This is a genomic window from Lagierella sp. ICN-221743, from assembly GCF_037890055.1.
Classification (GTDB): domain Bacteria; phylum Bacillota; class Clostridia; order Tissierellales; family Peptoniphilaceae; genus Mediannikoviicoccus.
In genome coordinates this window covers 1-43,470 of record NZ_JBBKBD010000018.1, presented here as the reverse complement: position 1 = coordinate 43,470, position 43,470 = coordinate 1, and the positions used below count along the sequence as shown (strand labels likewise).

Genomic DNA, 43,470 nt, shown 5'->3' with positions numbered 1-43,470 from the left:
AGAGCTTTGAGGTCTCCCTCAAGCTCTTTTTCCTTTTTTTACTTACCTAGCTCACTTAGAACTTTATCACTCACCATACTTCTACCGCCGATTGCAGTTACCTTTTCAATCTTTGATTTTGCAATATAGTCTTTTAGTGATTTTGGTGTGCTGTTTGCTGGTGTCAATAGGATTGGCATATTTAATATACCGCCTACTGGTCCTATTACAAGTGCATCCATCCATTGTTCTCCATTTGCTAAGAATATTTCATTTGCATCATTAAACTTCTTGTTCACGATGTCAATAGCTGTTTCGTATCTTGTAGGTCCACTTAGTCTTTCAACCACTGTTGGTAATGAAGACTCAAGGGATCTAGATACTGTTGAGTAACCACCTGCTATTGTTACCTTATTTATAGATAAGTCATTAATAGCTCTATTAATTGTTGGTGGTACACTATTTCGTTTCACAAGTAGTATTGGATATCCTTCCCTTGCTGCATAAGGCGCTACTGTAAGTGCATCCGCAAATACTTCGCCTGATGCTACTACTGCATGTCCAAGTTTTCCTGTTATTCCTACTACTCTTCTTGCAACTTGTGCAGATGTTTCATATCTGTCTCTACCGTAGATTCTTTCTACAGTATCTTTATCAAACTTAGCTAACTCTTTCTTAACCGCTTCTGATACTGATGAGTTTCCACCGACGATAATTACATCTCTCGCTCCAAGTCTTTGAATTTCATAAGCCACTCTTGGATCAAGCTTATTAGTTTCAGTTAGTAATATAGGTGCATTTAATAATTTTGATAACACTGATGCAGTCATTGCGTCAGGGAAATCTTTCCTATCTACAACTATTACAGTATTCGCTTGTCCAAAGTACTTTCTAGAAATTTCAATAGCAGTTTCAGTTCTATCCTTACCACTAATTCTTCCGCCATCAGGCTTATTAGGATCTTTTTCGTCTGAAGGTCCTGGAACAACTATTATATCTTTTTCTTTCTCTTTGTACTGTGCTATATGAGTTGTTTCTGTATCATATATTGTTTTAACTAAAGGATCCCATCCAGTAAATTCATGATTCTTATCTGGTTTAACACTTGGCGCTGGTACATTAACCTTTGTGTTCCTTAGAACCCAATAAGTTGTTGTACCTTCTAAAGTTCCTCTTGCTGGTTTTTGTTTATCATCATCAGCCTTAAAGATAACTTTTACATACTCATCTACATCTTCTGTCGGTTCTGTATCAAGAACTTTCTTTAGATATTTTGCTGTAATTGTTGTTTCATTTGCAAATTTATCCTCTACAGTTGTTAAAGCATTATCTCCTGATGTTTCTTTGTCATCATAGGTCCAAGCCACATGCTTATAATCATCATTAGCTGTTACCTTTGGAGCTGTTAAAGTTACTTCAACTTCTGGATTTACCCAGTATATTGTTGTTTCTTCTGAAGATATAACACCATGGTCTCCCTTTTTAAAGGTTACTTTTACAAAGTTATCTGGTACATTTGGCTTGCCTTCACCTGGTTTTTGTGAAACTACATTATCTCCATTATAAGTGTAAGATGCTACATGTTTTTCATCGTCATCGTATTTATCTTTCACTGCAGGAGTCCACTCTTTGAAAGCATAACCTGCCTTAACATCAAGCTTTGGTGTAATTTCTGCAGGATCAACTGTTTCATCCTTTAGTACCCAAACTTCTGCATTAGAACCTGTCTTAATAGTTCCTTGTTTTGCCGGGTCAAAGGTTACTTTTACATAGTCCTTATCCTTTGGATCCTTTGTTACAATGATTTCTTTGTATTGAGCCTTGTGTTCAGTGTCTTTGCTATAAGAATCTTTAACAGCTGGGTCATATTTAATAAACTTCCAGCCTTCATTAGCTGTAACATTTGGTTCTGTTAAGGATACAGGTGTATCTTTTAGTACCCAGTAAGATTTTTCAGTATTGCCGTCTGCTAGCTTTCCATTAGTTTCAGATTTGAAAGTAACTTTTACATAGTTTGTTGTATCTTTTGGATCTGTTTCTTCAACTTTCTTAAGATACTTCGCTGTAATTGTTGTTTTTTCAGCTGTAAAAGTATCTGTTACAGACTCAAGTGTACTAGCTTCTTTATCAATTGCATCATCAGCTTTTAACTTGTAAGTCCAAGCTACATGTTTATAGTCATCATTAGCTGTAACTGTCGGCGCTGTAACTGTAACTTGTTTTTCTGGATTAACCCAGAAGGTGATAGTTGCATCTGCATCAAAATCACCATTAGTTCCCTTGTCAAATACAACTTGTACAAAGTTTTCTGGAACGTCTGGTTTCTTTTCGCCTGGTTTTTGTGGAACTACGTTATCGCCAGTATAAACAAACACTGCATTATGGGTTGTCTCTTGTGAATATTTTGTTTGAATAGGGTCTTTCCATTCTTTGAATACATAATTTTCATTAGCTTCAACAGCCGGTCCCTTTAATTCTACAGTTTCATCTTGTAGAACCCAATAAACTGCAGTTTCACCGTTTTTAATCTTGCCATGGTCTTTAGCAACAAAATCAACTTTTACATACTTATTTGCATCTTCTGTAGGTTGGTTTTCAAGAACTTTCTTTAGATATTTTGCTGTAATATCCGTTTTTTCTTTAAATTGAGCCTTTAATTCCTTATCCCAACCATTGTGTTTATATTCTGCATTGGCTACAACTGTAGGAGCCTTATCTTTTAAATCAACTTCTTTATCTGGATTTACCCAGTATATTGTTGTTTCTTCTGAAGATATAACACCATGGTTTCCTTTTTTAAAGGTTACTTTTACATAATTCTTTGGAACTACTGGTTTGTCTTCTCCAGGTCCTTGTGGAACTATATCTTTGTCAAAAGTATATTGAGCAACAAAAGTTTTGTCCTTAGTGTATTTTGCTTTTGCAACAAATGTTGGATTCCAAGCATCGTCGCCAGCTTTTTGTTTGTAATCACCTATGCCAGTTACTGTTGGTGCAGTGATTTTTACTTCCTTATTAGGGTTAACATAGAATTCTTTGGTATCACTTGTTGTTCCCTTTCCATCTAAATCAAATTTTACTGTTACATATCCATTTGGTTTTTCTGGTGGATTAGTTGGATCTTGAACTGGGATTACATCCTTACCTTCTGTGTATTGAGCAGTGTAAGTTGCATCTGCTTTGATTTCAGTTGCTGCAACAAAATCCGGATTCCATTTTGGATTAGCTACTTCAAATCCTGTCTTAGCCTTAATTGTTGGTTCTGTAATGTCAGCATTTGTCTTACCTACCTTTGGATTTACATAGTATTTCGTTGTGCCTGTTAATGTTCCTCTAGCATCATTACCTGTGTGAGTATTATCATCAGCCAAGAATTTTACTTCTACATAACCATCCGGTTTTTCATTTTTCTTTCCACTTCCGTCTTTTTCTGGAATAACATCAGGAAGTTTTTCGTAGTAAATCTTAATTGTTCCCTTATTGTCTAGGGAATACTTTGAATTTACAGGATTTATTTCAATTCTGTTGAATTTATATCCAATAAGCTTAGGTGCTGTATCTTTTGTAAATACATCAGATGCAATTACGTCGCCTAATTTGCCTTCTTTTTCTGTTGGATATTCTACTCCATCGATTTTAAAATCATCGGCAATAGGCTTGCCATCTAGGTCAAGGTATTTAACAAGAGCGCTGGCTTGTTCATAGTGGGCATAGAAAGTTTCCGGTACATAACCGTTATCAGGATCTGCGTCCCAATCCCAGCCTTTGAATTGAATTTCGTAATCATCGGCAGGTTTTGTTCCATTTGTCTTAGCATTTTGCCATTCTTTAAAATCAAAGCCATCTTTTGTTGGATTGCTATATGCTTTTTCAAATTCATCCTTGACTTCTTTAAAAGTTACTTTTTCAACAGTAGCGTCGTTTCCGTCAAAGTATACATAGACAGTCTTTTGAGTTACTGTGTCTGATTTAAATTCACCGCCGTTAGCATCAAAGATAACTGGGAAGTAAACATTTTTATTTGTCGGTTCTTTTGCTGTTACTTTTTTAAAGTAAGAGTACTTAACTACATCTAGATTATCAGGATCTGCTGGGTCCTTATAGTATTTACCCTTTATTGAATCTCTACTACTATAGATATATCCCTTAAAATCAGGTCCTGTGGTCTCAAAGTCAAGGGCATTTCCCTCTCCGCCAAGGCCACCAGTTTTTTCTGAAGGATAATCTTGTCCAGCAATCTGATATTTCTTATCGATTTCATTGCCATCTTGGTCAACATAGACAATCTTGATTGTTCCATTTCCATATTGGGCAGTGATTGTAGATGCTTCTTCAAATTTGTGCCTCTTATCAGTTGCATAGTCAGTGCCGTCACCAGGAGCACTATCTGCCTTCATTGTCCACTTGGAAAACTTATCCTTACCTTTACTTACTGGATTTGTTATTGGAACATTAACTTTGGCTGCTGGATTTACATAGTAGTAAGTCTTACGTTTGTCTTCAGCCTTATCTGTTGGATCAATAGTTACCTTTACATAGTTATCAGGTATATATGGTAACTTGCCGCCTTGATCACTACCTCTATAGATATTTTTTAAAACCTTGATAGGTATATCTATCTCTCTTGTAGTCCCGTCACTGTATTTGATTTTTGCTTTTACTGTTTCAGTTCTTGAGACTTCGTCTTTGTTATTCTCTTTAACTTTGTCATAGAGAAAGTTCTTAAGATCAATGCTATCTTCAGTATATTCTTTGATTTCACCAGTTTTTTTGTCCTTATCGCCTATTATGGTGAATGTTACGTCATCTGGTAATTTTGCAAAATCTCCATTGACATCTTTTACCTTAACTTTAGCCTTTAATTTGTCAAATGTAGGAACAAAGTCATTGGTAAAACTTGGAGGTTTATTAGGATTTCTAGGGAAAGTTCCTAATGACTCAGCTACTTCAAGTGGATCAGCTTGAATGTCTTCGTCGGCCCAAATTGCGTAGAAGGTCTTTGCAGCTGTAAGGTTTGCAAAGTCGCTATCAGTTGCTGGAGTCGTTCCATTTTTATCTGTAGCCCAACCCTTAAAAGCCTTACCTGGTTTTGTAGGAGTTTCAGCCTTGTCAGTTAAAGTGCCATCATAGTCAACTTCTTTTACAATCTTTTGCTCTGCAGTTGGGTCTAAAGAAGCAAATTTACCACCATTGGCATCAAAGGTCACAGGTATGATTTCAGTCATAGTAAGCTTACCGCCGTTTATGACATCATATTTGAAGTCGTACTTGAATTTGTGTCCACCTGATATGACAGTCTTATTTGTTGTATCAAAAGTTAAGCCATTTGCATTAGTTTCATCAAGCTTAACTTTTGGAGTTTTAAAAAGAAGTTCTGGTAATAATTTATTTTTATCACGTCTACTTGCAGTCCTTACAATGACTTCATCACCATCTTTAGTAGGGAGGTTAAGGCTTATTGTCTTACTTTTACCTGTATCCATGCTTCCTGTCATGGTTCCTTGTATTTGTGGTCTAGCACTTTCTTCTACTGCTGTGTGCCACTCTGATACAAACTTAGAGGAAGCAACTTGTTGTAATCCTATCTCTAAAGTTAAGTGGAATTTAATTCTGCCATCTGCATCTGGTCTTTCAAATGTAGGTGAAGCATCCTTTGTTGCAGTTAACCTTGCAGTAAGCAGTTTAACCTTGTCTGAAACTTCCTCGTCTAGTTTTACTTCATAAGTTAGAGGATCTAAATTATTGTCAAATAAAGGTAATTCTGCTGGATTTCCCTCTCCGTCCGTCCAAGTATATGTGTCTTGTTTGCTTACATTTAGCACACGCTCTGTACCAGTCTCAACACCAGTTTCATCGTTTATTTGTATAAATCTTAAGTGTACCTCTTCAGTACCGAAGACCTCCTTCCATTGAAAGTCTTTTCCATCAAGGCCTTTTACTGAAAGCTCAGCCTTGACTTCGCCGTGGTACTTTAGCTTATCCTCACCCTCTGGCTCTTGACCATCTTCGAAGTAGCCGAACAGACTTGTACCTTGCTCTGCGGATCTTTTCTTTCTATTTTTTGCTGTCAGTCTGTTTAACTCTAACATAAGCTTTGAGTCGTAACTGTCGCCATTTATCATGCCTACCGTTACTAAATTATCTGAAGGAGTCTTAACTTCCTCCTGTGCATTTGCTGTTTGTGGTACTATAATCTGCAAAAGCATCACTATTGCCAGTACCAACGAAGTAACTCTTTTAGTCATTTCCTCTCACCTTCCCCCTTAATCTCCTATTCGTTTCTGCACTTACAAATTTTCGAAGTGCAAGCTTAGTATCATTTCTCTTTATACTGCCTATACCATATGGCTTATACCTTTTACTTATATAAAGAGCTTGCATATATCTCTCTATAGACGCTGCGTCTTGCATTGCATGTCCCAAGGTCTCTTGTTCTACACTTGGAGTTGCTAGTTGCAATGACGCTATTTTCAAAAGCAACACGAGGACAAGAACCCACTGTATATTAACTTGTGTCATGTATCCCTCCTCACTTTATATGCTTTAGATCTACGTGCATTTGAACACATTTCACTTCATATAATTATACCACAAATATCGTGCTTTTACAGGTTTTATATAAATTTAACACAGTGCCAGTAGTATTTTTCAAAAAATATTTTTAATATCGATGTCTATCAAGAAATTAAAAAAAATATTTCGCACATAAAAAGATGCCAAGCATATAGCTTAGCATCTCTTATTTGTTTTGTATTAAGTTATTTAACTCTATACTCTCTTGTATCAGATCTTAGTTCATCCAACACTGCGTATACTTTAATTCTGTCTCTCTTCTTAAGTTTACCACCTAGTGCGCTAGGTATATCGAAGAAGTACATATCGTAGTCATCATCTTTAACTGCCTCGATGATAACTGGATCTTGTCCCCTTCTGGTTACTTCAAGATAGGCTTTTGCATCTTTAGTCATAGAGTCAACGCTAACTTCTGGATCTCCAGCTCTTGGAAGTATTATAGTGATTGATGGTTTTACTTTAGCTCCGTCTTTTATAGTTGTATCAGTGCTAAATTTCCACTCGTTGTCAAGTTCTGTTAAATTCCAGCCTTTAAATACATAGTCATTACGTACACCATTTCCAAGTTCTAGTCTACGAACAAGTGGTGACTTGATATCAACTTTTGTATTTTTCTTTACATAGAATTTAGATTCGCCTATCATAAAAGCTTTGTCTTCAGGAACCTTAAATTCAACCAATACCATTCCATCAGGTCTTTCTTTTTCTATATCATCATCAGAAGTTCCTGGTTTTATTGGTATTACATCAGCTTCTGGTTCATATTGGGCTGTGAAGGTGATGTCTTGTTTGTTCAATTCAAGTGCCTTGTCCCAACCTTCGTTAGCATCTTTTGCCTTATAGTATTTAGCTGGGTCAATACCTGGAACTACTAAGCCATTTGCTTTTGCTTGAGCAAAGTCGTAGTCTTTTGCAACTTTATAAGTTACTTTTTCAATACCTTCAGTTTTTCCTTCTTTAAGTGTGCCATGTTCACCTTTTAAGAAAGTAACTTTGATAAATTGTTCTTCAACTTTATCATTTTCACCAATTTTTTGAACTGGGTCTTGCCATTGAGCTATTAAAGTTTTGTTTTCTTCTATAGCTGAATTTAAATCAAAGTAAGGATCTTGTTGAGATTCTTTGTCTTTTTCTTTCCAACCCATAAAGACTTTATCTTTTTGTGTTGGTGAGTCAAAAGCTTTAAGTTTTTCACCGTGAACAACTTTTTGACTTTCTACATCAGTTCCACCTTTACTATTGAAAGTAACTGTGTGTTTAACTGTTGTCCACTGTGCTGTTGCTGTTCTTGCTTTATCAAGTTTAACTTGGTCGCCTGGTTGGTAGATTTTATCTTCGCCATCAAGCTTCCAGCCAGTAAATGTTGCGTTTTGTTTTGCAAGATTTCCTTTATTTGCAAGTCCTACTGTTTCTCCAACATTTACTGTTACAACAGATGGTACGTCGCCTGTTGCTCCTTCGCCAGCTTTGTAAGTCAATGTTACTTTGCCTGCTTCAAAGATAGCAACATGTGTTCTATCGTTTGTTATAGGTGTTGTTTCATCAATAGGTTCTTGCCATTTGTTAGTAAATGTGAAGTTTTCATTTGCTGTAGCATTTGGTATTACTATAGTTTTATTGTCTGATGTAGCTTCTTTGCCTATTTTAATGCCAGCTTTTGGATTTACAAAGTAAATTATTTCATCTTTACTATCGACTTTACCATTGCCATCTGTTTTAAAGGTTACTGTTACATAACCATCTGGTTTTTGAACGCTACCATCAGTTTTTGTAATTATGTCATTTGATTTTGCAAACTCAAATTTAAATACCGTTTCTTGATCTTCAAATTTTTCCTTTAAAGTTTTATTATCTTTGTTATTCCACTTTTCACTATTTACAAAGTATCCAATGTCTGGAATCTTTTTGATGCCACCAGCAGTTTGTGTTAAATCGACTTCTACTTCTGGTGATACATAGTAGACAAACTCTCCAGTTAGTGTGTTTTCAAATTTTCCACCTTCGCCTGCTTTGAAAGTTACTTTTACATAATTTTTCATAGCGCCTTCTGGCTTGCTACCATCTGGATTAGCTTTAACAATAGGTTCGTGTACTTTTACCGGAACTTCTATTGGATTGTCATTTGTTCCAGCGCTTGAACCATCAGTGTATTCAACCGTTACTGTAACCTTACTGTCTCCCGGAGTACTTACATTAGGATTTTCAACTATAGTTACCTTACTTATAGTTTTTCCTTCAGGTGGAGTAAGCTTTGCTTTTATTTCTTCAACAGTTGGTGTTTTTCCTTTTGGAGTATCAACTGTTCCAGTTGTTGGAACTTGGTCTTTTATCTTTTCAGCTGTCATGGAATATTTTGCTACAATTGTAGTTTCTTCTTCGAATTTTCCTACTATCTTATCTTCCCAAACTCTCGCTGTTTTTTCATTGGATTCCCACTTAGAGAATTTCAATGTGTATCCAGCCGCTCCAGCAGTTGTGCCTGCTTCTACTGTTTTACCTGTTGGGTTTGTTACTGGAATAGTAACTTCCTTAGTAGGGTTAACCCAGAATGTTTTTTCAAACTTAGTATCATCTGTAGCTTTGTCTGTTGTCTTAACGATAACTTTTACATAAGTCTTTGGTACATCTGGCTTGTCTTTGCCTTTTTGTTCAACTGCGTCTTCAGAGAATATCGGTGTTATAACTGTATCTTCTGTAAATTTATGACGTTTTGAGAAATCAAAGATGCCATCTTTCTTACTGTCTTCGTTTTGATTAGCTTGGTCAGCAGTCCACTTAAGGAAGCTATATTTATCTTTTTCGTCTTTAGTCCAAGTTAACTCTGGAATATCTACCCAAGCATTTGGATTGACATAGTAAACCTTAGCGTCTTTGTTTTCTATCTTCTCCGTTGGGTTTACAGTTACTTTGATATATCTCTTGTATTTAGTATTTGCAAGAATATCCTTTAGGCCACCATCTTTAGCTTCTTTTTCTTCAGCTTTTGATAAGAATAGTGGTTTTGATGTTCCTGTAAGTGCTTCGTAACGGTTCTTGTAAACTGTAATAGGTATATCTAATTCTTGAGTTTCTTTACCGTCTTTAAACTTAACCTTGGCTTTAATGTTAACTACACGAACCGTTTCTTTGGCATCTTCAATATTCATTTCTTTTACAAGATTGAATACATCGTCGTCATTCTTTAATTCTTTTTCCGTTCCGCCTTCTTCAGTATAGAAGAATTTGATATCTGTTCCATCTGGGAGTTTTTCCTTTTTGCCTTTGACTTCCCAAACTAATTGTTTCTTTAAATCTTCTAGTTTTGGAGCAAAGTCGTTTGTCCACTTGCCATTAGGATCTTTATAAGCTTCTGTTCTTACCATTCCAGATGATGTTAAACCTGACCAATCAAAGTAGGCTGTGAATACATAGTAGTCTTTGTCAGCAGTTTGTAGGACTGTTCCCTTGTTTAATAGTGGTTTGTTGTCCCATTTTACAAAACTCTTACCTTTATCAGGTGTAATATAGTTTTTATCCTTGTCCTTTTGATTTTCTAAGCCATCCCACTCTTGTGGTACCGGTATTGAATCCCACTTTAGTCCCTTAATTACATCATAATAAAGCTCTGTGATGTCTTGTCCTTTGTCATCTTTACCAAAAGATCCACCCTTATCTGCCTTAAAGGTAACTCTTACATATCCTTCTGGAACTTCATCTTTAGGATTCTTAACTTCGATTACTCTTGCATCTTGGTAGAAGAAGAAAATTTCTCCAAGTCCTGTTTCGTTGATTCCTAAGAATTCATTTGTACTTTCGTCTACATCAAAGAAGAGTTGTTGTTGTGGACTTTCATTTTCCGCCAAAGTCCAACCTGGTATATACCTATAGTTTCTCGCATCATAATGTCTTTTTCCATTTATAACTGTTTCTGCGTCAATGATTGAATACTTAGAAACAATTTGTCCTAAATAATCATTATTAGTTTTTACAAGATTTCTATAATCTTCTCTTTTTTCATCCTCTGTCTTATTACTATTCTTTATAGCTTTATAGTTTTTCTTAAAGTTATCTTTTGCAGTTTTGATGAATTTTTCTACTTCAGCCCTACATCTTTCATCAAGGTAGTTAACCTTGTACTCCCTCTTTCTATATGGCATATAGAAGAAATGGAAGTCATTTAGTGGGTTGTTTTTTTCTACCTTTTTGCCATTTTCTTCTTTTTCAAGAGGTCCTTCTATTCTATGAACTTGGAAATAGTTATTTGTTTTACCAGTTGCTTCATTATAATATCTTTCAAAAGTTTTATTCTTTTGTTTCAAAGCTTCCCATTGAGCCTTTGGTACTAGGGTATATTCTGGTCCTTGCTTGTTACCTAAAGCTGCTGCAAAGCTGTCTTTTCTTCTCTTAGGAAGTTCTTGAGGTTCTGGTTCTCCTATTTCATTTAAATCCCTATCTAGTATATGGTGGTATGCCATTACTGTTTGTAGGTCGTTTCTAACCCAAATCGCCCTTAGATATACATCTGATACAACATCATTACCAAAGGAGTAAAGTTCTGGAACCTTGTATTCATTGTAATAACTTTCGTCTTCAGTTCCATCTGCATTATGTCTTACCCACTCCCAACCTAGGAAGTCATAGCCCCAGCGTTGAGGTTCTTTAAGTTCTTTTAATTGTTGTCTTTGTATAACTGTGAAGACTTGTTTATTTCCATCGTTTTTATGTTTTTCAGGGTAGGTCTTTCTTTCTTCTTGTCCTATATCTCCTTCTTGGATGGTCTTACTTGTTTTTGTCAAGTCTTCAGCTTTTATTGAAGATAGAGAACCTCCATTAGGGTCAAGGGTTACCTTCCATTTATAGTCAGGCTCGCCCCACTTAGCATATAGGTTTACTGCATGGTTAGGCATCTTTTCGTCCTTGTTTTCCCAAATAAGTTTAGTTCCTGCAGGGTCTAGCGCCCAGCCCTTAAATTCCATTTGGTCTGGAAGATTTTCCGGTCTTTTTACTTTTAACTTATTGTTGTCATTTGGATCATTATATACAAGATCCGTAAGACCTAATGTCTTTAAGTTTTCTGGATTGTCCAAGAAGTTTGCAGGGTTTTCTTTGAAATATTCCCTTTCTTCTCTAGGTGTTTCATTAGGAACCAAGTCTGGGCTTAAGACCTTTAGTGGAAACTCGTAGAAAGTATCTATTGAGTTTGTTGTGTTAAATTCATTGTCACCCTTGGTCTTTTGTGGGTCGTAGTTAAACCTTAGTGGGAACTTGTCACGAGTGTATTCAAAGCGTAGGTAGCCGTTTTTTTTAAATTCATTTCCATCCAATGGATCGCCATAATTATCGGCATTATTGAAGAAAGCCTTCATAAAGTAGATCTGGCCTACCGTGTACTTAAATCCAAAGATATCCTTGTATTCCTTGTCGGGGAATGGGGTGATTTCGGCACGCTCATCATTTTTTTCGTCTATATCGTCTTCAGTAAGAAATGTCGTTCTTTTCGTTTTTCTCTTGGCCGTAAAGCCTTGCACTTTAGGATACTTGTGTTCATAAGTTTCACTATCTGTATCTGCCTTAGACCTATATAGGTCGTAACGGATAATAGTCTCTCCAAGCTTATAACCGTCCATCCAAAGGTCCATGTGATGAGGTACGGAGTTCTTGCCTTGTTTTATACCAAGGGAAATGGTTGTAAAGTCATTATAATCTACATCAATCGTTGTGCCATCGCCCTTATTTATTTTCTTAGCGTAGCCGCCATTCCTCTCGTAGGAGACTCCGTCGTTGCCGCCGCCGGTGTAGTCCATGTCCAGGAACTCATCAGCATTAAGTCTATATGGTGGTGTGTCAAGGTGAGTTGGCCACGCGGGAACATCATAGTTTGGTCCCCAGCCGTAGGATTGCAAGCCAGGTGTAAATCCCTTTGTTTGCATAGCATCGTTAGGCCACTTAAGCATAAGTTCATTAAATCTTGCCTTGAAGTGGTAAGGATCTCCTTTCCCGCCTACTAATTTTGCTCCGTTTTTGCCGTCCGGTTCATAAATCTCTGGGAAGAAAGTTTGTCCCCCTACACCCCAGTCTGATGTTTGAGTTTTAAAGTAGTTAGAATCTGTAAAGTATAGTGTGTAGACTTGTCTGTCAAAGTAGATATTGTAGACAGTCTTTCCTGTTGAGGATACAGACTTTACCAGTGTTGGGTTAGACGGGTCTTTATTTTGCTCGTCTGTTAATTTTTTATTGTAGACATAGAATTTGTTTAGGTAAAGATGAGCATCTCTATTAAATTTGTCGCCATTCCAAATTTTTTGTAGACGTGCTTGGTCTAGGTCTGGGAAAGGAAGGCCCTTTATAGGTTCATCGTCAAGATTTGGTCTTGTGCCTGTATCTTTATCTTTATATGCATTAGTACCAATGTAGTCGTACTTTTCTAAAAGAGAGGCATTGTCATCGTGGTCTGCCTTTTCTACCCAAAACTGTACTGCATAGTCTGCCTTTTCTTTGTCCTTCCACTCAGCTGTAAAAGTTACATCATCTGCCGGCATTATAAAATCTAAGTCTAGGGTCTTTACTGGTTCGCCATTATCATCTTTGATTACTTCGTCTTTATTGTATTTTTTTCCGCCTTTTGTCTGTAAATCAATTGATGGCTTCCAACCTTTGAAAGTACTTCCTAATTTATATGTTGGATCCTTGCTTTGGTCAGTAGTTATATTTCCCTTTTCATCTATTAGAGGTATTGTAGGGATACGTTGGCCATAGTAAATTGTTCTTGTTGCTATTGGTGAGCCGTCTTTTGTGTCATAATGAACATTGAAATGCTTTCTGTTGTAACGGTATTCTACAATGTATCCTGTCGTATTTTCTGGCATTTGTGTTTCTATAACACTTCTTTCTGGCTCATAACCTTTTATTTCATCATCTTCAAGAGGTTTTATTGTTACTATAGAACCTGTTAGTCCGGTTTCGGTTGTTTGTTTTATTTTAGTTTCACCATCCATATTTCCATACTTGTCTTTATTTTCAAGGCTTTGAAAGATATGGTGAACCTTAAAAGAGTTTCTCTTTCCATGGTATACATATGGCAAAAGACCCTTGTGTTCAGTCCAAGTTTTTGGTCCCTCTTTTTTTTCTACTTTTTTACCTTCCTGTGCTTTGTTTTTAATACTGCCATAGTTTACATTAAAGCTTGGTGTAGGTGTGCTATAGCCATCAAAGTCAGGAAGATTTATTGTTTGTTCTATTTTTTCCTTATCTTCGTCTTTGATACCTGCTCCAACGGATGCTTCGTAAGGTTGGTAGTTGTTTATCCTTCTGTCACCACGTTGGATTCTGTATTCTGCTCTCATTGTATAGATGTCTGGAATATCTGGTCCTTCTATAAAATTTTTACTTCCATCTGTAGGTTTTGCAACCTTGACATCAATATCCTTGTTGATGTAGCCTTCTTTAAAGCCACTATCACTTATAGGGTTTTCATCATAGTTGATTTTTTTCTCTGGGTTATTTTCTGTGCTTGGCTGTGCTAAGCTTTGTATTGGTAAGCTTGTTACAAGCATAGTGGCTACTAATAGTCCACTTAAACCCCTTTTGAAAATTTGCTTTAACATTTCTTCCTCCTAATCTCCTTCATTGTTTTATAAAAATTTCAGTTGTAAAAATTCTTTGTTTATTGTGTGGATTTCTAAAAAAATTATATTATCCCTAATTTTATTTACATACTTAGTATTATTGTAGCGTACATGCTTCAATTTATCAAATTATTTTAACGTTATATACTGTGTATAATACGGGATTTATAAAGACTTTAACTCTTAAAATTTAAAATCAACTTTTTTTGAATATATGCATAAATATATAGAAATTTTTTTATTTGGTATGGTATTTGTTTAACAATAGTGGTATAATAATCTTAACCATACAAGAACAGTATGGTATAAATAGGAGGGATTAGTATGAAAATTATTGTAATTGGAGCAAACCACGCAGGTACTGCTGCATCAAACACAATCCTTGATCATTTTAAGGATAACGAAGTTACAATCTATGACAGAAATAATAATATTTCTTTTTTAGGTTGTGGTATGGCACTATGGATTGGTGAACAAATTTCAACCTCTGACGGACTTTTCTATTGCAACAAAAATGTTTTTGAAGAAAAGGGTGCTAAGGTACATATGGAATCGGAAGTTCTTTCTGTTGATGAAAACAAAAAGACTGTTAAGGTTAGACTTAAGGACGGAAGTGAAATCGAAGATTCTTATGACAAGTTAATTATTGCAACTGGATCTAGACCAAGATCAAATAAGCTTCCTGGTGAAGATTTGGAAAATATTGAGGTTGCAAAACTTTTCCAAGATGCTAAAAAGGTTAAAGAAATTGGCGAAAGAAAAGATATTAAAAATGTTGTTGTAGTTGGCTCTGGATATATTGGAGTTGAACTTGCGGAAGCTTTTAAAAGAATTGGCAAGAACACTACACTTGTTACAAGGGACAGCAAGATTCTTGAAAATTATTTTGACCATGAGTTTTCAAAACCTCTTGAAGATGCAATGGCAGAAAACGGAATAAAACTTGTTTACAACGAAGATGTTGTAGAATTTAAAGGCGAAGATGGAAAGGTTAAGAGCGTTGTTACAAACAAGGGCGAATACGACGCAGACCTTGTAATAAATTCAATTGGATTTGTTCCAAATGTTTATTTATGCGAAGACCTTAAGAGACATGAAAGAAGTGGCGCATACTTAGTTGATAAACACTTTAGAACTTCAAACGAAGACATTTATGCAATTGGTGACTGTGCAACTATATACTACAAACCTTCTGATGCTCAAGAGTATGTGGCTCTTGCAACAAACGCTGTTCGTTCTGGAATTGTAGCTGCATTAAACGCTTGTGGCGTTGACATCGCAAGCCCTGGTGTACAAGGTTCTTCAGGAATGCAAATCTATGGACATAAGATTGTTATGACTGGTATGTCCGTTGACCTTGCAAAGAAATATGGTATTGATGTGGAATACACTGACTTTGAAGATTTACAAAAGCCAGCATTTATGGAAGATGTTCCTAATGCAAAGGTAAAAATAAGAATTGTTTATAGAAAAGATGACAGAAGAATTATCGGTGCACAACTTGGTTCAACATATGATGTGTCAATGGGTATTCATATGTTTAGCCTTGCAATTCAAAAGGATGTTACAATTGATGAATTGGCATTGACAGATATATTCTTTATGCCACATTTCAATCAACCATATAACTATATTACAATGGCAGCGGTAAAAGCTGTTCTTGGGTAAGTGTAAAGGTAAAAGGAGGCAGTGCCTCCTTTTTTTAATTCCACTGTTTTTTTGTTTTGTAGGGCTATGCCCTACTACCCAGTTGTTTCTAATACATTTCTTCATTCTACTTTCAGGGACAGGATGAAGTGTAGAAAGTTTTAAAAAACTTTATATGAAAAATTCTAATTTATTTTGTAAGTCTGTGACTTAATACTATTTCATTACTAATATATTTTCACTTTTTATTCACCCAAGGGGGAAAAAGGAACCGTTTCGTACGTTCCTTTCCCCCTTGGAAACCCCCTTTCCCTCCCAACGACTTGGGGCCAGCCCCAAGACCCCTTTTGGAAAGCTGTTGGAAAGCTAAGGCTTTCCTGTGGTTTTGTAATGTGTTTTGAACGCTATCAATTTATATCCACTTTTATTTTCCTATATATTTTTAGCTCCGCGAGATTCTTCGACTCAAAAATTTCTTCGAAATTTTTTCGCTCAGAATGACATCCTAAAGACAAAACCGCTATATTACAATGAAAACTTAACATAGTGTCATGTTGAGCGAGCGTGAGCGAGTTCTTGACCTAACAGAAGTCGAAGTCTTCGTTGTAGGTCAAATGTCGATTTCGTTTCACTTTCCCACTATTCCTTATCCCATACTCCCCATTTCTTTTTTTCTTCTTTCAACAATTCTCTATTTGTCTTTTTGTCTTCTTCTCTCAATAGTTTCAACAAATCATCCTTTCTCTCTGGAATCTTTGTGGTAAGTGGAAGTATTTTTGTCTTATGGGTTCCATTGTAAATGGTATGGATATTTAAGTGTTCTAGAAGTAATATCTCTTCTTCTATTTGCTCCTTTAGTGAAATTCTTTTAAATTCACCACTTTTAACATAATTAACTAACTCTGCTCCTGAAAAAATTACTAAATTGACTACGACTATCTCAAATGGATTTGTCTTGTTTAAAAACTTTGCAGTGTTTAGTATATGCTCTCTTGAATGTTCTTTTCCTCCCAGGCCAAGCATAATGTAACATGAGTAGTCTATACCCACTTCTTCAAGCATTCTAATTGCTTTTAATTGTTCCTCGGTGGTAACTCCTTTGTTGTGAAATTTTAAAACTTCATCATCTCCCGATTCTATTCCAAGGCAAAGTCTATTAAGTCCCAAACTCTTTAAATATTTTAAATCTTCTTTGCTCTTTCTAAGAACGTCTTCGGACCTAGCAAAGCAGGAGACGTATTTCATTTTTGGAAAGTTTTCTTTTATCTCTATCAGTACCTCTACAAGAAATTCAGTTTTAAGGCAAAGTGGATTTCCTTCTAGAAGGGTAAATTTATTTGGTGTAAATCTTTTGCCCTCATAAAATTTTGCTCTTTTTCGTATATATTTTTTTATATCTTTCAAGTCAAATACACGAAACTTCTTTCCCATATTCAAATCACAGTAAATGCACTTACCGTAGGAACATCCATCGGTTACTGGAATCATTTCATTATGCATTTCGGGCATTGGAGTGTACATGTATTTGTCGTAAAAACCTTTTATCATTTCTATTTCCTTTCTATTTATTATTTTAATGTATAATGGGCACAGTGTCTAGGAAGTAGAGCTAGCTAAAAGTTTTAAAGGATAAACGCTAGAAAAAAATGAACGCATTTGATAAATCAAATGCGAGATTCTTCGACTTCAAAATTTCTTCGAAATTTTTCCGCTCAGAATGACATTTACTGGGGAAGTTCAATGTTATAATTAAAATATCTGTCGTAACTTCTTTCCACTTCTCAATTCTATTGCGAGGTCGACTTCTGTCACTTTCCTATTGGAAAGTGAAACGAGATCGACATTTGACCTACAACGAAGACTTCGTCTTCTGTTAGGTCAAGAATTCTTCGACTTCAAAATTTCTTCGAATTTTTTTCGCTCAGAATGATATTTAATGGGTAAGTTCAATATTATAATTAAAATATATGTCGTAACTTCTTTCCACTTCTAACCAGGAAAGCGTGTCAAATATTAAAATATTTTAATTATTTTAAAAATATTTCCTATTCATCTTTTTAACAAATATTGAAATTTCAACATTTTGAATATTATAGGACTTTTGCTTTATTGACAATTCATTAACGCATGTGTATGCTTAAGTTAGATAATAAATTAACAGGAGGGGTTTATATGAAAAGATACACATTACCAAGAGATACATACTATGGAAGGGGATCCATAGATGCTCTTAAGGAATTGGAAGGTAAGAAGGCCATTATCGTTGTTGGTGGCGGCTCTATGAAAAAGTTTGGTTTCTTAGACAAGATTGAAAACAATCTTAAGGAAGCTGGTATGGAAGTAAAACTTTTTGAAAATGTTGAGTCAGATCCATCTGTTGCTACTGTAATGGCAGGTGCTAAGGTTATGCAAGAGTTTGAGCCTGACTGGATTGTTGCTCTTGGCGGCGGTTCTCCTATTGATGCAGCTAAGGCTATGTGGGTATTTTATGAATATCCTGATTCTAAGTTTGAAGATTTAATTGTTCCTTTTAGTTTTCCTAAATTGAGAAAAAAGGCAAAATTTGCAGCAATTTCTTCAACTTCTGGAACTGCAACTGAAGTTACTGCATTTGCAGTAATTACTGACTATGACAAAGGAATTAAATATCCTCTTGCAGACTTTGAAATAACTCCAGATATTGCTATTGTGGACCCTGACATTGCTGAAACTATGCCTCCAAGATTGACCGCTAACACTGGTATGGATGCATTAACTCACGCTTTTGAAGCTTATGTTTCAAATGTTCATTCCGTATTTACTGACCCACTTGCACTTCACGCAATCAAGATGGTATTTGAATATCTACCAAGCTCATACAAAGGTGATGCTGATGCTAAGGAACAAATGCACTATGCTCAATGTCTTGCAGGACAAGCTTTCTCAAATGCATTACTTGGTATTGTTCACTCTCTAGCTCATAAGACTGGGGCTGCTTTCTCTACTGGACATATTGTTCATGGTTATGCAAATGCAATGTACCTACCTTATGTAATTGAATACAATAGAAAAGACCCAGAAACTTTAAAGAGATATGGAGAAATTGGTAAACATTTAGGACTTACTGGAACTGATCTTGAAATCAGTAACAAGTTAATTGAAATGATTCGTGACTTCAATGCTAAATTCGATATTAAAAATAATTTAAGAGACTTTGGTATTATTGAAGAAGAATTCAAAGAAAAATTAGATAGTATTGCAAAGGAAGCTGTAGCTGACGCTTGTACATTATCTAACCCAAGAAAAACTGAATTTGAAGACATGAAGAAAATATTACAATACATCTATGAAGGAAAAGAAATAGACTTCTAGATTTCAAAAGCCACTCGCTTGAGTGGCTTTTTTATTTCTATTATTTCTAACTATTCTATTGCTTTTAACGCCTCTACCATATCTACCTTCTTAAGCTTTCTATGGATTACAAACATTACAACTACTGCAAATAGAAGTGTAATGGCTCCTGACATTAGGAAGTTTGATAGATGTAGTTTCGGGTCTAACATTGCGCTATCTGGGATAAGCCTTTCTATTATAATTAGATGCATCAAGTATCCTATTAAATAGCCAAGGAGTATTCCAAGTATTGTTAGAAGAAATGTTTCTCTATAAATATATGCTGTAACTTCTTTGTCGTAAAAACCTAATACCTTTATGGTTGAAAGCTCCCGTAGTCTCTCTGACACATTGATGTTGGTCAAGTTATATAACACAACGAATGCTAGTATGCAGGCGAAGGTTATAATGACGAACACTATCATGTCTAAGGACCCAATTAGGGCATCAAAAATATTTGAGTGCTTTTCTATATTTATAATGGAGACCACCGACTTGTTGTCGTTAATCTGTCTTATTAGGTCAGATGATTTGCCATCTTTGTCCCTTTGAAGAATTATTAAGTCTCCATTGGCTTCAAACTCTTCTCCAAATACCTTTTCGTAATAATCCTTTGGCATATACATGTTGTGGCCGGCATAAAGTTCACATATTCCTCCAACCTTTAGCTTATAGTGCTTATTATTTTCTGTTTTAACATCTATGTCGTCACCAATTTTTAGGTCATATAGCTTTGCAAGTTTTTCGTTTATTACAACAGAATCTTTTTTTAAGTTTACAATGTTTTTGCTCTTTCTATCTCTAAGAGTTATAAAATACTTTAAGTCCGTTGCATTTTCTGGAACTATAAGGGTTATTTGTTGATCAGGCCCCTTTTTTGCTTCACTTGACAAGTTGTCGATGTAGATTGACTTGGAGTTTTTTATCTTCTTGTCATCTTTTAAAAGCTCTTTATATTCTCTAAATGCATTTGGACTAAGGTCTTTGTTATAAACTGCAATGGTGTCGTATTTGTAAATTTCACCGTACTGCTTTTCAAGGACGGAAGACAGTGAATCTCTTATGCCAAAGCCCATAAATATAAGTCCCGTACATCCGGATATGCCTATTATGGTCATTAACATCCTTCTCTTGTAACGGAAAAGATTTCTCATTGTAACTTTTTGCATAAATGAAAGTCTCTTCCATATAAAGCCCACTCTTTCAAGAAGTATTCTCACTCCTGACTTAGGAGGTTTCGGTCTAAGTAGTGACGCCGCGTTCTCCCTAAGCGAATTTGTAGTGACGATTACTCCTGCAAATGTGGTACATAGCACTCCGATTGCTATTGAGAGCATGGAGTATTTTAAATTGTATGGAATGTTTCCGCTTTCAAAGATATAGTGTGATGCATATGCTGAAAATATTATGGGCGAGATTAATTTATGGCCTAGAACGACTCCAAGTATGGAGCCTACAAAGGATGCTAGACCACCATAAATGAAATATTTCTTTATGATATCTAGGTTACTATATCCTAGGGCCTTTAATGTACCGATTTGAATTCTCTCTTCTTCCACCATTCTGGTCATGGTTGTAAGGGAAACCAAAATTGCAATAAAGAAGAAGAACACTGGGAACACATTGCTAATAATTTCAAGACGACTGGCTTCGTCAAAGAAGTTGTAAAGCACCGCGTCGCTATCTCTACTTATAACGCTAAACTGTGGTTCAAGAAGAATTTTTAAAAATCTTCCGGCGTCATCAAGTTTAGTTTGCGCCTTGGAAATTTCTTCTTCCGCCTCTTTCTCTTTGTCGTCTAAAGTTCTTTCATTGTCTTTAATCTCTTTTTCTGAAGACTGTAATTTTGCCAGTGCATCGTCTAGTTGGGCCTTTCCTTCAGCTTTTCCCTTTTCATAAAGGGCGATGTTGTCGTTTAAAATCTTTTCTGAAGATTCAAATTTAGAATATCCATCGTCAAATTTTTTCTTTTCTTTTTCCCATTTTGCTAAATTGTCTTCATATTCCTTTAGGCCCTTTGCAAACTCGGCCTCTTTTTCGTCTAGTGTGCTCTTACCTTTGGATAGTGCATCCTTTGCATTTTGAAGCTTTCCTCTTTCTTCTCTTAGCCTTTCAAGGCCTGCTATGGCTTGGGCTTTTTTTGATTTTAATTCTTCAATCTTTTCATCTCCACCACTAATCATTGAAATGGCAGATTCAAGTTGTGTAATTCCATTATTTACTTCAGTAAGCCTTGCTTCAAGTCCTGGAAGCTCTTTCTCTAGGTCAGCCTTTTTCTTCACAAGTGCATCTTTTTGCCCTTTAAGGGCTTCAATTTGTGCTTTAACCCCTTCATCAGGGTTTGCCGGGTCTAAACCAGCCTCCAACGCATTTATTTGTGCATCAATGGCTGCTATGGCCTGATTAACTTGTATTATACTAGATTTTAAATTTGCAATTCCCGTTTCAAGGTCAGCCTTCCACTGCTTAGACTGACTAAGTTTTGCTTGTAGCTCTGGAAGTTTGCTCTTTCCTTCTTGAATTTGTGATATGCCACTGTCTATTTGAGAGATGCCGTTATTTATCTCTCTCTCTTTGCTATTTATTTGAGCAAATCCGTCTTCAACCTTTTTTACATTTGCGTCGTATTCCGCCTTGGCCTTGTCAAGTTCCGCCCTTCCCTTGTCGATTTCACTCTTTGCATCGTCAAGCTTTTTCTTTGCATCATCAATTTCTTTCTTGCCATTGTCAAGTTTTGGCCTTTCGGAATTTAATTTGCCCTTTGCTTCGTCCAATTGCTTTTTATTTTCTACCAGGGCTTTGTCATACTTTTCCTTTTGCTTTTCATAAGTGTCATAGCCGTCGTTAAGCTTCTTATAGGCGTCGTTTATCTTGTCTCTGCCCTCTTTAATCTTGTCCCTGGCGTCCTGTATCTTTTCTTCACCGTCTTTAATTTTGTCGATTATTTCAGTACGCTGTTTTTCATATACCTCTGAGCGTCTATCTATAAAAAGATTTTCAAGGTCTGCTCGTGACTTCTTTAAGGCGTTGCTATAACTGTCGCTTTCAAAACGTCTGTCTTTAACATTCTTTAAAACAATGTCCACCGATGTAAACTTGTCAGTGTTGAAGTTGTCCCTTAAAACAAAACCAAGTTCTTCCACTGCACCGGCACCAAGGTTTGTGGAACCTAGATCCACAGTGTCAACGTATTTTGGAGTTTTAACGAATCCAGATACTGTGTACTGGTAGTTCTTAAGAATGTATTCACCATCGTCACCCTCTTCAAAACCATAAGGGTTTAACTCTTCTTTTTTTAATTTTATCCTGTCACCAATTTTATATTTTTCTCTTGAAGTTATATTAAGAGCAATTTCGTCATCTTTTTTTGGCAATTTTCCTTCAACAAGAATTGGCTTAGATATTTTTTCATTTAAAGAAGAAACTCTCATAACTTTTTTGCCGTTATAAAAGTCCTTTTCAAATGTCTTTTCAAAGTCTTTGGTGTTTTCATAGCCTGTAATAATGTCTAAATCATCTTTATCCATATCCAGGCTCGATTTTACAACTATGTCCGCTGTGTTGGTGTCTTTTAAAAATTCGTCGCCACGTCTAAGCATTATGGGCCCTGTGACCTTTAGTCCCACAAATACCAAAACACCAATAGTGACCATTATTAAGATGGAAAAAAAACGTCCCTTAGACTCTTTAACCTCTTTTAAAATGTCTTTGTTAATTGCTTTCATACTACCACTCTATTTCGTCTATGGATTTTGGATTTTCATTAATAATAATATTTCTAACCTTTGCGTCATTAATCTCTATAACCCTATCTGCAATTGGAGTTATGGCTTGATTATGAGTAATTAAAATTACGGTGGTTCCCGTTTCGATACATGTGTTTTGTAATAACTTTAGCACAGACTTTCCAGTTTTATAATCAAGGGCTCCTGTAGGCTCGTCACATAGAAGAAGCTTTGGCTTTTTAGCAAGGGCCCTTGCAATTGCAACCCTCTGTTGCTCTCCACCGGAAAGTTGTGCAGGGAAGTTGTCCATTCTATGTTCTAGGCCAACCTGTTTTAAAACTTCCACTGCATCCTCCGCATCAGAAACAATTTGTGAAGCCAATTCTACATTTTCCTTTGTAGTCAGGTTTGGTATTAGATTATAAAATTGAAAAACAAAACCCACATCATCTCTTCTATACTGAGTTAGTTCTGTTTGGTTATACTTTGAAATATCTTTTCCATCTATTAGAATTTGTCCTGAGTCATTGGTGTCCATGCCTCCAAGTATGTTTAATACAGTGGACTTCCCCGCTCCAGAAGGACCTACGATTATGGCAAACTCTCCCTTCTCTATGGAAAAACTTATCTCGTTATTTGCATATATTTTATTGCTTCCTACCTGATAGGTCTTAACATTATTTATCATTTCAATATAACTCATGTAATCACCACCTGTACATTTTTCTAATTTAGTCTTATAATTATATTTTACCACATGAGGAGGTGGTATTACGAATTGGGATATTAGTTATGAAGACAGTAGAAGACTTGAAAATACAATTTATATAGATTTACGTTCACCAATTGAATATGAAAGTGAACACATGCCTGGTGCGATTAATTTATATTTATTAAATGATGAAGAGAGAAGTGTAGTCGGAGAAACCTATGTAAAACATTCTAAGGAACTTGCAAAGTCAAAGGCAGTTACCTATGTGTCAAAGAGGCTTCCCTCCCTTGTTGAAGAAGTTTTAAAATATGAACACCAGTACAAAAACTTAGTGATGTACTGCCAAAGGGGCGGCTACAGATCAAAGTCATTTGCAAGTCTTTTAAATTCCATGGATATAAAAGTCCATCGCCTTGAAAGTGGATACAAGGGCTATAGGAAGTATGTTAGGGAAAATTTAAATAAAACTTGTGAAGATGTTTCTTTAATAGTTCTTACGGGAAATACAGGATGTGGAAAAACTAAGATATTACACTCCCTTAGAGACAAGGGCTATCCAGTTGTGGACTTGGAGGGCCTTGCTAAACACAGAGGATCAAACCTTGGTCATGTGGGATTAATGCCACAACCTTCACAAAAGATGTTTGAGTCATTATTACTTGAAGAATTTTTAAAATATGGCGACAAAAAGATTTTTATAGAGGGCGAGTCTTCAAAAATAGGTGATGTATATCTTCCTAAGTCATTAATACAGAACATGAAAAACTCATACTGCATTAGCGTGGACTCACCGCTGGAACATAGAGTTACAAACTTGGTAGAAGAATATGGAAATTTAGATTATCAAAAAGAACTGCTTGACTCATTAAATCTTTTGCAAGGTTATATATCAAAAGAAAATATTGAAAAATTTCAAAAACATATCATTGATGGCGATTTGAAAGTTGTTGCAAAAGAGCTTTGCGAAAACTATTATGACAAAAAGTATAAAAAAAGAGATGTAGACTATTGCATTTTAAATGATGATGAAGAAGAGTCTGTAAAAAAACTTATTGCTATTTATGAAGAATAACTAAAGGGGCTAGGCCTCTTTTTTTATTTTTATAAAATTTTTTTACTTTTCCCTTGACATTATTATTTTAAATAGGTATTATTAATTTAGCGATAATGATTATCGTTATTTAAGGTGGTGATGGAAATTTTTCAAAAGCTTTTAATCCAATGCTGCGCCCCGACGCTGGCAGGAATAAAACTTGGGAGTCTGTTCAGCATAAAAAAAGAGTTTGTAGTAGACAGCGAAATAAAAGATTTAAATTTAAAACTTCGGTCCATTGATATTCAAATCGAAATAGTTAGAAAGAGAAAAGAAAACTTTTTAATATATGTCTACAACGAAAAACTTTTAGAACAAAAGATGAATTGTCCGAAAATTAAAGCATTTTTACATACCTTCGGCTATTCGGATTTTCATAAAGACAGCCTACTTGAAAAACTTGAAGAAAGGCTTTCTACTGAAGATGAATTTCCACATGAAATAGGGATATTTTTAGACTACCCCCTATGTGATGTCGAAGGATTTATTAACAATAAGGGAAATAATTTTATCGTGACGGGACTTTGGAAAGTGTATGGCGATGCAAAGTCTTCTAAAAAAATTTTTGAATCTTATTGTAATTGCAAAAGTTGTTTTATGGATTTGTATAACAAAGGCTATGAAACAATGGACATTATAAAAAACTATAATGGAGGTACTTATGAAAAAAATAGCAGTAGTGTATTGGTCAGGAACAGGCAATACAGAAAAAATGGCTAATGCCATAGTTGATTCAGCAAAGGAAAACGGAGCAGATGTAACTCTTTTTGAATGCGATGACTTTGGCGTAGAAAAAATGGACGAATTTGACAGAGTTGCTTTTGGTTGTCCTGCAATGGGTGACGAGGTGCTTGAAGAAGAAAGCTTTGAGCCTATGTTTACCGCTTGTGAAGAAAAAATACCTGGAAAAGAAATTGCCATATTTGGTTCCTATGAGTGGAACACTGGCGAGTGGATGGTTGACTGGGAAAAAAGAGTAAATGATAAAGGTGCAAAATTAGTTTATCCACCACTTCCAGCATATGACGATCCAGATGCTGAAGCAATTGAAAAATGTAAAGAACTCGGAAAAGCATTAGCTGAGTAGAGTTTTAATATCTTAACTAAATCTCAAAAAAAGAACCTACGGGTTCTTTTTTGCATTGTTCAAATAATCATGACCACCCGTAAAACGGGTGGTTTGTTCAAGGGCTATAAAGCCCGAGGGATACCAACCAGCGTCTCAAGGCGCTGGTTTTCACTCCGTTCAAACCTAACTGTTTTTGCCACTTTAGCCTATCCCTGAAAGGGATTTTTAATTTCTATTTCCCAAATGGATCTGTATATTCTTTTACACTCAATTTATCAAGTGCTATATCATGTTGCTCTTGCTCTCTTATATATTTTGCTATTGTCTTTTCATTCAATCCCACTGTGCTCACATAATATCCTTCTGCCCAAAAGTGACGATTGCCAAATTTGTATTTTAAATTCGCATGTCTGTCAAACATCATCAAGGCACTTTTTCCTTTTAAATATCCCATAAAACTTGATACTGATATTTTGGGTGGAATACTTACTAACATGTGTACATGATCTGGCATCATATGCCCTTCTATTATTTCTACTCCTTTGTATTTGCAAAGTAATTTAAATATTTCTATGAGACTTTCTCTATATTGATTAAATATCACTTTTCGTCTATACTTTGGGGTGAAGACTATGTGATACTTGCACATCCATTTTGTGTGAGATAATGAATTAGTTTTATTTGCCATAAAATCACCTCTTATTATATTAGGTCTGAACAACTCTATTATAATACTTGGTGATTTTTTTGGTATAACCTAAGAACACCTACCCGCATAGCGGGTAGTTTTTTGTTTCGTTCGCAAGCGAACTCAACTGACTAAAGTCATTAAAAAAATCGGAGACTATGTCTCCGACTATTACTTTAAGATGTAAAGTTTTACTGTTCTTACTCCCCAATTGTAGCATTCTCCAACTGAGTTCATATGAACGTCTATCTTATTTCCTTTTATTGCTCCACCTGTATCACCAGCTATTGCATATCCATATCCTTCTACATAAACTTTTGTTCCTAGAGGGATAACTCCTCTGTCTACTGCAATAACTTTAGGATTCTTTCTAAGGTCGATACCTGAAGCTGTTTGCCAGCTAAGTCCAGCTTCGTGCATTGAGTATGCAGTTGCTTTAACTGTCATTACCTTGCTGTAGCTAAAGTCTTTGCCGTCATTACTTTCGTTTGATCCGGCAACTTCTACTTCTTTAGGTTCATCTTTCTTAACTTCTGTATCTGAAATGAATTTGTTTGAAATGTAAGCTGTTGCGTTGTTGTAAGAAATTCTTAGCCAATCTCCTTGAATATATCCAGTGATTTTTTCTCCCTTAGCTAATGTTCCAAGTGCCTTAGCGTCTGTGCTTGGACTTGTTCTTACGTTTAAGTTTTGTGAAACCCAACCAGTTCTTTCAACTTCTTTTTCAATCTTGTCTATAACATTTCCTTCTAAGTCCTTTATTGGCATTTCTACGCCTGACTTATCAAGTACTTTTTCAACAAAGTTCTTTAAATAGTTGTTTGAGATGCTATTTGTAGATACTGAATAAATTTTATTTACATTTAGGTTCTTAACACCATCTAAAACATTGCTGTTATTAACAAGTAGCATTGGAGATTTTTGGTTTGATCCAATTACTGTAGCTAAAATTGCATCTGCATAGTTGTTACCATTTGCTACAACCACATTGTTAAATTCACCAAATCTCTTCATTAGAGCTAGTGAAGTTTCGTATCTGTTTTTTCCATGGATGGTGTTCCCATCAATTCTTGATTTATCTTTACCTGCTATTTCATAAACTTTTTCTTTAACCGCTCTTGGAAGTGAAGATTCTCCACCAACAAAGTAAATTTCTTGAACGCTATTTTCCTTTAAGTACTTTTCAGTAGCTTCTGGAACATTTTCTCCACTTGTAAAAAGGATATTCATATCATTCTTAACAGCGAATGCAGTTGCTGAAAGTGAGTCTGCTAATGCTTCTCCGTCAGCTATCATTATGTTTCTGTGGCTATCAAGTTTTTTTGCAAGCTCTACAGCTGTATCAAATCTTGAAAATCCTGTAATTCTTCCTTTGTAATTATTTAAGTCTTTTACAACATCTTCGGGGATTGTTTGTTCTCCGCCTATTGCGTAAACATTTTTTGCACTGTTAATAATGTTCATTGACTTTTCAGAAAGTTTTCCATTTTCTAAAAGTACAATTGTTCCATTGTTTTCACCTGCTAGAACTCCCCCTGAAATTCCGTCTACTAACTTGTCAGAATTTAGAATATATACATTTTCTAATCCTTGAATTGAGTTAGTAATCATTTCAGAAACTTCCGACAGCTTCTTTGAATTTACACTTATTAAATCTAAATTTTCATTTGCCAAAGTTGTCGTCATTGGGCTTATAGTCACTGCTAAAGCCAATAACCCACCGGCAATTTTATTTTTTAATTTCAAATATAACACTCCTTAAATATCTTGTAACTTTTCTGTAACCTTTTTTCATTACGTGGATATTTTAGCTCATGGAGAATTTCATGTCAACAAAAACGCCTCTAAAAGTTGAAAAATAAGGGTTTTTAGCTGTTTTCCTCGAGATTTTCACGCAATTATTACAAAAACTTAACACTTTTTGTAACCTTTTTGTTGATTTTTTAAAGGTTACAAAAGGGTTACAAAATTATTACAAAATTCTTAAGGTTTTTATTACATTTCTGTAATATTTCTGCTTTTTAATTCCCTTTCAACCTCATAAATGTAGAGATTTAGCACTTTATCAAGGCTTAGGAAAATAGAATTTAGAGCGTATGAAATGAAGTTTTTGTATATATTAATTTGATGAAGTATAACTTCTGTAGAGTTGTCGTCTACCTTTTTGAAACTAATGTCAAAGAAACCATCAATGATTTTGTTTTCCATTTCAATTTTAAAATACTCCAGTGGTCTCTTTTCAATTATCTTGTATCTTGTTGTTAAATCATTGTGATTGGTCTCTTCGAAACTGTCCTCTCCAGTCTTTTTAAAATCGGAGATTTCATTTCGCCAAGAGTAGTCCTCCCTATTTGTGAAAATTTCATAAACTTTGTCAATGGGATACTTAATAATTTTTTTAATTTCTGCTTCCTTTTTCAATTAGCTTCTCCTTTTCTTCTATTATTTTATCGAGCTTTTCCAGGTAGTCCCTCATATTTAAATAATTTCTATGACTTTCTATCAGTCCATTGTCTTTTAAAAACTTTGATGCTGAACCCATACCCACTCCAAGCACATCTTGAACCTCTTCCATCATATAGATATTGTATTTACATATTTTATCCTTCTTTGCAAAGCCAATGTTTTCAAGATTGCCTAAAATTCTCTTTTGCCTATATAGATAATAAGGAAGATAATTTTCTTCCATTGCAAATTCCAAAGCACGCTGCATCATCTTCTCTGCTTCCATGTACTCGTCCTTCACGGTGTGTTCTTGCATAATCTTTGATCCCTTTTTAATAGCAAGGGTATGAACTGTTAAGTTGTCGGGACTTAGTTTTTTTACAACATCTAAAGTGTTATTGAAGTCATTTATATCTTCCCCCGGTAGTCCAATGATTAAATCCATATTGATACATGAAAAATTCATATCCCTTGCAATGTTATACATCTTTACTAGATTGTCATTGTCCTGCTTTCTACCAATTTTTTCTAAAGTCTCCTCTTTAAAGCTCTGTGGATTTAGGGATAGTCTTGTAACATGATTATCTTTTAAAATTCTAAGCTTTTCTTCTGTTAATGAGTCCTCCCTACCCGCTTCCACGGTAAATTCACTCAATGACTCTAAATCAAAAATCTTACCCATTTCCGTTAGAAGCCTGCTAAGGTCATCTTCTTTTAACGAAGTTGGAGTACCTCCTCCTATATATATAGAAGTAGGATTATAACCATAGGCACCTTTTAAAATTTTCATTTCTCTTAGCATTGCATCAATATATGGTGTAACCTTCTCTCCATTCTTTTCCAAAATCAATGTGGAATAGGAGCAGTAGGAACATCTTCCTGTGCAAAATGGAATGTTTACATAGAGGCTATAGGAATCTTTTTTAATATCTCTAATAATTTCATCTTGAATTTTTGAAATTTCTATTAACAGCTTAATGTTTTCTTCATTAATAAGTAACTTTTCTTTTAAGTACTCTATTGTTTCTATTTCACTTTTTTCTTCCATAAGGCTTCTTGCAACCTTAACAGGCCTAATGCCAGTTAACACACCCCATGGAGCTTCTTTTTGAAAATACTTTTCGAAAAACTTTATAATAGAATACTTCACTGCCATTTTGTAACTGAAGTGGCTGTCAAGTTTCAAGTCTTCCTCTTTTTTAATTAAATTGTATTTTACTTTTCCTTCTTCTATATAGGATATATTAATTTCACCTTCAGTATCTATGACTAACCCTTCATCAATATCATCAAAGGTTATTTCGATGTCTTCAGTTGCCATAAAGATACTAAGTGTTTCATAAATTTCAAGTCTATTTTTTTCGCTTAATAATTTTATTTTCATATTTACCGCCTTTTCTTAATTATACCAAAAGCATGGATATTACGAATTGTATTTTAAATCAAAATTGTGTTGCTATTGTAGTTCAAAAGTTATACAATTTACTTAAGGAGGGTATTATGGCTAAAACTTCAAATATAAACATTAGAATTTCTCCCGAAAAAAAGAAAGAAGCTGAACAACTTTTTTCTACTTTTGGAATAACGGTAACAGATGCTATAAATATATTTTTAAGCATGTCCATATTAGAGGGAGGGTTTCCCTTTGAAATAAAACAACCTAAATATAATTATGAAACAGAACAGGCTATTAAAGAGGCACGTGATATTATTTCAGGTAAAATAGAAGCAAAATCTTATTCATCTTTAGATGAGTTATTAAAAGATTTAGAAAGTGACGACAAATGTTAGAACTAAAAACAATTTCGCCTTTAGGAAAGATCTTAAAAATTTAAGAAAAAGGAGCGTCAATTTAAATAAATTGGATTTTGTTCTAACAAAACTTTTAAGCGGAGAAGTTCTTGAAGAGAGATACAAGGACCATGCTTTAATAGGAAACTACATCGGCTTTCGTGAATGTCATAATGAACCGGATTTCTTGCTCATCTACTGTATAGATAATAATAAACTAATTCTAACTGCAGTAAGGGCTGGGTCTCATTCAGATTTATTTTTAAAAAAGAGAGCATCAAGCTCTCTTAATCTATAATATCTTCTTTTGTTATTTCAATGTACTCACCATATTCTAAATCACTTGGGAGTATTAAATTTCCAAACTTAACCCTTTCCAGTTCTATAACTTTATTTCCAACCTTTTCAAACATTCTCTTCACTTGATGATACTTTCCTTCTTTTATTGTAAGGTAGCAATGTCTCTTATCTATAACTTCCATGGTGGCTGGTTTTGTTATAATATTTTCTGGCATAAGTTTAATTCCCTTTTTAAAAGTGGAGTTATATTCCTCTTCTTCTATATCACTTTCTAAGGTTACTTTGTAGGTCTTAGGCACTTCTCTTTTAGGGGATGTCAAGTTGTGGTTCAACTCTCCATCATTTGTTATTAATAAAAGCCCTGTGGTGTCTTTGTCCAGCCTTCCCACTGGAAATGGATTAAAGGTAGCATGTTCTTCTAAAAGAAGGTCTATAACGGTTTTGTCGTAGAAATCTTCCGTTGCAGAGATAACTCCCTTTGGCTTATTCATTAGCAGATATATAAACTCCTTGTACTCTACTAGGTCTCCAAAGTATGAAACTCTGTCAGTATCTGTGTCTACAATTCTGCCGGAATTTTTCTCAACTTCGTCATTTACTAAAACCGCGCCCCTCTTTGACACTTTTTTTATTTCAGATCTTGTAGCAAAGCCCATGTTTGCTATAAGTTTGTCCACTCTGATTTTCATCTTCTCACCACTATTTATCTTTTGCTATCTCTACGGAAACTCTCTTTCCCCTAATATGCTTATTATTTAAATTTTTAACTACCTTTGATGCAACTTTTGAATCAACATTCACAAAGGAGAAGTCATCAAATATATCTATTTGACCAACGTCTTTTCCACGAATTTTTCCTTCGTTACATAGAGCCGCCAGTATATGATTTGGAGAAACTCCCGTTTTCTTTCCTGTGCTTAGGAAAATTCTCGTGCTGTTTGCTCCACCGGTTCTTGGGATTCTCTTATCCCTTTGTCTATTGTTTCTGTCTCTTCCTGTGTTAATGTTTCTATCTCTCTTGTTGCCAAACCTTGCTCTCTTGTTGTTGTCAATAGAGTCTATTTCTTTATATTTAGATGATTTTTGTTCATTTAAAAACATCTTTAAAACTGCCGCCGCAATATGATTTGGCAAATAGTCCTCATCTTCAAGTAGTGATAAAAATTTAAGTTCTTTTTCAAAATTCTTTTCATCCAGGATAATTCTAATTTTATCTAATAGTACAGAGCTTCTATTCTTTTCCATATCCTTAATAGTTGGAATGGAAATCTTTTCTATTTTTGTCTTGGTATATTTTTCAATTTGCCTTAAATTGCCATATTCCCTTGAAGTTACAAATGACACAGCAGTACCGGTACGTCCTGCCCTTGCAGTTCTCCCGATTCTATGCACATAGTATTCGTTGTCCTGCGGCATATCGTAGTTCACTACCATATCCACATCATCAACGTCAATTCCCCTTGCGGCAACATCTGTGGCAACTAAAATGTCGATGGTGTTATTTCTAAACTTGTCCATTACAGTGTCTCTTTGGTTTTGTTTTAAATCACCATGAAGGCCATCAGCAAAGTAACCACGGGACTGAAGTTCTGAAGTAAGCTGGTCAACTTTTTTCTTAGTGTTACAGAAGACTACAGTTAGTCTTGGGTTTTTTATGTCTAAAAGTCTCGATAAAATTTCTGTCTTAATATCATTTCTAAGTTCCAAATAAACTTGTTTTACTTTAGGTACTGTAAGTTCTTTATTTACGACCTTTACAATTTCAGGATTACTTTGATACTTTTTAGCAAAATTTACAATTTCCTTTGCCATTGTTGCAGAAAAGAATAGAGATTGTCTCTCTTCTGGAACATCTTGTAAAATAAGTTCAATATCTTGTCTAAATCCCATGTCGAACATCTCGTCTGCTTCATCAAGGACGAAGAAGTTGAGGTTATCTAGCTTCAATGAACCTCTTCTCATATGGTCCATAACACGTCCCGGTGTTCCAATAACTATTTGAATTCCCTGTTTAAGACCACGAAGTTGTCGTTCTATTGGTTGTCCACCATAAATTGGCATAACCCTAATGTTTTTCATATATTTTGAAAGGTTTGATATCTCTTCTGAAACCTGTATGCAAAGTTCACGAGTTGGACAAAGCACAAGGGCTTGTACCTTATTTGACTTAGGGTCCACCTTCTCAATTATTGGTATACCAAAGGCTGCCGTCTTTCCAGTACCTGTTTGGGCCTGTCCTATTACGTCACGACCTTCTAAAAGTAGTGGTATGGAGCTTTTTTGTATTGGGCTAAACTCCTCAAATCCCATGTCTGAAACCGCCTTTATCACTTCTTGTGATAGTTTCATGTTATTTAGTTCTATCATTAATATTTAATTCTCCTTCGTTTAATTCTTTCCTAATTTTTATTGCAGTTTTTGGATAGTCGGTTATAATGTCAAAATCTTGTTTAAAGCAATAAATCATATCTTTTTCTTTGTTAATTGTCCAAAGTCTGGTTGTCTTGTCTAGTTTTTTCAAAAACTCTAAATTCCTAATACTCTTTCCAAGGCTTGAGTGAATACCATTAAATATTTTATTTTTTTGAGCCTTTAAAAATATTTTATTATTTTTTGGTATGTCTTTTAACAAAAGGTATCTCTTATTGTTCTTGTCATACTTTCGAATCAATTTCAGACTTTTTATATTAAAGGAAGAGTAAATTATTTCAAATGGCAGAGGCCTTTCATTGACAATTTTTGCAACTCTCTTTTCAAAATTTCCATGAAAGTACTTTTCAGTTTTAATCTCTATATTTAAAATGCCTTTGAAATTTAATTTTTCAAGTAGTTCTAGAACCTGTTTCAAAGTTGGAACAGTCTCTCCTCTAAATTTCTCTCCAAAATATAAGCCCGCATCATAGCTTTGAATTTCTTGTAAGGTCATCTTCTCTACAATCCCTTCTCCAGTGGTAGTTCTGTCGATGGTTTTGTCGTGGATTACCACAATCTCTTTATCCAAAGTTTGTCTTACATCAAGCTCTATGCCGTCACTTCCAACCCTTACAGCCTCTTCAAACGAAATTAAAGTATTTTCCGGAGCGCTTCCCCGACTCCCTCTGTGAGCAAAAACTAAACTCATTTTGAAACACATCCTTTAATATGATCATTTATAACCCCTATGGCCTGCAAATACGAATATATTATGATAGGCCCCACAAATGAAAACCCTCTACACTTCATGTCCTTTGAAATCACTCTTGACAGTTCATTTTCCGTGGGAATGTCCTCAAGTCTTTCAAATTCATTTACAATCTGTTTCCCATTTGTAAAACTCCAAATGTAATTGTAAAAGCTTCCAAACTCTTCTTGCACCTTTAAAAAGGCTTTAGCGTTGTTTATTGATGATTCAATTTTTCTTTTATTCCTTATAATAGATTTGTCACTAACTAATACATTATACTCTAACTTTCCGAATTTAGCCACCTTTTGAGGGTCGAAGTCATCATATAATCTTCTATAACCTTCTCTTTTCTTTAAAATAATGTCCCAATTAAGTCCTGCCTGCGCCGACTCAAGCACAAGCATTTCAAAAAGATAATTTTCACTTTTAGAAATTTTCCCCCACTCTTCATCATGATACTTTTTAAGTTCTTTTGATTTTAAAGCCCATGGACAAATCCTCTTCATAATTCACCTCGTTGCATATACTCATCTATCTGCTATAATAACACTGAATGGTTCAAAGGAGAAAAAAATGACTAATAAAATTATTTATACTTATTTTTTAATCATTAATGTCATTGCATACTTTTCATATGGCATCGACAAGAGGCGTGCAGTGAAAAATAGATATAGAATTAGCGAGACCTATCTACTTTCCCTTTCTCTATTGGGAGGATTTGTGGGAAGTAGCCTTGGCATGAAACACTTTCACCATAAAACTAAAAAAATTTATTTTAAATTGGTGATTATACTTTCAATTCTCATTTATTCTGCTCTTTTTTATTATATTAACGGGAGGTAAGTTTTGGAAATAGAAAATAGAAGAAAAGGTATTATTTACATGGTGCTGTCCTGCGTTTGGTTTGCCCTTATGCAAATTTTTGTGAAACTAACTGGAGGGACGATTCCACTTTTTGAACAGGTGTTTTTTAGAAATTTAGCAACACTTTTTTTATGTGGATATCTATGTATCAAAGACGGTGACCCGCTTTTTGGAAAGAAGGAAAATCAATTCAAGTTAATAGCACGTTCAGCATTAGGCTACTTAGGAATGGTAACCTACTTTTATGCAATAAACCATTTGGACTCTGCTGACGCTACAATTTTACAAAAGTCATCACCTATATTTGTAACTATTTTTGCAGTTTTATTTTTAAAGGAAAAGATGACAAAGGGAAAGCTAATTAACTTAATACTCTGCTTTATAGGAGCTCTATTTGTAATAAGGCCTTCTTTTCATATGGACTTTGGTCCTGCAGTGGTTGGTATGTTATCTGCAGTATTTGCCGGTGGAGCCTATACGGTGCTTGCTCACTTAAATAAACACGAAAAGCCAAATACAATAATATTTTATTTTTCACTGTTTTCATTCTTAGTGTCAATTCCACTAATGGTGAAATCTTTTATAGTTCCAACGACAAAAGAACTTTTGCTCCTAGTTGGCATAGGCATATGCGCTGGCCTTGGACAAATTTTTATAACACTATCATATAGGGTGGGAGAAGCTTCAGAGGTTAGTATATTCAACTACTTTACAGTTGTCTTTACTACAATTCTCGGCTTTGTCCTATTTGGCGAAGTTATAAATATATTTTCACTAATTGGAATCTTAATAATCTTTACTTCATCTTACCTTCAATACAGAAGGTCACGAAGGGTAAAAAAATAACTCGAAGACATGCTTCGAGTTTTTTATTTTATTAATCCATTGTTTGCAATAAATAAAACTACAATCATTATAGGTATTATAAATTTTACTGAAAAATATATAAAGTCTGTAAGTTTTGACTTGTCTGCACCAAATTCAGTAATCTCGTCAACAAAGTCGCCTTTTTTATAAAACCATCCTATGAATAGTACTTCTAAAAACGCCGCTATAAGAAGGAATATATTTGCAGTTATATAGTCAAGGAAGTCAAAAATATTTTTGCCAAATATTGTGAAGTTTCCAAGATGGCTTCCCATTGAAAGACTTGAAAGTACACAGATTATACAAATTAATCCACCGGATAATAGAGTTGCTGTGGATCTCTTAAAGCCTCTACTGTCAATTAAGTAGGACACTACAACTTCAAGTAGTGAAATTGTTGATGTAAGTGCTGCAAAGGAAAGTAGCATAAAGAACAATGTTCCAAATATTCTTCCTCCCACCATTCCACCAAATACATTTGGTAGTGAAATAAATACAAGTCCTGGGCCTTGAGATGGTTCGAGTCCAAATGAAAATACAGCTGGGAAAATTACAATACCTGCAAGTATTGCTATTACAGTGTCCATAGTGGCAATTTTCAAAGCTACACTACTAAGATTTTCATCCTTTGGAGTATATGATCCAAAGGTAATAATAATGCCCATACCTAGGCTAAGTGAATAAAAGGCATGGCCCATTGCCACAAGAATTGCGTCTTTCTTTTCAAAAAACAATTTGAAGTCTGGCTTTATAAGAAATTCTATTCCCTTATACGCTCCTGGTAATGTCAAAGATCTAATGGCAAGTATAACTAAAATAAATGCAAGTATTGGAAGTAATATCTTTGATGCTCTTTCAATTCCCTCTTCAATTCCCTTGTAAACAATAAACATTGTGGCGCCCATAAAAATAAAAGTGTATACAATAGGTTCAAGGCCTGCTGAAACGAAGTTTTGGAACAAAGAGGTTGTCTGTTCCGGTGTAACTGAACTTGTAAAAACATTTGTGGCTGAATTTACGATGTATTTTAATGTCCATCCCGCAACAACGCTATAGTACCCAAGTATTATAAAGGCAGCTATTATTCCAAGAAGTCCTGACAAATACCATTTTGTATTTGGTGCAATCTTCTTAAAGCTCTTTGACGCGTCCTCTCCACCTCTTCTACCTATGGCCATCTCAGTAACCATTAGTGGTATACCAATTAGCATAACCATTAGTAGATAGACTATTAAAAATGCAGCTCCACCATATTCTCCCAATATATAGGGGAATCTCCATATATTTCCAACTCCTACTGCCGAACCAGCAGTTGCCATCATCATCCCTACGGATGAACTAAATCCCTGTCTCTTTTTCATAACTTTCTCCTCACAATAATAATTACGAATAATTTTAAACTATTTTTTATTATTTTGCAACTCTTTTTTCGCAATTTTTATAATTTTAATTAATATTTATCCTTTATTTTGCTTTTACATGTCTCTATAAGCTTTAATATCTGATATTTTATACAAAAAGCAAAATTGCATATTCTGTTAAAAAAACATACTAGACATTGTTTTCCTCAAATTGATATTTATTCTTTACTGTATATTTATTCGATATTTATACATCTTTGAATTTTTCTTATTAAATAAAAAAAACTGACCTAATAGGCCAGCTTTTATCTATTTGAAATTTTCCAAGTCCATGGTATTAAGTGACTTTCCACCCTGTGTATAGAGATTGTAGTAATAACCCTTCTTCTCCATAAGGTCATGGTGGTTGCCCTGTTCCACAATGCCATCTTCCGTAAGCACAATAATCTTATCTGCGTTTTGAACAGTTGTAAGTCTATGGGCAATGGTTAGTGTGGTTCTTCCCTTTGACAACTTTTCTAATGAGTCTTGAATAATCTTTTCACTCTTGTTGTCCAGGGCAGAGGTTGCCTCGTCCAGTATTAGAATTGGAGGGTTTTTCAAAAACACCCTTGCAATTGAAATTCTTTGCTTTTGTCCACCGGAAAGTTTAACTCCTCTTTCTCCAACATAGGTTTCAAACCCTTCAGGAAGTTCCATAATAAAATCATAAGCTCCTGCAAGTTTTGCAGCCTCTATTACCTCTTCCTTTGATGAACCTGGGGCACCATATTCAATGTTGTCGAACACAGTTCCAGAGAATAGATACACATCCTGTTGTACCATTCCAATATTTTTCCTAAGGCTCTTAAGTGTAAATTCTTTTATATTGTGGCCATCAAGGGTTATCTTTCCATCAGTTACATCATAAAATCTTGGAATTAGATTACATATAGTGGTCTTTCCTCCACCAGAAGGACCTACCAGCGCAACATTGGTATGATGTTCCACGGTCATATTCAAGTCCTTTAGAATGTATTCATCGTTGTCGTGATATTTAAAAGAAACATCATCAAGTACTATGTCGCCATTTACTTCTTTAAGTTCAGCGGCTCCTTCCTCGTCAAATATTTCAATATCCGTTTGCATAAGCTCTGAAAATCTTTCGATTCCTGTCATTCCCCTTTGGAATTGTTCAGTAAACTCTATTATTCTTCTAACTGTAGTTAATAGAGTAGTTACAAATAGTACATATGCCACAAGATCCCCTGGGTCAATTGAGCCCTTCATCATAAGGTATCCTCCAAGTATAAGCACCGTTAGGTACATTAGCCCTTCAAAGACTCTTGTAACTGCGTTAAAGCCCGCCATCTGTTTGTAGGACTCTTTTTTGATTTGTAAAAACTCTCTATTGCCCTTGTCGAACTTTCTAGTTTCTTCCTCTTCGTTTGTAAATGATTTTACGACTCTAACTCCAAGTAAACTATCTTCAACTTGTGAGTTTATTTCTCCAATATGATTCCTTTGTGCTTTAAAGGCCTTTCTCATCTTCTTTCTAAAGGTGGTAGTGGCAACTATCATTACTGGAATAAGGGCAAAGATAATAATTGTAAGAGGGACATTTATCCTTACTAATATAATAAATGAAATTATCATTTTAATTGCGGCTATAAAGTACTCTTCAGGACAGTGGTGGGCAAACTCCGTAACATCAAAAAGGTCATTTGTAATCCTTGCCATAATTTGTCCGATTTTTGCATCGTTAAAGTATGAGTCGGACAATTTGTGAAGATGATCAAATAGATCCTTTCTCATGTCCGTTTCAATTCTTGCACCCATAATATGCCCTGTTCTTTGCATATAGTATCCAGCAAAGACTTCGATGGTCTTAATAACTAAAAATAAAAATCCTAGTTTTAATAATATTCCCATGGTTAGGGAAGCCCTGTCTTCAAGCCCCATATTTGTCATATACCTTAATATAAGTGGTAGTACAATTTCACTTACAGTTGTTAGGGATGCACAAAATAAGTCGAAAAATAAAATATTTTTATAAGGTTTGAAGTATGGAGCGAATATACTTATTAATTCTCTATTGGAATGAACTTTATTATTCTTCTTCAATATTACCTCCTAATTTTAATTTGTCTTTGTCAATCTTTTTTGGTCTAAAGTTTTCGTCAACGCTTACCATTGTAAAAACACCTGTACTTGCAATTAAATCTCTCTCCTTAATTACATTCGTAACTTCAACGGTAATGGAACTGTTTCCTATTTTTAAAATAGTTCCCGTTGAGATAATGTGTTCTCCGTTATAAGCGGAGTTTTTAAAGACTACTTCCTTGCAGGCAACGGTCACTGTCTCTCCGTCAATATAGTGTTTTGAAACATAGCCCGCAGTTTGATCCATAATTTTAAAACCTTCTCCACCATGAAGAAAGTCATAATAGTTTAACATGTCCTTTGTTACTTCTACTTCATAAGTTTCTCTATAAGTCATAAAATCACCACAATTAATAATATCACTTTTGTAATTTTATATCAAAAACAAAAAAAGAGGGTCACCCCTCTTCTTTACTCTTCATTGTTTTCTTGTTCAAAATCTTTTTCTACTTCATTTTCATTTTGAACTTCTTCTGCTTCGCCATCTTTTCTATTTAAAATTTCCATAAACTCTTCTCCAGTTATGGTTTCTTTTTTCAATAGATACTTAGATATTTCATGAAGTTTTTCTATGTTTTCTTCAAGAATTGAAATAGCTTTGGCTTGGGCATCCTTTATAATCCTTTCAATCATATTGTCAACCTGTGCCGCCTTTTCAGGTGAAGCTGTACTTGAAGTTGTTCCATCCAAGTATTGGTTGGTTCTAGTTTCAAGTGCAACCATACCGAACTCCTCAGTCATACCATATTGTGTTATCATGGCACGAGCAAGTTTTGTAGCTCTTTCAATGTCATTTGAAGCTCCCGTTGTCTTTGTATTAAACACAACTTCCTCTGCAGAACGACCACCTGTTAATGTAACTATTTCGTTGAATATATCTTCCTTTGACATAAGGAATTTTTCTTCCTGTTCAACTTGCATAGTGTAACCTAGCGCTCCCGAAGTTCTCGGAATAATGGTTATTTTTGTAACTGGCGCTTGATGGGTCTGAGTTGCAGCAACCAGTGCATGACCAACTTCGTGATATGCAATAAGTTCCTTTTCTCGTGGTGATATAACCATGCCCTTCTTTTGCTGTCCCGCTATTACAACTTCTACAGATTCTGTAAGTTCTATTTGTGAAACCTTAGCCTTGCTATGTTTAACTGCAAGTAGTGCGGCTTCGTTTATTATGTTGGCAAGTTGTGCCCCAGATGCACCGGCAGTCATAAGGGCGATTTGTCTATAATCCACATCCTCTTCTGCCTTAATCTTTCTTGCGTGAACCTTTAATATGGCCTCACGTCCTGCAAGGTCTGGAAGTTCCACTGGAACACGTCTGTCAAAACGTCCCGGTCTTGTAAGAGCAGGGTCCAATATCTCTGGTCTATTTGTGGCAGCTAATATTACCACTCCAGTGTTTCCTTCAAAACCATCCATTTCGTTTAGTAGCTGATTAAGGGTTTGTTCCCTTTCGTCATTGCCACCAACTCCATGGGTATCCCTTCTCTTACCAATGGCGTCAATCTCATCTATAAATACAATACAAGGTGCTTTTTCTTTTGCTTGCTTAAAAAGATCTCTAACTTTTGAAGCACCCATCCCAACAAATAATTCTACAAACTCTGAACCGGACATGGAGAAAAATGGCACATCGGCTTCTCCTGCCACCGCTTGGGCAAGTAAAGTCTTACCTGTTCCTGGAGGCCCTACAAGTAGTACCCCTTTTGGTAACACCGCTCCGATTTCAGTATATTTTTTTGGATCATGCAAAAAGTCTACTATCTCTAAAAGATCTTCCTTCGCCTCGTCCTGTCCTGCCACGTCGGTAAATCTCTTTCCTGGCTTAGACTGAACATAAACTTTTGCATTACTCCTTCCAAAGCTCATGGAGTTTCCGCCCATCTTCTTGGTTAAGAACCTTGAGAAGAGCATAATAAGCCCCAAGAACACTAAAATTTGTAATATATAAGGTATGATAACCTTAGTGAATATATTTGAACCTTCTGATTTCCAAGAGACTCCACCAACTTCCTTCATCTTAGGGATAAGATCTTTATCGTATCCGAAGTTTGTGTATGGCGTCCTATATCTTCTTTCAGTACCATCCTTGTCCTTTGCAGTAAACTCCAGTGGGTCACTTAACTCCACATAGCTTACCTGTCCTTTTTCAAGCATGGTCCAAAACTTATCGTAGGTCACTTCACTTACTGCGCCCTTTGAAAACATAGGAAGTATTGTAGAGAATATCAAGCTCCATACAATAAGTCCAAGTAAAATCATAGTGATGGAATTGGGTCTAAAATTGTTAGGAAATTTTGAATTCCCCTTTTTCATCCACTCACCTTCCTCTAATTTCTACCAAGAAGATCTAAACTATTATTAAGTTCTGTTAGCACTTCCACAAGTTCTTTGTACTTAGCTTCATTCATAGAACCTAATTTGTCATGAAGTTTACTTCTTAATTCATCTCCAATTTCATTTATAATTTCTTTTCCCTTTTTGCTTGTTTCAACATGAACAACTCTTTCGTCTTCTAAAGACCTTGTTCTTTGTAAGAAACCTTCTTTTTCAAGTCCCTTACACATATTAGAAATATTTCCTCCAGCAACTCCTAGAGAGTTACCAAGTTCACCTATTGTTGCGTTTTCTAATCTTGAAACTTCAATAAGCACTTTTAGTTTCATATTTGTCAATCCATTTGCCGCAGCTATTGGAAGAAGTATAGCGTCTATTTTTCTTGCTGCTTCTCTAACTAACTGAGCAGTTTCTGTTCCGTAATCTTTCCATTCCATAAAATCACCTTCCATTTTTATTGTAGTCTGGTTGTTTTCAATCAAGATAAAACAGATATATTTTCTCAATCTTTAACATACTATACTATAAATGATATATACCCGTCATAATATTACTTAATCAATTAACATCTACTTCATCAATTAACATTTTACATAATAAAACTGAAAAAAATCTTAATTTTTATTTTCTAATTGCGGACATAAGTTTTTATTAATAAAATAATATTTACAACCTCTTTAAGTTAAAATGTATATGCCTTTACTTTCAACTTGCTTTGGATAAGTTTTTTATCCTCAAATATATTATAACGCGAATTACTAATAATAAAAATCTTTTTATAGTAAATAGATATCTTTATTCACATCTATACCTGGAGGTGATTATATGAAATTAGGCGTTGATTTATCCATGTGGAATAATCCATCGGACTTTGCAAAGGCGAGGGCAAATGGCTTGGACTTTGCAATTCTTAGGGCGGGAAGTGGAAGAACTGTAAAAGACCCTTCCTTTGAAAGAAACTACAATGGATGCGTTAGTGCAGGGCTACCAAAGGGAGCCTATTGGTATCTTTATGCCAGGGATGTTAAATCGTCAAGCTTAGAAGCAGACAAGTTTCTAAATGCAATTTCTGGAAAAACTTTTGAATATCCACTTTATCTTGACCTAGAAGACCCATCACAGTCAAAACTTTCCAGGGTCACTTTAACTGAAATCGCTATTGAGTTTTTGCTTAAGGTTGAAGGCAGTGGCCACTATGTTGGACTTTACTCCATGGGCTCGTGGTTTACAGATAAGTTTTTATTAAACCACCGATACAAAGGCAAAACTTTAAATGACTTTGACTTTTGGATTGCTCACTGGACCCACAACAAAAACAGTACTTCCAGATATGTAAATTTAAATACTGGAATGTGGCAGTACACAAATAAGGGAAGTTTTGTAGGCATAGGCATGGCGGGACGAGAACTTGATATGAATGTGTGTTTTAGAGATTATCCTAAGATAATAGGAAATAAAAATCTTAACACCACAAATCAAGCTTCAAAACCAAAGGAAATTGTTCTTGTTTCAAAGCTTAAGTCTGTAGATGTGACAAAATCCATAGACTACTTGAGAGATACAACGAAAAATAATTTTTATTTAGTTGAGACAATGTCCGGCTACTTCGACTACTCCAAGTTTAAAAATTACAAAATAATTGCCCTTGGTGGTGAAAGAAGTAGTCACAGTTCCTATGCAAATGAGTTTTATGGTGGAAATGACACGGAAGTTTTAGAAAAACTAAAAAGTAAATATT

29 protein-coding genes are annotated in these 43,470 nt (G+C 35.1%); 10 read left to right on the top strand and 19 right to left on the bottom strand.

The genetic code is table 11. From position 1 onward, the window contains the following. Nucleotides 1-38: 38 nt before the first annotated feature. From WKS98_RS08025 to WKS98_RS08015, 3 genes are all read right to left on the bottom strand, one after another. Nucleotides 39-6,224: a cell wall-binding repeat-containing protein gene (locus tag WKS98_RS08025; RefSeq protein ID WP_498918372.1), complete on the bottom strand. Its 6,186-nt coding sequence runs from the start codon at nt 6,222-6,224 to the stop codon at nt 39-41. Continuing rightward, a complete protein-coding gene (locus WKS98_RS08020; RefSeq protein ID WP_498918370.1) occupies nt 6,217-6,498 on the bottom strand; it encodes a hypothetical protein in 282 nt (93 codons plus the stop codon). Before WKS98_RS08020 ends, WKS98_RS08025 begins: the two co-directional genes overlap by 8 nt. A gap of 239 nt (nt 6,499-6,737) precedes the next feature. Then, a complete protein-coding gene (locus tag WKS98_RS08015) occupies nt 6,738-14,135 on the bottom strand; it encodes an InlB B-repeat-containing protein (RefSeq protein ID WP_498918368.1) in 7,398 nt (2,465 codons plus the stop codon). Between the two features lie 345 nt (nt 14,136-14,480). Between WKS98_RS08015 and nox the strand changes: the two genes are divergently transcribed. Beyond that, complete coding sequence (gene nox / locus WKS98_RS08010) at nt 14,481-15,824, top strand: H2O-forming NADH oxidase (protein WP_498918366.1); 1,344 nt, start codon at nt 14,481-14,483, stop codon at nt 15,822-15,824. Nucleotides 15,825-16,442: 618 nt separating this feature from the next. Here the strand turns inward: nox and WKS98_RS08005 are convergent. Continuing rightward, nucleotides 16,443-17,351, bottom strand: a complete 909-nt coding sequence (locus tag WKS98_RS08005) for a radical SAM protein (protein WP_498918365.1) — start codon at nt 17,349-17,351, stop codon at nt 16,443-16,445. Between the two features lie 624 nt (nt 17,352-17,975). Here WKS98_RS08005 and WKS98_RS08000 point away from each other — a divergent pair. Beyond that, complete coding sequence (locus WKS98_RS08000; RefSeq protein WP_498918363.1) at nt 17,976-19,154, top strand: iron-containing alcohol dehydrogenase; 1,179 nt, start codon at nt 17,976-17,978, stop codon at nt 19,152-19,154. 50 nt (nt 19,155-19,204) lie between these two features. Here the strand turns inward: WKS98_RS08000 and WKS98_RS07995 are convergent, their stop codons facing one another. Both WKS98_RS07995 and WKS98_RS07990 read right to left on the bottom strand, forming a co-directional pair. Beyond that, complete coding sequence (locus tag WKS98_RS07995) at nt 19,205-22,900, bottom strand: ABC transporter permease (protein WP_498918361.1); 3,696 nt, start codon at nt 22,898-22,900, stop codon at nt 19,205-19,207. Between the two features lies 1 nt (nt 22,901). Then, complete coding sequence (locus WKS98_RS07990) at nt 22,902-23,603, bottom strand: ABC transporter ATP-binding protein (RefSeq protein WP_498918359.1); 702 nt, start codon at nt 23,601-23,603, stop codon at nt 22,902-22,904. Between the two features lie 67 nt (nt 23,604-23,670). On the opposite strand from WKS98_RS07990, the gene mnmH reads away from it, so the two are divergent. The 3 genes from mnmH to WKS98_RS07975 all read left to right on the top strand — a co-directional run bounded on the left by mnmH (nt 23,671) and on the right by WKS98_RS07975 (nt 25,792). After that, nucleotides 23,671-24,684, top strand: a complete 1,014-nt coding sequence (mnmH, locus tag WKS98_RS07985; protein ID WP_498918374.1) for a tRNA 2-selenouridine(34) synthase MnmH — start codon at nt 23,671-23,673, stop codon at nt 24,682-24,684. 120 nt (nt 24,685-24,804) lie between these two features. Continuing rightward, nucleotides 24,805-25,425 (top strand): DUF3793 family protein, encoded by a 621-nt coding sequence (locus WKS98_RS07980; RefSeq protein ID WP_498918357.1) that lies wholly within the window; start codon nt 24,805-24,807, stop codon nt 25,423-25,425. Next, nucleotides 25,367-25,792 (top strand): flavodoxin, encoded by a 426-nt coding sequence (locus tag WKS98_RS07975; protein ID WP_498918355.1) that lies wholly within the window; start codon nt 25,367-25,369, stop codon nt 25,790-25,792. The genes WKS98_RS07980 and WKS98_RS07975 overlap by 59 nt, the downstream gene beginning before the upstream one ends. Nucleotides 25,793-26,006: 214 nt before the next feature. On the opposite strand, the gene tnpA is transcribed toward WKS98_RS07975, so the two are convergent. The 4 genes from tnpA to hemZ form a co-directional block, all read right to left on the bottom strand. After that, the gene (gene tnpA / locus WKS98_RS07970; protein WP_237036064.1) at nt 26,007-26,462 is read right to left on the bottom strand and encodes an IS200/IS605 family transposase; all 456 of its coding nucleotides are present in this window, start codon (nt 26,460-26,462) and stop codon (nt 26,007-26,009) included. A gap of 171 nt (nt 26,463-26,633) precedes the next feature. Continuing rightward, a complete protein-coding gene (locus tag WKS98_RS07965) occupies nt 26,634-28,208 on the bottom strand; it encodes a cell wall-binding repeat-containing protein (RefSeq protein ID WP_498918354.1) in 1,575 nt (524 codons plus the stop codon). A 249-nt stretch (nt 28,209-28,457) separates the two neighbouring features. Continuing rightward, on the bottom strand, nt 28,458-28,883 hold the full coding sequence (locus WKS98_RS07960; RefSeq protein ID WP_498918352.1) for a hypothetical protein: 426 nt from the start codon (nt 28,881-28,883) through the stop codon (nt 28,458-28,460). Then, nucleotides 28,861-30,291: a coproporphyrinogen dehydrogenase HemZ gene (gene hemZ / locus WKS98_RS07955; protein ID WP_498918350.1), complete on the bottom strand. Its 1,431-nt coding sequence runs from the start codon at nt 30,289-30,291 to the stop codon at nt 28,861-28,863. Before hemZ ends, WKS98_RS07960 begins: the two co-directional genes overlap by 23 nt. Nucleotides 30,292-30,407: 116 nt before the next feature. Between hemZ and WKS98_RS07950 the strand changes: the two genes are divergently transcribed. Both WKS98_RS07950 and WKS98_RS07945 read left to right on the top strand, forming a co-directional pair. Beyond that, nucleotides 30,408-30,698, top strand: a complete 291-nt coding sequence (locus WKS98_RS07950; RefSeq protein ID WP_498918348.1) for a type II toxin-antitoxin system RelB/DinJ family antitoxin — start codon at nt 30,408-30,410, stop codon at nt 30,696-30,698. Next, a complete protein-coding gene (locus WKS98_RS07945; RefSeq protein ID WP_498918347.1) occupies nt 30,682-30,996 on the top strand; it encodes a type II toxin-antitoxin system YafQ family toxin in 315 nt (104 codons plus the stop codon). The genes WKS98_RS07950 and WKS98_RS07945 overlap by 17 nt, the downstream gene beginning before the upstream one ends. Here WKS98_RS07945 and WKS98_RS07940 read toward each other — a convergent pair. Genes WKS98_RS07940 through WKS98_RS07925 form a run of 4 tightly spaced genes read right to left on the bottom strand, consistent with a single transcriptional unit; the run spans nt 30,986 to nt 34,667 of the window. Further along, a complete protein-coding gene (locus tag WKS98_RS07940; RefSeq protein ID WP_498918345.1) occupies nt 30,986-31,687 on the bottom strand; it encodes a pseudouridine synthase in 702 nt (233 codons plus the stop codon). The genes WKS98_RS07945 and WKS98_RS07940 overlap by 11 nt on opposite strands. 10 nt (nt 31,688-31,697) lie before the next feature. After that, nucleotides 31,698-33,365, bottom strand: a complete 1,668-nt coding sequence (locus tag WKS98_RS07935) for a DEAD/DEAH box helicase (protein ID WP_498918343.1) — start codon at nt 33,363-33,365, stop codon at nt 31,698-31,700. Continuing rightward, entirely contained in the window at nt 33,349-34,119 is a 771-nt protein-coding gene (locus WKS98_RS07930) for a glycerophosphodiester phosphodiesterase family protein (protein WP_498918342.1), read from the bottom strand. Before WKS98_RS07930 ends, WKS98_RS07935 begins: the two co-directional genes overlap by 17 nt. Continuing rightward, nucleotides 34,116-34,667 carry a DNA-3-methyladenine glycosylase I gene (locus WKS98_RS07925; RefSeq protein WP_498918340.1) on the bottom strand — a complete coding sequence of 184 codons (552 nt, stop codon included), beginning with the start codon at nt 34,665-34,667 and terminating at the stop codon, nt 34,116-34,118. Before WKS98_RS07925 ends, WKS98_RS07930 begins: the two co-directional genes overlap by 4 nt. Nucleotides 34,668-34,734: 67 nt before the next feature. Here WKS98_RS07925 and WKS98_RS07920 point away from each other — a divergent pair, with 67 nt between their 5' ends. Then, on the top strand, nt 34,735-35,004 hold the full coding sequence (locus WKS98_RS07920) for a DUF1294 domain-containing protein (RefSeq protein WP_498918339.1): 270 nt from the start codon (nt 34,735-34,737) through the stop codon (nt 35,002-35,004). A gap of 3 nt (nt 35,005-35,007) precedes the next feature. Further along, a complete protein-coding gene (locus WKS98_RS07915; protein ID WP_498918337.1) occupies nt 35,008-35,871 on the top strand; it encodes a DMT family transporter in 864 nt (287 codons plus the stop codon). Between the two features lie 23 nt (nt 35,872-35,894). Here WKS98_RS07915 and WKS98_RS07910 read toward each other — a convergent pair whose 3' ends face one another. The 5 genes from WKS98_RS07910 to WKS98_RS07890 all read right to left on the bottom strand — a co-directional run bounded on the left by WKS98_RS07910 (nt 35,895) and on the right by WKS98_RS07890 (nt 42,169). Next, nucleotides 35,895-37,253 (bottom strand): sodium-dependent transporter, encoded by a 1,359-nt coding sequence (locus tag WKS98_RS07910; RefSeq protein ID WP_498918335.1) that lies wholly within the window; start codon nt 37,251-37,253, stop codon nt 35,895-35,897. A gap of 309 nt (nt 37,254-37,562) precedes the next feature. After that, complete coding sequence (locus tag WKS98_RS07905; protein WP_498918333.1) at nt 37,563-39,356, bottom strand: ABC transporter ATP-binding protein; 1,794 nt, start codon at nt 39,354-39,356, stop codon at nt 37,563-37,565. After that, complete coding sequence (locus WKS98_RS07900) at nt 39,343-39,732, bottom strand: acyl-CoA thioesterase (RefSeq protein WP_498918332.1); 390 nt, start codon at nt 39,730-39,732, stop codon at nt 39,343-39,345. Before WKS98_RS07900 ends, WKS98_RS07905 begins: the two co-directional genes overlap by 14 nt. 74 nt (nt 39,733-39,806) lie before the next feature. Beyond that, nucleotides 39,807-41,711 carry an ATP-dependent zinc metalloprotease FtsH gene (ftsH, locus tag WKS98_RS07895; protein ID WP_498918330.1) on the bottom strand — a complete coding sequence of 635 codons (1,905 nt, stop codon included), beginning with the start codon at nt 41,709-41,711 and terminating at the stop codon, nt 39,807-39,809. Between the two features lie 14 nt (nt 41,712-41,725). Beyond that, entirely contained in the window at nt 41,726-42,169 is a 444-nt protein-coding gene (locus WKS98_RS07890; protein ID WP_498918328.1) for a MarR family winged helix-turn-helix transcriptional regulator, read from the bottom strand. A 388-nt stretch (nt 42,170-42,557) separates the two neighbouring features. On the opposite strand from WKS98_RS07890, the gene WKS98_RS07885 reads away from it, so the two are divergent. After that, nucleotides 42,558-43,470: GH25 family lysozyme (locus WKS98_RS07885; protein WP_498918327.1), on the top strand; the 913-nt coding region annotated here is incomplete at its 3' end.

Coding starts and splice junctions, on each gene's coding strand:
- WKS98_RS08025 (WP_498918372.1), bottom strand. CDS start 6,224: ATGACTAAAAGAGTTACTTCGTTGGTACTGGCAATAGTGATGCTTTTG.
- WKS98_RS08020 (WP_498918370.1), bottom strand. CDS start 6,498: ATGACACAAGTTAATATACAGTGGGTTCTTGTCCTCGTGTTGCTTTTG.
- WKS98_RS08015 (WP_498918368.1), bottom strand. CDS start 14,135: ATGTTAAAGCAAATTTTCAAAAGGGGTTTAAGTGGACTATTAGTAGCC.
- nox (WP_498918366.1), top strand. CDS start 14,481: ATGAAAATTATTGTAATTGGAGCAAACCACGCAGGTACTGCTGCATCA.
- WKS98_RS08005 (WP_498918365.1), bottom strand. CDS start 17,351: ATGATAAAAGGTTTTTACGACAAATACATGTACACTCCAATGCCCGAA.
- WKS98_RS08000 (WP_498918363.1), top strand. CDS start 17,976: ATGAAAAGATACACATTACCAAGAGATACATACTATGGAAGGGGATCC.
- WKS98_RS07995 (WP_498918361.1), bottom strand. CDS start 22,900: ATGAAAGCAATTAACAAAGACATTTTAAAAGAGGTTAAAGAGTCTAAG.
- WKS98_RS07990 (WP_498918359.1), bottom strand. CDS start 23,603: ATGAGTTATATTGAAATGATAAATAATGTTAAGACCTATCAGGTAGGA.
- WKS98_RS07980 (WP_498918357.1), top strand. CDS start 24,805: ATGGAAATTTTTCAAAAGCTTTTAATCCAATGCTGCGCCCCGACGCTG.
- WKS98_RS07975 (WP_498918355.1), top strand. CDS start 25,367: ATGAAAAAAATAGCAGTAGTGTATTGGTCAGGAACAGGCAATACAGAA.
- tnpA (WP_237036064.1), bottom strand. CDS start 26,462: ATGGCAAATAAAACTAATTCATTATCTCACACAAAATGGATGTGCAAG.
- hemZ (WP_498918350.1), bottom strand. CDS start 30,291: ATGAAAATAAAATTATTAAGCGAAAAAAATAGACTTGAAATTTATGAA.
- WKS98_RS07950 (WP_498918348.1), top strand. CDS start 30,408: ATGGCTAAAACTTCAAATATAAACATTAGAATTTCTCCCGAAAAAAAG.
- WKS98_RS07940 (WP_498918345.1), bottom strand. CDS start 31,687: ATGAAAATCAGAGTGGACAAACTTATAGCAAACATGGGCTTTGCTACA.
- WKS98_RS07935 (WP_498918343.1), bottom strand. CDS start 33,365: ATGATAGAACTAAATAACATGAAACTATCACAAGAAGTGATAAAGGCG.
- WKS98_RS07930 (WP_498918342.1), bottom strand. CDS start 34,119: ATGAGTTTAGTTTTTGCTCACAGAGGGAGTCGGGGAAGCGCTCCGGAA.
- WKS98_RS07925 (WP_498918340.1), bottom strand. CDS start 34,667: ATGAAGAGGATTTGTCCATGGGCTTTAAAATCAAAAGAACTTAAAAAG.
- WKS98_RS07920 (WP_498918339.1), top strand. CDS start 34,735: ATGACTAATAAAATTATTTATACTTATTTTTTAATCATTAATGTCATT.
- WKS98_RS07910 (WP_498918335.1), bottom strand. CDS start 37,253: ATGAAAAAGAGACAGGGATTTAGTTCATCCGTAGGGATGATGATGGCA.
- WKS98_RS07900 (WP_498918332.1), bottom strand. CDS start 39,732: ATGACTTATAGAGAAACTTATGAAGTAGAAGTAACAAAGGACATGTTA.
- ftsH (WP_498918330.1), bottom strand. CDS start 41,711: ATGAAAAAGGGGAATTCAAAATTTCCTAACAATTTTAGACCCAATTCC.
- WKS98_RS07890 (WP_498918328.1), bottom strand. CDS start 42,169: ATGGAATGGAAAGATTACGGAACAGAAACTGCTCAGTTAGTTAGAGAA.